Source organism: Myceligenerans indicum, assembly GCF_016742955.1.
GTDB lineage: Bacteria > Actinomycetota > Actinomycetes > Actinomycetales > Cellulomonadaceae > Myceligenerans > Myceligenerans indicum.
This window is the reverse complement of the sequence record NZ_JABBYC010000012.1, coordinates 57,672-100,476: the sequence shown is the minus strand read 5'-3', so window position 1 is coordinate 100,476 and position 42,805 is coordinate 57,672. Positions and strand designations below refer to the sequence as shown.

38 protein-coding genes (1 of these 38 running past the window's edge) are annotated in these 42,805 nt (G+C 71.8%); 14 read left to right on the top strand and 24 right to left on the bottom strand.

Annotation, left to right across the window (positions count from 1 at the left end; genetic code table 11):
• A partial coding sequence (locus tag HGK34_RS09650) for a hypothetical protein (RefSeq protein WP_201846564.1) occupies positions 1-393 on the bottom strand: 393 nt, incomplete at its 3' end.
• Between the two features lie 98 nt (positions 394-491).
• Between HGK34_RS09650 and HGK34_RS09645 the strand changes: the two genes are divergently transcribed.
• A complete protein-coding gene (locus tag HGK34_RS09645; protein WP_201846562.1) occupies positions 492-1,091 on the top strand; it encodes a type III secretion system chaperone family protein in 600 nt (199 codons plus the stop codon).
• Complete coding sequence (locus HGK34_RS09640) at positions 1,088-1,651, top strand: type III secretion system chaperone family protein (RefSeq protein ID WP_244666577.1); 564 nt, start codon at positions 1,088-1,090, stop codon at positions 1,649-1,651. Before HGK34_RS09645 ends, HGK34_RS09640 begins: the two co-directional genes overlap by 4 nt.
• A gap of 111 nt (positions 1,652-1,762) precedes the next feature.
• Here the strand turns inward: HGK34_RS09640 and miaB are convergent, their stop codons facing one another.
• Positions 1,763-3,445, bottom strand: a complete 1,683-nt coding sequence (gene miaB / locus HGK34_RS09635) for a tRNA (N6-isopentenyl adenosine(37)-C2)-methylthiotransferase MiaB (protein WP_201846560.1) — start codon at positions 3,443-3,445, stop codon at positions 1,763-1,765.
• Between the two features lie 173 nt (positions 3,446-3,618).
• Between miaB and HGK34_RS09630 the strand changes: the two genes are divergently transcribed.
• The 4 genes from HGK34_RS09630 to HGK34_RS09615 all read left to right on the top strand — a co-directional run bounded on the left by HGK34_RS09630 (position 3,619) and on the right by HGK34_RS09615 (position 7,092).
• A complete protein-coding gene (locus tag HGK34_RS09630; RefSeq protein WP_201846558.1) occupies positions 3,619-4,404 on the top strand; it encodes an amino acid ABC transporter ATP-binding protein in 786 nt (261 codons plus the stop codon).
• Positions 4,405-4,545: 141 nt separating this feature from the next.
• Positions 4,546-5,388 (top strand): glutamate ABC transporter substrate-binding protein, encoded by an 843-nt coding sequence (locus tag HGK34_RS09625; protein ID WP_201846556.1) that lies wholly within the window; start codon positions 4,546-4,548, stop codon positions 5,386-5,388.
• Positions 5,389-5,488: 100 nt separating this feature from the next.
• Entirely contained in the window at positions 5,489-6,178 is a 690-nt protein-coding gene (locus HGK34_RS09620; protein ID WP_201846554.1) for an amino acid ABC transporter permease, read from the top strand.
• On the top strand, positions 6,175-7,092 hold the full coding sequence (locus HGK34_RS09615) for an amino acid ABC transporter permease (protein WP_201846552.1): 918 nt from the start codon (positions 6,175-6,177) through the stop codon (positions 7,090-7,092). The genes HGK34_RS09620 and HGK34_RS09615 overlap by 4 nt, the downstream gene beginning before the upstream one ends.
• Positions 7,093-7,211: 119 nt before the next feature.
• Here HGK34_RS09615 and HGK34_RS09610 read toward each other — a convergent pair whose 3' ends face one another.
• The 3 genes from HGK34_RS09610 to HGK34_RS09600 form a co-directional block, all read right to left on the bottom strand.
• A complete protein-coding gene (locus HGK34_RS09610; protein ID WP_307815879.1) occupies positions 7,212-7,787 on the bottom strand; it encodes a regulatory protein RecX in 576 nt (191 codons plus the stop codon).
• A gap of 35 nt (positions 7,788-7,822) precedes the next feature.
• Complete coding sequence (gene recA, locus HGK34_RS09605; protein ID WP_201846550.1) at positions 7,823-9,061, bottom strand: recombinase RecA; 1,239 nt, start codon at positions 9,059-9,061, stop codon at positions 7,823-7,825.
• Between the two features lie 230 nt (positions 9,062-9,291).
• Entirely contained in the window at positions 9,292-9,525 is a 234-nt protein-coding gene (locus tag HGK34_RS09600) for a DUF3046 domain-containing protein (RefSeq protein WP_201846548.1), read from the bottom strand.
• An 80-nt stretch (positions 9,526-9,605) separates the two neighbouring features.
• Between HGK34_RS09600 and HGK34_RS09590 the strand changes: the two genes are divergently transcribed.
• Together HGK34_RS09590 and HGK34_RS09585 are read left to right on the top strand one after the other, a co-directional pair.
• Positions 9,606-14,831 carry an Lhr family helicase gene (locus HGK34_RS09590; protein ID WP_244666576.1) on the top strand — a complete coding sequence of 1,742 codons (5,226 nt, stop codon included), beginning with the start codon at positions 9,606-9,608 and terminating at the stop codon, positions 14,829-14,831.
• Positions 14,818-15,624, top strand: a complete 807-nt coding sequence (locus tag HGK34_RS09585) for a DNA-formamidopyrimidine glycosylase family protein (protein ID WP_201846546.1) — start codon at positions 14,818-14,820, stop codon at positions 15,622-15,624. The genes HGK34_RS09590 and HGK34_RS09585 overlap by 14 nt, the downstream gene beginning before the upstream one ends.
• 157 nt (positions 15,625-15,781) lie before the next feature.
• Here HGK34_RS09585 and HGK34_RS09580 read toward each other — a convergent pair whose 3' ends face one another.
• The 4 genes from HGK34_RS09580 to HGK34_RS09565 all read right to left on the bottom strand — a co-directional run bounded on the left by HGK34_RS09580 (position 15,782) and on the right by HGK34_RS09565 (position 20,485).
• Entirely contained in the window at positions 15,782-16,138 is a 357-nt protein-coding gene (locus HGK34_RS09580; protein WP_201846544.1) for a helix-turn-helix domain-containing protein, read from the bottom strand.
• Positions 16,139-16,412: 274 nt separating this feature from the next.
• Complete coding sequence (locus HGK34_RS09575) at positions 16,413-16,889, bottom strand: CinA family protein (RefSeq protein WP_201846586.1); 477 nt, start codon at positions 16,887-16,889, stop codon at positions 16,413-16,415.
• A 38-nt stretch (positions 16,890-16,927) separates the two neighbouring features.
• The gene (pgsA, locus tag HGK34_RS09570) at positions 16,928-17,521 is read right to left on the bottom strand and encodes a CDP-diacylglycerol--glycerol-3-phosphate 3-phosphatidyltransferase (RefSeq protein WP_201846542.1); all 594 of its coding nucleotides are present in this window, start codon (positions 17,519-17,521) and stop codon (positions 16,928-16,930) included.
• A 126-nt stretch (positions 17,522-17,647) separates the two neighbouring features.
• Entirely contained in the window at positions 17,648-20,485 is a 2,838-nt protein-coding gene (locus tag HGK34_RS09565) for an FtsK/SpoIIIE family DNA translocase (RefSeq protein ID WP_372433103.1), read from the bottom strand.
• Positions 20,486-20,641: 156 nt separating this feature from the next.
• Between HGK34_RS09565 and HGK34_RS09560 the strand changes: the two genes are divergently transcribed.
• From HGK34_RS09560 to HGK34_RS09550, 3 genes are all read left to right on the top strand, one after another.
• The gene (locus tag HGK34_RS09560; RefSeq protein WP_201846540.1) at positions 20,642-22,516 is read left to right on the top strand and encodes an HSP90 family protein; all 1,875 of its coding nucleotides are present in this window, start codon (positions 20,642-20,644) and stop codon (positions 22,514-22,516) included.
• The gene (locus HGK34_RS09555; RefSeq protein ID WP_201846537.1) at positions 22,513-24,900 is read left to right on the top strand and encodes an ATP-binding protein; all 2,388 of its coding nucleotides are present in this window, start codon (positions 22,513-22,515) and stop codon (positions 24,898-24,900) included. Before HGK34_RS09560 ends, HGK34_RS09555 begins: the two co-directional genes overlap by 4 nt.
• Before the next feature lie 112 nt (positions 24,901-25,012).
• Entirely contained in the window at positions 25,013-25,645 is a 633-nt protein-coding gene (locus HGK34_RS09550; RefSeq protein WP_201846535.1) for a TetR/AcrR family transcriptional regulator, read from the top strand.
• A gap of 46 nt (positions 25,646-25,691) precedes the next feature.
• Here HGK34_RS09550 and HGK34_RS09545 read toward each other — a convergent pair whose 3' ends face one another.
• The 4 genes from HGK34_RS09545 to rraA all read right to left on the bottom strand — a co-directional run bounded on the left by HGK34_RS09545 (position 25,692) and on the right by rraA (position 30,034).
• Positions 25,692-26,312, bottom strand: a complete 621-nt coding sequence (locus HGK34_RS09545; RefSeq protein WP_201846533.1) for a DUF4328 domain-containing protein — start codon at positions 26,310-26,312, stop codon at positions 25,692-25,694.
• A 482-nt stretch (positions 26,313-26,794) separates the two neighbouring features.
• Positions 26,795-28,480 (bottom strand): ribonuclease J, encoded by a 1,686-nt coding sequence (locus tag HGK34_RS09540; RefSeq protein WP_201846532.1) that lies wholly within the window; start codon positions 28,478-28,480, stop codon positions 26,795-26,797.
• A gap of 38 nt (positions 28,481-28,518) precedes the next feature.
• A complete protein-coding gene (gene dapA / locus HGK34_RS09535; RefSeq protein WP_201846530.1) occupies positions 28,519-29,508 on the bottom strand; it encodes a 4-hydroxy-tetrahydrodipicolinate synthase in 990 nt (329 codons plus the stop codon).
• 61 nt (positions 29,509-29,569) lie between these two features.
• Positions 29,570-30,034, bottom strand: coding sequence for a ribonuclease E activity regulator RraA (rraA, locus tag HGK34_RS09530; RefSeq protein WP_201846528.1), 465 nt, complete (start codon positions 30,032-30,034; stop codon positions 29,570-29,572).
• Between the two features lie 78 nt (positions 30,035-30,112).
• On the opposite strand from rraA, the gene HGK34_RS09525 reads away from it, so the two are divergent.
• Together HGK34_RS09525 and HGK34_RS09520 are read left to right on the top strand one after the other, a co-directional pair.
• Positions 30,113-30,622 carry a GNAT family N-acetyltransferase gene (locus HGK34_RS09525; protein WP_201846526.1) on the top strand — a complete coding sequence of 170 codons (510 nt, stop codon included), beginning with the start codon at positions 30,113-30,115 and terminating at the stop codon, positions 30,620-30,622.
• Positions 30,623-30,701: 79 nt separating this feature from the next.
• Positions 30,702-31,172: a hypothetical protein gene (locus HGK34_RS09520; protein WP_201846523.1), complete on the top strand. Its 471-nt coding sequence runs from the start codon at positions 30,702-30,704 to the stop codon at positions 31,170-31,172.
• On the opposite strand, the gene HGK34_RS09515 is transcribed toward HGK34_RS09520, so the two are convergent.
• The 9 genes from HGK34_RS09515 to HGK34_RS09475 form a co-directional block, all read right to left on the bottom strand.
• A complete protein-coding gene (locus HGK34_RS09515) occupies positions 31,139-31,630 on the bottom strand; it encodes a tetratricopeptide repeat protein (RefSeq protein ID WP_201846521.1) in 492 nt (163 codons plus the stop codon). The genes HGK34_RS09520 and HGK34_RS09515 overlap by 34 nt on opposite strands.
• Entirely contained in the window at positions 31,627-32,394 is a 768-nt protein-coding gene (gene dapB / locus HGK34_RS09510) for a 4-hydroxy-tetrahydrodipicolinate reductase (RefSeq protein WP_201846519.1), read from the bottom strand. The genes HGK34_RS09515 and dapB overlap by 4 nt, the downstream gene beginning before the upstream one ends.
• A gap of 77 nt (positions 32,395-32,471) precedes the next feature.
• On the bottom strand, positions 32,472-33,803 hold the full coding sequence (locus HGK34_RS09505) for a M16 family metallopeptidase (protein WP_201846517.1): 1,332 nt from the start codon (positions 33,801-33,803) through the stop codon (positions 32,472-32,474).
• A 1-nt stretch (position 33,804) separates the two neighbouring features.
• A complete protein-coding gene (locus tag HGK34_RS09500) occupies positions 33,805-36,048 on the bottom strand; it encodes a polyribonucleotide nucleotidyltransferase (protein ID WP_201846516.1) in 2,244 nt (747 codons plus the stop codon).
• 191 nt (positions 36,049-36,239) lie between these two features.
• The gene (gene rpsO, locus HGK34_RS09495; protein WP_201846514.1) at positions 36,240-36,509 is read right to left on the bottom strand and encodes a 30S ribosomal protein S15; all 270 of its coding nucleotides are present in this window, start codon (positions 36,507-36,509) and stop codon (positions 36,240-36,242) included.
• A 138-nt stretch (positions 36,510-36,647) separates the two neighbouring features.
• The gene (locus HGK34_RS09490; RefSeq protein WP_201846507.1) at positions 36,648-38,576 is read right to left on the bottom strand and encodes a bis-aminopropyl spermidine synthase family protein; all 1,929 of its coding nucleotides are present in this window, start codon (positions 38,574-38,576) and stop codon (positions 36,648-36,650) included.
• A 125-nt stretch (positions 38,577-38,701) separates the two neighbouring features.
• Positions 38,702-39,067, bottom strand: coding sequence for a GntR family transcriptional regulator (locus tag HGK34_RS09485; RefSeq protein ID WP_201846505.1), 366 nt, complete (start codon positions 39,065-39,067; stop codon positions 38,702-38,704).
• 145 nt (positions 39,068-39,212) lie between these two features.
• Positions 39,213-40,172, bottom strand: coding sequence for a bifunctional riboflavin kinase/FAD synthetase (locus tag HGK34_RS09480; RefSeq protein ID WP_201846504.1), 960 nt, complete (start codon positions 40,170-40,172; stop codon positions 39,213-39,215).
• A 149-nt stretch (positions 40,173-40,321) separates the two neighbouring features.
• The gene (locus HGK34_RS09475; protein WP_201846502.1) at positions 40,322-40,915 is read right to left on the bottom strand and encodes a TetR/AcrR family transcriptional regulator; all 594 of its coding nucleotides are present in this window, start codon (positions 40,913-40,915) and stop codon (positions 40,322-40,324) included.
• A 134-nt stretch (positions 40,916-41,049) separates the two neighbouring features.
• On the opposite strand from HGK34_RS09475, the gene HGK34_RS09470 reads away from it, so the two are divergent.
• A complete protein-coding gene (locus HGK34_RS09470) occupies positions 41,050-42,267 on the top strand; it encodes an ABC-2 transporter permease (protein ID WP_201846500.1) in 1,218 nt (405 codons plus the stop codon).
• On the opposite strand, the gene HGK34_RS09465 is transcribed toward HGK34_RS09470, so the two are convergent.
• Positions 42,242-42,676, bottom strand: a complete 435-nt coding sequence (locus HGK34_RS09465; protein WP_201846498.1) for a hypothetical protein — start codon at positions 42,674-42,676, stop codon at positions 42,242-42,244. The genes HGK34_RS09470 and HGK34_RS09465 overlap by 26 nt on opposite strands.
• Positions 42,677-42,795: 119 nt before the next feature.
• Positions 42,796-42,805, bottom strand: the final stretch of a protein-coding gene (truB, locus tag HGK34_RS09460; protein WP_201846496.1) for a tRNA pseudouridine(55) synthase TruB. Its footprint extends 947 nt past the window's final position; 10 of the gene's 957 nt are visible here — the last part of the coding sequence; the start codon falls outside the window, past its right edge; the stop codon is at positions 42,796-42,798.

Sequence of the window (42,805 nt, the reverse complement as noted above, 5' to 3'; positions counted from 1 at the left end):
CCTTATCGTCGGCAGCGTCAGATGTGTATAAGAGACAGCCTCGAGGGCGAGGACATCCGCCGCGCGCTCCCCCAGGGCCATACCCAGGCACAGCAGCGCCACCGAGGCCGCTGTCCCGCCCGGCGGCAGCGCGGGACGAGTCGCCCAGGGGGTCCACACGTCGTCGGGCAGCATGTGGTCGGCGATCCCCGCGGCCGCGAGCGAGGGCCGGAACACGTCCGGGCCCCGGACCGGGCCCGAGGCATGGGCGAGCACCAGCGGCGGGCCGTTCTCGGCCAGGTTCGCGAGTGCCGCGCAGACCGCCAGCCGCATCGGGGCCAGGGGGTCCGTGGCGCCGGCGGCACCGGGTACCAGCAGGGCCGTCGCGGGCAATATCACGGCACGGGTGAGCACCTGGTTCACGGTAGCCGAACGGCTGGTGGAGACGGTTCCATGAGAAGACTTTCTCGAATCCATGGGTGTTGCCCGCCCGTCACGGGTACTGTAGTTCGGTGAGGTTCTTCGGACCACGCCGCCGCGAGGCGGCGGATGAAGGTGACCCGACCAGTCGCCCCACGTCCCGCCCCGGGCCTCCGGAGCTCTCCGACGAGGAGCTGCGGTCCCAGGTCGAAGGCGTTCTGCTACGTGAGCTGACCGACGGGCTCGACGATCCGGCACGCATCCCGACCCCGCTGAGCCGGGAACGGGTCACGAGCTGGCTCGCCGAGAGCGACTTCAGCTACTTCGTCGACTCCGAGGGCGACATCGGCGGGATGTGGCACGGCTGGCTGTTCCATTTCCTGGTCGTCGGCGAGGGGTCCGAGGTGCTCCAGGTGCGCGGGCAGTGGCATCGCGACCTGAGCATCGAGCGTCTCGAGGAGGTCCTCGAGGTGTGCAACGACTGGAACGCCGAGTGGATCTGGCCCAAGGCCTACGTCTGCGTGCGTGACAACGGTGCGGTACTGGTCTACGCCGAGATGACGGTCGACCTGGAGCACGGTGTCTCGGACGAGCAGCTCGACCAGCTCCTGCAGTGCGGGCTCACGACGGGATCGATGTTCTTCGAGCACCTCGACGACGTGTACCCGGACCCTCTGAGGTCGGCGCCATGAGGCCCGACAACGACCGGATGAGTTCCCGGCGTGCCGGGCCGAGCTGGCTCACGCGACTGTTCAACCCGCGCACCGACGACACGCCCTCCGAGGGGCAGGACGGCCCCGGGGACAACACGGATGTCGAGCTGCCCAGGCCGTTGACGACGCAGCGGATCGCCGACGACCTCAGCCGGCGTGGCTACAAGTTCCGCATCGACAACGACGGTGACGTCACGGGCACGTGGGACGGCAACCGGTTCTGGTTCCTGCTGCTCGGCGAGCACGACGAGATCCTGCAGATCCGCGGCCGCTGGGCGGGAAACCTCTCGGCGTCCTCACGGCTGGGCGTGCTCCAGGCCACGAACGACTGGAACCGCGAGCGGATCTGGCCCAAGGTGTACGCCCGGTCCGAGGCCTACGGCCTGACCTTGTACTCCGAGGTGTCCGTGGACTTCGAGCACGGCGCCACCGACGACCAGCTGGCGCAGACCGTCTCGTGCGGCCTGGTGACCGCCGCCCAGTTCTTCGCGTCGGTGGCGGCGCTGACACCGCCGGAGATCAGCGACGACGCCAGGTGAGGCTGCCGGGCCGGCACCGCCTGCCTCGACCGGACGGTCGTGGCGGTCCCGGCCCCGGCCGACACGGGCCCCGGCAGAGCTGGCGCACCGAGCGCCGGCGCACCGTTCCGCTCAGCGGGGGCCGATGGTCGGCATGCCGAGGGTGACCGGGCCGTCCGGCGCCGGTGTGCCGTGACCGTGGTCGTCGTCCCCGCCGCCGAGCCGCGCCCTCTCCCGTGCGGCCCACGCGTCACCCGAGCGTGTGCGCCGCACGGAGAAGCCCGTCGGCCCGCCGGTGGCGGAATCCGCGATCAGGTGGTGAGGCGCCGCGTGGGTGACGGTGACCGTCACCATGTCACCCGGGCGCGGGAGCCGGGGGTCGAGGTCCGCGGCGTCGGCCAGGCGCGGGTCGTCGAGACCGGCCGGCTCGGACGGGAGGGCAGCCACGCCGGCAGTGTCCTCCGGACCGGCGTCGGCACCCGGCAGCGCGAAGTGGACGAGCCGGTTGTCCCGCGCGCGGCCGCTCAGACGATGCGTGGCATCGTCCTTCTTGCCCGTACCCTCGGCCACCAGGACCTCGAGCGTGCGCCCGACCTGGGACCGGGACTCCTCGGCCGAGATCCGTTCCTGCAGGGCCAGGAGCCGCTCGAACCGCTCCTGGACCACTTCCTTGGGAAGCTGTCCCTCCATGGTCGCCGCAGGAGTTCCCGGGCGCTGGGAGTACTGGAACATGTATGCGGAGCTGAATCGTGACTCCTCCACGACGCGCAGCGTCTCGGCGAAGTCCTCCTCGGTCTCTCCCGGGAAACCGACGATGATGTCGGTGGTGATGGCCGCCTCCGGCATGGTGGCACGGACCCGGTCGAGGATCCCGAGGAACTTCGCGGACCGGTAGGACCGGCGCATGGCCCGCAGGACCCGGTCCGACCCGGACTGCAGCGGCATGTGCAGCTGCGGCATGACGTTCGGGGTCTCGGCCATGGCCTCGATGACGTCGTCGGTGAAGGCCGCCGGGTGCGGGGAGGTGAACCGCACCCGCTCCAGCCCCTCGATGCGGCCGCAGGCACGCAGCAGCTTCGCGAACGCCCCGCGATCCCCGAACTCCACGCCGTAGGAGTTCACGTTCTGCCCCAGCAGGGTCACCTCGACCGCACCGGCGGCGACCAGTGCCTCGACCTCCGCCAGGACCTCACCGGGCCTGCGGTCGCGCTCCTTGCCGCGCAGGTGGGGCACGATGCAGAAGGTGCACGTGTTGTTGCAGCCCACCGAGATCGACACCCAGCCCGCGTAGACGGACTCCCGGCGCGTGGGCAGGGTCGACGGGAAGACCTGCAGCGACTCCGCGATCTCCACCTCGGCTTCCTCGTTGTGCCGGGCACGGTCCAGCAGCACCGGCAGGGCGTCGAGGTTGTGCGTGCCGAAGACGACGTCGACCCATGGCGCCTTCTCCACGATCGTGCCGCGGTCCTTCTGCGCCAGGCACCCGCCCACGGCGATCTGCATTCCCGGGCGTTGCGCCTTGATGCCCGCGAGCTGGCCCAGGTTCCCGTAGAGGCGGGTCGCGGCGTTCTCGCGGACCGCGCACGTGTTGATCACCACGACGTCGGCCTGGTTGTTCGCCTCGTCCTCGCCGGACGCGCGCGAGTAGCCCGCCTGCTCGAGCATGCCGGCCATGTGCTCGGAATCGTGCACGTTCATCTGGCATCCGAGAGTGCGCACCAGATAGGTGCGCTGCTCGGGGCCGGCGGCCGTGGCGGCGCCGGCGCGCGCGGAGGCCGTGGTGTCGGGTGACGTGGGAAGCATGGGCGTGGACATCGCCGCCAATTCTACGGTTCCTCTCCGACATCCGTGCGGCCGGTACCACCGGGGGCCGAGCGCCACGCACAGGACGACTCCGGACCTGGAATCGGACATCTGTTACCAAACTGTTGTACCGTCGTGACTTCGACGTCCCGGCGAGGAAACACACGATCGATTAGGTTCAGGGAATGGACACCGTGACCACCGACGACGCGCCCACGTCGCCCCGCGATCTCGGCGACGCGCTCGTCGAGCTCAAGGGCGTGAACAAGCATTTCGGTGCGCTGCACGTGCTGCAGAACATCGAGCTCACCGTCCATCAGGGCGAGGTCGTCGTCGTCATCGGCCCCTCCGGATCCGGCAAGTCGACGCTGTGCCGGGCGATCAACCGGCTGGAGACCATCGACGACGGCGAGATCACCGTCGACGGCACGCCGTTGCCCGAGGAGGGCAGGGCCCTGGCACACCTGCGAGCCGACGTCGGCATGGTGTTCCAGTCCTTCAACCTCTTCGCGCACAAGACCGTCCTGGACAACGTCACCCTCGGTCCCCGCAAGGTCCGCAGGGTACCCAAGGCGCAGGCCGAGTCGGAGGCGATGGCGCTGCTGGAACGGGTCGGCGTGGACTCGCAGGCACACAAGATGCCGGCGCAGCTCTCCGGCGGCCAGCAGCAGCGCGTGGCGATCGCCCGCGCGCTCGCCATGCGGCCGAAGGTCATGCTGTTCGACGAGCCGACCTCGGCCCTCGACCCGGAGATGGTCAACGAGGTGCTCGACGTCATGGTCTCCCTCGCCCGCGAGGGCATGACGATGATCGTCGTGACCCACGAGATGGGCTTCGCCCGCAAGGCCGCCGACCGTGTGGTCTTCATGGCGGACGGCCAGATCGTGGAGGAGGCCGAGCCGGACGAGTTCTTCACGAACCCGCAGAGCACCCGCGCACGGGACTTCCTCTCGAAGATCCTGTCGCACTGACCCCAGGCCCTCCACACCGGCAGGGATCCTTCCGCACCGGCCGTCCCGGGAGGCCGGGGAGGTCCTGGCGGTCACGAGCTCCCGAGAGCTTTCCATCCACTCCCGGCGTAGTCGGGAGTCCGCATCATCGAAAGGGAACCCATGCGCAAGCACACGACCGCGGTGGCACTCGCAGCCGCATCCGCCCTCGCCCTGGCCGCCTGCTCCAGCGCGGAGCCCGGTAACACCGGTGACGGCGACGGTGGCGGTGACACGCTCACCGTCGGCATCAAGTTCGACCAGCCTGGCCTCGGGCTGCAGAAGGGAGCCGAGTACGTCGGCTTCGACGTCGACGTCGCGAAGTACGTCGCGGGCAAGCTCGGTTACGACGAGGACCAGATCGAGTTCACCGAGGCCGTCTCGGCGAACCGCGAGACCATGCTCCAGAACGGCGACGTGGACATGATCTTCGCGACCTACTCGATCACCGACACGCGCAAGGAGATCGTCGATTTCGCGGGCCCGTACTTCGTGGCGGGCCAGGACCTCCTCGTTGCCGCCGACGACGACTCGATCACCGGCCCGGAGGACCTCGAGGGCAAGAACCTCTGCTCGGTGACCGGGTCCACCTCGGCCGAGCGGATCAAGGACGACTACGCCGAGGGCGTCGAGCTCGTGGAGCGTCCCGGGTACTCCGAGTGTGTCTCCGCCCTGGCCTCCGGCGCCGTCGACGCGGTGACCACGGATGACATCATCCTTGCCGGCCTTGCCGCCGCGCAGGAGGACCCGACCGTGTTCAAGGTGGTCGGCAACCCGTTCTCCGAGGAGAACTACGGCGTCGGGCTCCCCAAGGGCAGCACCGACCGGTGCGAGGAGATCAACACCGCGATCACCGAGATGATCGACGACGGCACCTGGGACGAGCTCGTGGCCACGCACACCGAGGGCACCGGGTACACGGCGAACGCGGAGCTGAACCCGCCGGAGCCGGCCGCCTGCGCCTGATCGACGGGTAGTTCTCGGCTCGTCCTGCGACGATCCGGGAGGCCTCACGGGGCTCCCGGACCGTCGCAGGACGACGATCATCACGACCGAAAGGCAAGGAGTGGGCGACTATCTGTCCGGCCTCTGGACGGTGTTCGAGACGTACAACGTCCTCGACGCGTTCTGGGTCAACATCCAGCTGACGTTCTGGGCGGGCCTCTTCGCGCTCGCACTGGGAACGGTGCTGGCCATCATGCGGATCTCCCCGATCGCCAGCCTGCGGTTCGTCGGCACGGCCTACGTCAACATCATCCGGAACACGCCGCTGACGATCATCATGACGTTCATGATCCTGGCGCTCGTGTTCCAGCTCGCACTGGAGCTGTCGAGCGATCTGACCACCAGCTTCTTCCGCTTCGCGATCGTCGGGCTGGCGATCTACCACGCCTCGTTCGTGTGCGAGGCGATCCGCTCCGGCGTGAACACGGTGCCGCTCGGTCAGGCCGAGGCCGCCCGGGCCATCGGGCTGCCGTTCCTGGACTCCGCACGACTGGTCATCCTGCCGCAGGCGTTCCGCGGTGCGATCGCGCCCCTGGGCAGCGTACTCATCGCGCTCATGAAGAACTCGACCGTGGCCGCCGCGGCCAGCGTCACCACGGAGACGTCGTCCGTGATGAAGGTCGCGATCGAGTTCAACCCCAACTATCTGCTGGAGATCTTCGGCGTGTTCGCCATCGGATGGCTCATCCTCGTCATCCCTGTCGGGTTGCTGACCACCTGGCTCTCCGAGCGACTGGCGGTGAAGCGATGAGCGCGTCCGTCCTCTTCGACGCCCCCGGGCCGCGCTCCCGGGCGCTGACGAACCTGTTCAACGTCCTGGGCGCGCTCGTCTTCCTCGCTCTGCTGGGCTGGGTCGTCTACATTCTCCAGCTCAAGGGCCAGTGGTCCTGGACGCTCTGGGGCCCGGTGTTCGGATCCGAGTTCTGGCTCTACTACGTCTGGCCGGGCCTGCAGAACACGTTGCGGTCCGCCGCGTTCGCGACCGTGGGGGCGGTCGTGTTCGGCGTGGTCTTCGGCATGGGTCGCCTGGCCCGGAACCGCCTGCTGCGCACGGCCTCCGGTGCCGTCGTGGAGTTCTTCCGCGCCATGCCGGTCCTGCTGTTGATGATCTTCCTCAACCTGGCCTTCGCGCGCCTCATGCCGCAGGTCGAGGACCGACCGTTTCTCGCGGTCGTGGTGGCCCTGATCCTGTACAACGGCTCGGTGATCGCGGAGCTCGTGCGATCGGGTGTGCTCAACCTGCCGCGAGGCCAGGGTGAGGCCGGGCTTTCCGTGGGCCTGACCGAGGGGCAGACACTGCGGTCGATCCAGTTGCCGCAGGCCCTGGTCGCGATGCTGCCCGCACTGCTCTCCCAGCTCGTGGTCGTCCTCAAGGACTCGGCGCTGGGACAGATCATCGCCTACCCCGAGCTGTTGCGATCCGTGCAGAGATTCGCGTCGGGGAACAACAACCCGCTCCAGGCGCTCCTCGTCGCGGCGGCCTTGTTCATCGTCATCAACTGGCTGCTGACGGTGCTGGCGCACCGGCTCGCACGCCGACTGTCGAGCCGGACCGCCGGCGCCACCCGGGTGGTCCAGACCGAGGCCGCCGTTCTCCCCGGGGGCGCCGCCACCGGCGTGGACGGCCCCGACGACGGTGGACCGCGCCCGACGGCGGAGCCGTAACGCATGTCCCACGACGGCCGCACGACAGGGGGCTCCCGATCGCTTCGATCGGGAGCCCCTCTGTTCTCGCCCGTCCCCGGTCCGAGCGCCACACGACGGCGCCGAACGCTACGGGGGATTCACCAGTCGTCCGTGCCCGGAAGGTCGTCCGTCTCCTCGCCGTCCGCCGCGAGGGCATCGCGGACCAGTTCGAACGCGAGCCCTGGGGCGTAGCCCTTTCGGGCGAGCGAACCCACAGCGCGCCGGACGCGCACGTCACGCTCCTTGCCACGGGTCTTGACCACCAGCTTCTCGGCCAGGCGTGCCCCGGCGGCGCGTTCGTCCTCGGGGTCGATCTGGTCGAGGGCCTCGGTGGCGGTTTCCTCGTCGATGCCCCGGCGTCGCAGTTCCTCCGAGATGGCCCGCCGGGCGAGGCCCCGCTCGCCCTGCCGGGTTCGCACGATCGTGCCGGCATACGCGACGTCGTCGACGAGGCCCACGTCGTCGAAGCGGTCCAGGAGCGGGGTCACGACCGATTCGGGGTATCCCTTTCGGGCGAGCGCCTGCTCGAGCTCGTGGCGCGACTTCTGCGTGGCAGTCAGGATCCTCAGCACTGCTTCGCGCGCCGCGTCGAGCGCCTCCTCGTGGCTCATCTCGCCGTCGGCGAGGCGCTCCGCGACCGTCTTCCGTGGTGCCCGGCTCCGACGCTTCCCCACGCCGGAACCGGGCGCTCGACCACGGTACTGCACCGTCAGAACGGGGCCTTGGCAGCGGCGGCCTCGGCCGTGTCGGCGGTCTTGGCCGTGTCCGTCGCCTTGGCCTTGGTGGCGCGGCTCCGGGTGGACTTCGTGGCCGTGGCCGCCTTCGCGCCGGTCTTGGCCGCCGTCTTGGCCGTGGCCGTGGCACGCCCCGAGGCGGACGCCGCGGCGACCGTCCCCGACGCGCTCGCACCGCCCTCCTCGCCCGTGGCACCCCCGGCGGGAGCGTCGACCTTCGGACCGATGCCCAGCTTTTCCTTGATGCGCTTCTCCAGCTCAGCGGCAAGGTCGGGGTTGTCTCGCAGGAACGAGCGAGCGTTCTCCTTGCCCTGGCCCAGCTGGTCGCCGTCGTAGGTGAACCACGAGCCTGACTTGCGCACGAACCCGTGGTCCACGCCCATGTCGATCAGGCCGCCCTCACGCGAGATGCCGACCCCGTAGAGGATGTCGAACTCTGCCTGCTTGAAGGGCGGGGCCATCTTGTTCTTGACGACCTTCACGCGGGTACGGTTACCGACCGGCTCCGTGCCCTCCTTGAGGGTCTCGATCCGGCGGATGTCCAAGCGGACCGAGGCGTAGAACTTCAGCGCCTTACCACCGGTCGTCGTCTCCGGGGAGCCGAAGAAGACGCCGATCTTCTCACGCAGCTGGTTGATGAAGATCGCCGTGGTGCCCGACGCGCTGAGCGCACCCGTGATCTTGCGCAGGGCCTGCGACATGAGGCGAGCCTGGAGGCCGACGTGGCTGTCGCCCATCTCGCCCTCGATCTCCGCCTTCGGGGTCAGCGCCGCCACGGAGTCCACGACGATGATGTCCAGCGCGCCGGAGCGGATCAGCATGTCCGCGATCTCCAGGGCCTGCTCACCCGTGTCCGGCTGCGAGACGAGGAGCGCGTCCGTGTCGACACCGAGCTTCTTGGCGTACTCGGGGTCCAGGGCGTGCTCGGCGTCGACGAAGGCGGCGATGCCGCCCGCCTTCTGCGCGTTCGCGACGGCGTGGAGCGCGATCGTCGTCTTACCCGACGACTCCGGCCCGTACACCTCGACGATGCGGCCGCGGGGCAGGCCACCGATCCCGAGCGCCACGTCCAGCGCGATGGATCCGGTGGGGACGACCTCGACGGGCGCACGGGTCTCCTCCCCGAGGCGCATGACCGAGCCCTTGCCGAAGCTGCGGTCGATCTGGGCGAGAGCTGCCTCCAGGGCCTTCTCGCGGTCTGCCGGTGCTGGCATGTGTCCACCTTCTGATCTCGGGGCGCCTGCGCGCCGATCCGGATGGGTCCTCCGGGCTGCACCCGGGACGTCAGGAGTGACGCTACGCGGACCCACTGACACGGACGCCTTCTCCGGCCCCCGCCTGTCGACAGAGTTCCGGAATCCGTGCCTGTTGTCAGAGTCTAGACGAACATCTGTTCGACGCAACGGCGACGCGCCGGAACGCGCGGAAAGGAGCCGTTCGCGTGCTACCGGGAGGGCGGAGCCTGCCGGTGCTCGTCGGCCCCCCAGCGTTCCGGTTCGGGTACGTCGAGCGCGTCGCACAGCGCGTGCCACACGTCTCGCGGCTCGAACCCGAGCGCCAGCGCGTCCTGGGACGTCCGGTTCCCCAGCCTCGGCAGCACCTGCTCCCGGACCAGGACACGCCCGTACGCCGAGCCGAAGACCTCGTCCACCAACTTCTGGAAATCACTGTGCCGCACCGCCTCAGCCTACGTTCTGCCACCACCTCCGGGAGGCGCCGCGCCTCGTCGATGTCAGAGTCGCGGACCACAATGGCCGCATGACCGATCCACTCCCCGCGTTCGGACCCGCCACCCGGGCGTGGTTCACGGGCGCCTTCGAGCGACCCACCGCCGCGCAGGCCGGGGCCTGGGACGCCGTCGCACGCGGCGAGCACGCGCTCGTGGTCGCACCGACCGGGTCGGGAAAGACTCTCGCGGCGTTTCTCTGGGCGATCGACCGCCTCATGACGTCGGACCCTCCCGAGGATCCGGCCCGCCGCTGCCGCGTCCTGTACGTCTCGCCACTCAAGGCGCTGGCGGCGGACGTGCAGCGCAACCTGCGCTCACCGCTCGCGGGCATCCGGCAGGCGGCCGTCCGCGACCACCGCGAGGTGAACGACGTCGTGGTCGGCGTCCGCACCGGCGACACCCCTCAGGCGGAGCGCCGGGCCTTCGCCACACGGCCTCCGGACGTCCTCATCACCACCCCGGAGTCACTCTTCCTGGTACTCACCTCTCAGGCCCGAGCAGGCCTTGCCGGCGTGGAGACGGTGATCGTCGACGAGATCCACGCGGTGGCGGGGACGAAGCGCGGTGCGCACCTCGCGCTCAGCCTGGAACGCCTCGACGAGCTCCTGGAGCGGCCGGCCCAGCGGATCGGGCTGTCGGCGACGGTCCGCCCGGTCGACGCGGTCGCACGCTTCCTGGCGGGAGGACGGGACGACGGACGGGCCCGGGGGGTGTCCGTGGTCCAGCCGGAGGCGGCCAAGAAGTGGGACATCGACGTCGTGGTCCCGGTTCCGGATCTGGCGGACCTGGACGCCGTCGGCACGCCGGGCCTCGACACGCCGGGCCTCGACGCGACAGGCCCCGACACGACAGGCCTCGACACGGTCGGGACGGACACGGTCCCGGCCGGCACGAACGACGACGACCGGGGAGGTCACGACGGCCGGCCCACCGACACCACCGGACGGACGGACACGCTCCCGCCCGCGGACGGCCCCGATCTCACGGGGGCGGCGACACGGCCGCTGCGGCGTGCCTCGGTGTGGCCGCACGTCGAGGAGCGCGTGGTGGACCTCGTTGCCGACCACACCTCGACGCTGGTGTTCACGAACTCGCGCCGGGGCGCCGAACGCCTGACGGCCCGGATGAACGAGGTATGGGCACAGCGTCAGGGCGCCGGCCTCCCGGACCCGTCGGCGAGCTGGGCCGCCGTCGTGCCGGGCCAGTCCGGCACCGCGACGGGGGTGAGCGGTCCTCCTGCACGCGCCACCCGGACCGGGGCCGCTGCTCAGGAACTCTCCACGGCCCGGGACGGGTCCGCGTCACGGCTCGTCGGGGCCCCGCACGGACCGGCCGAACCCGATGGAACGTCATCCGGGCGAGGGCTGCCCGAGGCCGTGCCGGGCACCTCCGGCGGACTCTCGGTGATCGCGCGCGCTCACCACGGCTCGATGAGCCGGAACGAGCGCACGCAGACGGAGTCGGAGCTGAAGGCCGGACTGCTCCCGGCCGTCGTCGCGACGAGCTCCCTGGAACTCGGCATCGACATGGGCGCGGTCGACCTGGTGGTGCAGGTGGGTTCACCGCCGTCGGTGGCCAGCGGCCTGCAGCGCATCGGCCGCGCCGGGCACCAGGTCGGCGCGGTGTCCAAGGGCGTGATCTTCCCGATGTTCCGGGGTGACCTGGTGCCGTCGACGGTGATCGCGCAGCGCATGCGGGAAGGGGAGATCGAACACCTGCACGTCCCGGCCAACCCGCTCGACGTACTGGCACAGCAGGTGGTGGCCATGCTCGCCGTGGACGACTGGCATGCCGACGAGCTGCTGGCCGTGGTGCGCCGCGCCGCCCCGTACGCCGGGCTGGGCGACGCCACATGGCGCGCCGTGCTCGACATGCTCGCCGGCCGCTATCCGAGCGAGGACTTCGCCGAGCTGCGGGCCCGCATCACCTGGGATCGCACCACCGGCCTCCTGCAGGGCAGGCGCGGGGCGCTGCGCCTCGCCGCGACCAGCGGGGGGACGATCCCGGATCGAGGCCAGTACGGCGTGTTCCTCGCCACCGGCGACGACGGCGGGGCCGAGGGGACGCCGCGCGGCGGCAAGCGCGTGGGTGAGCTGGACGAGGAGATGGTCTACGAGTCGCGGGTGGGTGACACGTTCACGCTCGGGTCGAGCACGTGGCGCATCGAGGACATCACCCCGGACCGCGTGCTGGTCTCCCCCGCCCCGGGCCTCCCCGGCCGCCTGCCGTTCTGGAAGGGCGACTCCCCCGGGCGTCCTGCCGAGCTCGGGCGCGCGGTCGGGGCCTTCATCCGGACCGCGGACGCGGCACTGGCATCCGATCCCGCCGGCGGGCGGGCGCTCCTGCACGACGCGGGCCTCGACCTCTGGGCCGCCGACAACCTGGCCGCCTACCTGATCCAGCAGCGCGAAGCCACCGGACGTGTCCCGAACGACCGGACGATCGTCGTCGAACGGTTCCGCGACGAACTCGGCGACTGGCGGGTCGTCGTCCACTCCCCGTTCGGCGCACGGGTGCATGCCCCGTGGTCGCTGGTGATCGCCGCACGCATGCGCGCCCGGTTCGGGGTCGATGTGGCCGCGATGCACTCGGACGACGGCATCGTGCTGCGCCTGCCCGACAGCGGCAGCTCCTGGGACGGTGGACTCGGGCTGGACGCGCCCGCCGCCGGCGGCCCGCCGCACGGGTCTCCCCCGCCGGACGGCCGGGGCCCTGACGCGGGCCGCGAGGGCATCACCCTGGAGGACCTGCTCATCGACCCCGACGACGTGTTCGGCGCGGTGCGCGACGAGCTCGGCTCCTCGGTGATGTTCGCCGCCCGGTTCCGGGAGGCGGCGGCCCGCGCGCTGCTCCTGCCCCGGCGCCGGCCGGGCAGACGGCAGCCCCTGTGGCAGCAGCGACAGCGATCGGCACAGCTGCTGCAGGTGGCCTCGGAGTTCCCGGAGTTCCCGATCGTCCTGGAAGCGGCACGGGAGTGCCTGCAGGACGACTTCGACGTCGCCGCGCTCACCGACCTGATGCGCGACACCGCGACCGGACGGATCCGGGTGGTGGAGACCACCACCGAGTCGCCGTCGCCGTTCGCGCAGGCGCTCCTGGTCGGCTACACCGCCCAGTTCCTCTACGACGGCGACGCGCCGCTCGCCGAGCGGCGCGCGGCCGCGCTGTCGCTCGACCCCGATCTCCTCGGCGAGCTCCTGGGCGACCGGTCCGCCGACCTCGCCGACCTGCTCGATCCGGAGGCGGTGCGGCGCACCGAGTCCGAGCTGCAGGGCCTCGCGGCGGACCGGCAGGCCCGGGACGCCGAGGACGTGTGGGACCTGTTGCGGCGCACGGGGCCGCATCCCGTCGGCGCGCTGCTGTCACGCACCGCGCAGGAACGTCGCTCCGAGGTGCCCGGATGGCTGGCCGACCTCGAGCGCGCCCGACGCGTCGTGCGCGTGCGCCTCGCGGGCGCCGCCGCCGGCGACGTCGAGCAGTGGGCGGTCGTCGAGGACTGCGGCCGGCTGCGCGATGCGCTCGGTGTCGCCCTGCCCACCGGCGTCCCGGAAACCTTCACCGAGCCCGTTGCCGACCCCCTCGGCGACCTCCTGCGCCGGCATGCCCGCACCCACGGCCCCTTCACCACGCACGACGTCGCCGTCCGGCTCGGTATCGGCCCGGCCGTCGCCGCCGAGGCACTCACCCGCCTCGAGGCGTCCGGACGTCTTGTCCGCGGCCGGCTGCTGCCCGACACGCTCGGCGGCACCGGTGACGAGTGGTGCGACGCGGGTGTCCTGCGAGTGCTGCGCCGACGCTCGCTCGCGGCGCTGCGGGCGGAGGTCGAACCGGTGGAGCAGCCGGCGCTGGCCGTGTTCCTGCCCCGCTGGCAGGGCGTCGGCTCCGGTGACCTGCGGGGTACCGACGGGCTCCTGCAGGTGGTCGAACAGCTCGCGGGTGCCGCGGTCCCGGCCTCGGCGCTCGAGACGCTCGTGCTGCCGGCGCGCGTGCCGGACTACCGGCCCGCGCTGCTCGACGAGCTCACCTCGGCCGGGGAGGTCGTGTGGTGCGGGCACGGCCGGCTGCCCGGATCCGGCGGGGGCGACGGTCTCGTCTCGCTGCACCTGGCGGACGGCGCCCCCCTCACCCTGCCGGAGCCCGCCGCGGTGGAGCCCGACGGGCCTCTCGACACGGGCCTGCACCGGGTCGTGCTCGACCTCCTGACCGGCTCGGGCGGGTACTTCCTCCCTCGGATCGCGGAACTTGCCGACGCCGAACCCGCTGCCGTACTGGACGTCCTCTGGGACCTTGTCTGGGCGGGCCTCGTGACGAACGACGGGCTGGGTGCGCTCCGCGAGCACCTCGGGGGCGCTGGAGGCGCCCATCGTGCGCCCCGTGGCCCGGGCCGCGCGCGTCCGGTCCGCCGCTCGCGTTTCGCGTTGCCCGCCGGCGGGATGTCACCAGGGCGCCCCGCCTCGGCACTCCGGGCGGTCCGGACCCCGCCCGGAGGTGGGGGCCGCTGGGCGGCGCTGGGGTTGCGGGAGAAGGATCCGACGCTGCGCGCTCACGCCATGGCGCAGGTGCTGCTGGACCGCCACGGCGTCCTGACACGGCCGGCGGCGGCCGCGGAGGGGGTCACGAGCGGGTACCGGGACATGTACCGGGTGTTGTCCGAGATGGAGCAGCGGGGCGGTGTGCGCCGAGGGTACTTCGTGGAGCATCTCGGTGGATCGCAGTTCGCGCTTCCCGGTGCGGTGGACGGATTGCGGCAGGAGGCCCAGGATCTCTCACGGCGTACCGAGAGGAGCACGACGCCGGAGGCCTTGGTGCTCGCGGCGACGGATCCGGCGAACCCGTTCGGTGCCGCACTGGCGTGGCCGGCCGCGCCGGACGCGACCGATGGCGCCGTCGCTGCCGGGGACGACCGGGCGGCTCCGGCTCCTGGGACGCGTTCCCGGTCCGGCGGTGCGCACCGGCCGGGCCGGAAGGCGGGTTCGCTGGTGGTGCTGGTCGACGGGAGGCTCGTGCTGTACGTGGAGCGGGGCGGTCGGAGCCTGCTGTCGTTCGACCGGGATCCTGCCCGGCTCGCCGCGGCGGCCGACGGTCTGGCGCGTGCGGCGGGCGCGGGCATGTCGGGCAGGCTCGTGGTGCAGCGACTCGACGGGGCGAGCGCGGTCCGTGCGTCCGCCGCCGGGTCCGGGGTCGCGAAGGCTCTGGTCGCCGCCGGGTTCGTGGTGACGCCGAGCGGATTGCGGGTGTCCCGTGCCCGAGGGTGATGTCCTGCGCCTGACGGCCGAGCGGCTGGACGCCGCTCTGGCCGGCCATGTCCTCACCCGCGCCGAGCTGCGGTGGCCGAGCGCGGCGGCGGCCAACCTGGTGGGCGCCACTGTGCTCGGCACCGCCGCCTACGGCAAACATCTGCTGACGAGGTTCGACGACGGCCGGACGCTGCACACGCATCTGCGCATGGAGGGCTGGTGGCGTGTGGACCGCACGGGCTCCCAGGGGGCGGCGGCTCGCGGAACGACGGTCCGCGCGGTTCTGGCCACGCGGTCCTGGACGTGCACGGGCAGGCGCCTCGGCATGCTCGATCTGCTCGCCACACGCGACGAGCGGCGCGTGCTGGCAGGGCTCGGTCCGGATGTCCTGGCCGACGACTTCGCGCCCCACGCCCCGGCTTCACGCCTGCCCGACGGCGTCGCCCGGCTCCTGCGCGAGCCGGGGCGTCCGCTGTGCGACGCGCTGCTCGACCAGCGTGGTGTCGCCGGGCTCGGCACCATCTGGACGGCGGAATCGCTCTTCGCCTGCCGGCTGTACCCGTGGGACCCGGTGGGTTCGCTCGACGAGGACGAGATCGCGCGCCTGCTCCTGACCGCGCGGAATCTCATGTGGCGCAGCATCCGGGTCGCGCGCAGGGACGGGTTCGGGGCCGTCGGGTCCGCGGTGCACGGTCGCGCGGGGCGGGCATGCCGGCGCTGCGGCACCCCGGTCGCCGTCGGTACGGCCAACGAGCAGCCGTTCGAACGGCCGGTGTTCTGGTGCCCGACGTGCCAGGCGGCGACGGGCTGAATCAGCGGCGGCCGGATCGGGGGCCGACGATGCCGGCCCGTGGCGGCCCGTGCCGGCCCGTGGCGGCCGGGTATCGGGCCTACCGTGCCCGGACACCACGACGGGCGTGCCACCCGTAGGTGGCGCGCCCGTCGGAGACTGCTGACGACCCGTCCGGTCAGCCGACCGGAGCCAGGTCCTCGCGAGCCACGTCCCGCTTCGTCGCGGAACGGTCGCTGCGTGCCAGCATGCCCTGCATGAAGTCCGCAGGGATGGTGTCGGGGATCTGAGGGAGGATTCCTTCCGCGACCGCGACACGGTCACTGACCTCGCGCAGGACGCGCGACAGCGGTACGTCCAGGGCGTCGCAGATCGAGGCGAGAAGCTCCGATGACGCCTCCTTCTGACCGCGTTCGACCTCGCTGAGGTAGCCGAGGGACACTCGTGCCGCAGAGGACACCTCTCGCAGGGTGCGACCCTGAAGCTGACGCACATCTCTCAGCACGTCACCGATCTCTTGCCGCATTACGACCATCTCGCGCCCCCTTCCCGTGCCTGTCTCGTTCCCGGATGCGTCCGCCCCCGTGGCGCGGGAGGCAATCGCACGTGTCTTTCGCATGTGCTCGCCTCCTCCGGGGTTCGTCCTACGGTACCCCGTCGTCGGTGAGCCATGGCGTCGGGTCCGACCCGTCGGCTTGTTCGCGATCACGCCCGATCCAACGCCACTGGTCCGACTCTTGTTCCCGAAGGCCACTCTCGTCAAGTGTTTTGCAAGAATTGACCAAGAACATTCACCCTTGGGCAAGCGGTCACGACAATTCGGAGATGGCCTGGACCGCCAGTTTCAGCACACCTGAGGCCGCTCCGGCGATCACGTCGGGCCGGGGCCCGGGAAGATCGATCCGTCGCACCTGGTCAACACCCGGTGCGCACACCGCGACGAAGACCAGACCGGGAGCGTGTCCGTCCTGCGGGTCCGGGCCCGCCACCCCGGTCGTGGCAAGCCCGACATCCGACCCGGTGACGTCTCGTACTCCCGCCGCCATCTGCGACGCCACGTCCGGGTCAACCGCGCCGCGTGCAGCCAGCAGTCCGTCGTCGACCCCGAGCAGCCGCGCCTTGAGGTCCGTCGCGTAGGCCACGATCCCGGCGCGCAACACGGTGGACGCACCCGGCACCGACACGAGCGCGGCCGTGACTCCACCGCCGGTGAGCGACTCGGCGACCCCGAGGGTCCAGCCGCGCGCGCCGAGGCTCCCGAGCAGGTCGCGCGCCACGTCCGGCAGGTCGCGGTCGCCGACGCCGGCTCCGTCCACCCGGCGGTTCACGACCCGGCCGTGGACGCCGAGCGTGCCGAGCGCCGGATCTTCCACCCCTGGTAGGCGTAGTCGAGCCCGGTCACCACGGTGACCAGCACCGCGGCACCCATGACGATCCAGGCGACCACGGTCAGCCATGGCAGGTCGGCTCGCGGGAGGAGGAATGCGGTGATCGCCACCACCTGGAGCACGGTCTTGAGCTTCCCACCACGGGAGGCGGGCATCACGGCGTACTTCAGGACCGCCATGCGCATCAGCGTGATCCCGAGCTCACGCGCCAGGATCACGACGGGCACCCACCAGGGCAGCTCGCCCAGCGGGATCCACAGCAGCACCAGGGCGGTCCCGACCAGCAGCTTGTCGGCGATCGGGTCGAGGATCTTGCCCAGGTCGGTCACCAGGCCGCGAGACCTGGCCAGATACCCGTCGATCTTGTCCGAGAGCGCGGCGACGACGAAGATGAGCGTGGCCACGAGGCGCCAGGTGGTGGACTCTCCGCCGTCGGCCAGCAGTGCCCACGCGAAGAAGGGGACCATCGCGATGCGGACCATCGTGACGTAGTTCGCCACGTTCCAGGGCGACGGCGCGTCATTGACCATTGCTCCACCCTAACGGTCAGGCACGGCGCGGCCCGAATCGCCACGATCCGGACGCCGCAGGGTGCGACCCGGTCCCGGCGCTGCACGGTCCCGGCGCTGCGGCGCCCGTCACGGCGACCTCGCCGGTCAGCGAGCCTCGCCCTCGACCATCATGGCGCCGGCGACCTGCACCTCTCCGGATGCCGGACCGTCGTCATCGGGGGCCACACCCTCCGAGGCCGCAGAGCCGTCCCCGGCGTCGGCGTCCTGGTCGTAGAGGCCCGTGGACTCACCGCGGATGAGGGCGAGCGCGGCGGGCAGATCGTCCGCCGCGACCAGCACATCACGCGCCTTGGAACCTTCCGACGGGCCGACGATCTCCCGCGACTCCAGGAGGTCCATGAGGCGGCCGGCCTTGGCGAACCCGACGCGCAGCTTGCGCTGCAGCATGGAGGTCGAACCGAACTGGGTGGTCACCACGAGTTCGGCCGCCTGCAACAGCAGGTCCAGGTCGTCGCCGATATCCTCGTCGATCTGCTTCTTCGCGGCGGCCGGGGCCGTCACGTCGGGCCGGTACACCGGCTTGAGCTGCGCCTTGACGTGCTCGGTGACCGCCTCCACCTCGGACTCCGTGACCCAGGCGCCCTGCACGCGCATCGGCTTGGCGGCACCCATCGGCAGGAACAGCGCGTCGCCCTGACCGATGAGCTTCTCGGCACCCGGCTGGTCGAGCACCACCCGGGAGTCCGCGAGGGACGACGTCGCGAAGGCCAGCCGGGAGGGCACGTTCGCCTTGATCAGACCGGTGACGACGTCGACCGAGGGACGCTGGGTGGCGAGCACGAGGTGGATCCCGGCCGCACGGGCGAGCTGCGTGATTCGCTGGATCGACGCCTCCACGTCCCGCGGCGCCACCATCATGAGGTCCGCCAGCTCGTCGACCACCACCAGCAGGTAGGGGTACGGCGCGATCTTGCGCTCCGAGCCGGGCAGCGGCTTGACCTTCCCGGCCCGCACGGCGGCGTTGAAGTCGTCGACGTGCTTGAAGCCGAACTCGGCCAGGTCGTCGTAGCGGGAGTCCATCTCCCGGACCACCCACTCCAGCGCCTCCGCAGCCTTCTTCGGGGAGGTGATGATGGGGGTGATGAGGTGCGGGATGCCCTCGTAGATCGTCAGCTCGACCCGCTTGGGGTCCACGAGGACGAGACGCACCTGCTCCGGCGTGGCACGCATGAGCACGGAGGTGATCATCGAGTTGATGAAGCTCGACTTGCCGGCGCCCGTGGCACCGGCGACGAGGATGTGCGGCATCTTGGCGAGATTCGCCACGACGTAGCCGCCCTCGACGTCCTTGCCGACGCCCATCACCATGGCATGCTCCGTGCGGCGCGCGGCTGAGGACCGCAGCACGTCGCCCAGCACGACCGTCTCACGGTCCGCGTTGGGGATCTCGATCCCGATCGCGGACTTGCCGGGGATCGGGGAAAGAATCCGCACGTCGGCGCTGGCCACCGCGTAGGCGATGTTGTTGGCGAGGGACGTGATCCGCTCGACCTTCGTCTTCGGCCCCACCTCGACCTCGTACCGCGTCACGGTCGGCCCCCGGGTGAAACCGGTGACCTGCGCGTCCACGCCGAACTGCTCGAAGACGCCGGTGAGGGACTCGACCACCCGGTCGTTCGCGGCCGATCTGGTCTTGTGCGGGGGCCCCTCCACGAGCAGGGACTCCTCGGGCAGGAGGTAGACGGTGTCGCCGTCGAACATCGGCTGCTCGCCGCGCGGCATCGGCTCCGGGGCCACCGGGGGTTTCGGCGTGGACTTCTTCCTGCCCGGCGACGGCGAGGCCGCGGCCCCGTTCTCGCCGTCGAGCAGCCCTGGACCGATCGCCGGGGCACCCTTGGCGCCCTTGCTCTCGCTGGTCGGGATCCGCTGCGTGGTGAGCTTGTCGGAACGGGCCGGCCTCCCGTCCGACGCCGCCTTGCCGGCCGACTCGAGGTAGGCCGCCTTCTCGAAGGCCTCGTCGCCCACGTATCCGCCCGCGCCCTTGCGCTTGCGCCGCCTGCCGGGTCGCGATCCGCCGCCCGGCGGCGTGTCGCCGTCCGGGCCGGGGCCGTCCGTGTCCTCGATCCGCTGGTTGCCCGTGAGTCGGTCGTAGACCCCGAGCAGCCGGGCCGGGATGCGGTGCACCGGGGTGGCCGTGACGATCAGCAGGCCGAAGAACGTGGCGAGTACGTACAGCGGCACGGCGAACCACTGGGTCAGGCCCGTCACGACCGGAGCGGCGAAGAGGTAGCCGATCACACCGCCTGCGTCCTGCACGGGACCGAAGCCGTCGATCGGCGACGGGACGCCCTCGCTGATGTGCACGAGGGCGCACACCGACACGACGACGAAACTCAGCCCGATCGTCACCCGGCCGTTCGCCCGGGCGCGCTCGGGATGCCGCATGACCCGCAGCGCGATCCAGAGCAGGAGAACCGGCAGGGCGACGCCTGCGACGCCGAAGGTGCCGGCGACGACCGCATGAACGCCGTCGCCGAACACCCCATCGATTCCCCACCACTCCCGGGCGGCGACCACGACGGCGAGCGCGAGCAGGAAGAAGCCGACGCCGTCGGCCCGGTGATCCGCCTGCGGAGCCGCGTCGCCCTGGGGCACCGTCCCCTTCGCCGTCCTGGTCCCGCTCGCCTTGCCCACGTCTTCCTCCCCGTCACCGTGTTCCGGGTCCTGGTCTCGCGGCCCGACCGCGCGCGCCGCACCACCGACGGCGTGCGCCATGCCCATCCAGGTGCCGCGTGCCGCGCGGACGGGCCAGGACTGCGCGACGCCCGCCCCCGCGGCACCGGCCGGCGCCGCACCCGAGGCCGGCTTGCGCCGCGCCGAACTCGCGCCCTTGCTGTTGCGAGTCCGGTTCGCGTGCTTGCGTGGGGCGGGCTTCCGGGACTTGCCGCCCCGGCCGCCGCCCGCGGTGGTTCGGGTCGCCATGATGCTGCCCACGGTAGCGAGGCCGGCCGACACTCCCGCGGACCCGACCCGGTGTGTCCGGTTCCTGCCGCGCCGGGCCCCACCGCAACGCCGGGCACGGCCGGACCGGCCACGCGGTCCGACCGTGTCGGTACCTCTCGCTACCATCGCGCCACCATGACATCCGAGAAGACCCCCACCACGTCGCATGCTTTCCAGGTCGACCTGCACGGGCTCGTCGACCTGCTGTCCCAGCATCTCTATGCGAGCCCGCGCGTCTATGTCCGCGAACTCCTCCAGAACGCCGTCGACGCGATCACCGCGCGCCGCGCCTCCGACCCCACATGTCCCGGCACGGTGGGCATCACCGCCGACGGCACCTCGATCACCCTGACGGACTCCGGCATCGGTCTGACGGAACCTGAGGTGCACCGCCTGCTCGCAACCATCGGCCGTAGCTCGAAACGGAACGACCTCGAATCTGCGCGCAGGGACTTCCTCGGCCAGTTCGGCATCGGACTGCTCGCATGCTTCGTCGTCGCCGACACCATCCGTGTCGTGAGCCGGTCCGCGTCCGGCGCCGGAGCGGAACCCGTCGAGTGGGTCGCCCGGGCCGACGGCTCCTACACGGTCCGGCAGCTGACGCCCGCCGAGTACGAGTCCGCGACCGGCACCCCGGCGCCCGGGACCACTGTGCGCCTCGATGCCCGTCACGGCTGCGAGCAGTGGTTCGTCCCGGACACCGTGTCGGGCCTCGCCACGGAGTTCGGCGCCCTGCTCCCCTACGCCATCGCGGTCAACGGCGACCCGATCACCGGCCGGCCGGCGCCGTGGGAGGTGGAGCACTCCGGCCCCGTCTCCCGGCGCAGCGCACTGGTCACGGCCGGTCAGGAGGCCCTCGGCTTCACGCCGCTGGACTGCGTCGAGCTCGACCTGCCCCTGGTGGGGATCCGTGGCGTCGCCTATGTCGTGCCCGGGCAGGTGAGCCCGGCCCAGCGTGGCGGGCACAGGGTCTACCTCAAGCGAATGCTCCTCACCGACACCGCGGAGGGGCTGCTTCCGGACTGGGCGTTCTTCGTCCGCTGCGTCCTGGACACGGACAGCCTGCGCCCGACGGCGAGCCGGGAGGCGCTGTACGAGGACGAGACGCTGTCGGCGGTCAGGGAGGCCCTGGGAGAACGGATCCGGCAATGGCTCGCCCAGCTCGCCGTGGACTCGCCCGAACGCCTCCGGCGCCTCATCGGCGTGCACCACCTGGGCGTCAAGGCCCTGGCCCTGCACGACGAGGAGGTGTTGCGGACCATGTTGCCCTGGCTCCCGTTCGAGACGACGGACGGCGAGCTGTCCCTCGACGAGGTGGCCCGGCGCACGTCGACGCTGCACTTCACCAGAACGGTCGACGAGTTCCGACAGGTCTCCGCCGTCGCCACGGCGCAGGGCATGACGGTGGTCAACGGCGGATACACGTACGACGCCGATCTGGTGGCCAGGCTGCCGGAGATCCGGCCCGGCATCACGGTGTCCGAGCTCGACTCGAACGCGGTCGCCGTCCGCCTGGACACGGTGGACCCGGCGCAGGAACTGGCCATGGCCGCGTTCCTCTCGGTCGCGCGCGGGCAGCTCGACCCGCTCGACTGCGACGTCGCCGTCCGGGAGTTTCACCCGTCGTCGATTCCCGCGCTCCATCTCGACGACCGCGCGGCCCGCCACGAGCGCCGGCGCGCCGACGCGGAGGTCCAGGCGGACGAGCTCTGGTCCGGGATCCTGAGTTCCCTGCACGAGACTCGTCCACGCTCGCAACTGGTCCTGAACCACCTCAATCCCCTCGCGCGTCGCGTCATGGAGCTCACCGACCCCGAGCTCGCCGGGGTCGCGACCGAGGCCCTGTACGGTCAGGCGCTGCTCCAGGCACGCCGGCCCCTGCGCCCCGTCGACCAGGCGCTGGTCAATCGTGCCTTCGCGGGGCTGCTCGAACGGGCGGCGCCCGGGTCGCCGCCGAACACGCCGGACTCGACGGGCAAGCCCTCTACCTCCGAGGAGGGAGACCGATGACCAGCATGGACGCCATCGTGGACAACGCTACGCTGCGTGCCGCGATCCACGAGAACCAGGACCGCCCGGGAGGCTCGGCACAGGTGGTGGCCGCCGAGGAGATCGCCGAACGTGCGGCCGCGATCGGTGAGCAGGCGCACGTCGAGGCCCTTGTCCACCTCATCCGGTCGCACTACAACACCGACGAGCCGGAAAGGATGCTCGTCCCGTTCGCCACCCTGGTGCGGCTCTGGGACGAGAACCCGGGCTGGTTCGACGACTGGGACACCCACGCGTTCTTCTGGGCGTTCAAATGGGCCACCAGCGACATGCTCAAGATCCCTGGGGTGCCGCTGCGCGCCATCGAGGACTGGCTGGCCCAGATGGACAGACGCTATCGCGCGGCCGGCCACACCCCACGGGCACCGCTGGCATACGAGTTCGCCGTGGCGTCGCACATCGGCGACAAGGACCGGGCGCAGCGCGTCTTCGACGCGTGGCTCGCGGCCGAGCGCGACCAGATGTCCGACTGTCAGGCCTGCGAGGTCTCCGACGAAGGGGACTGGCGCCTCGACTGCGGGGACGACGCGGCCGCGCTGCGGGCCTGGGCGCCGGTCCTCGCAGGGGACCTGACCTGCGCCGAGGAGCCCCATCGGATTCTCGCCAAGTCGCTGCTGCCCTTGGTCCGCGAGGGCCGGATCGATGAAGCCCGCGCCAACCACCTGCGTGGCTACGGCATGATCCGCGATTCCGAGAAGCTCGTCTCGACGGCGATGCTGCACATCGAGTTCTGCACGCTGACGGGGAACGAGGCGCGCGCCCTCGAGCTCCTCGCGGAGCGGCCCGCACGCTTCGAGGCCGACACGGCCGACACCCGCATGGACGTCTTCACCACCACCGCCGTCCTGATGGAGCGACTGATCGCGCTCGGCCGAGGCGATCTGCTCGTCCCCGGGCCGCGAGGGCGCTCGTGGACCGCGCAGGAACTCTCGGAGCACGCCCGGTCCGAGGCGTCGCGGCTCGCGGCCCTGTTCGACGAGCGGAACGGGACGTCCGCGGTCGGGGACCGGATGCGCGAGAGCCTGGCGAGGCGCCCGCTCGTCGCCCGGCTCCGGCTGGGCCTTCGCTCCGTCCTGCCCGACGAGGTCTCCCCCGAAGGCGCCTCCCCCGGCGGCGTCACGACCGAGGAGGCCGGCGGGCCGCAGCAGCCGGACGTCACCGCAGGCCCACAGGGTGAGACGGAGAAGGGAGACATCCCCGGCGAGGTGTCACAGGCACTGGGACGGCTGGAGAAGGCGGTCGCCGAGGACGACCTGAACGGGATGCGCTCCGCCCTCACGGAGGCTCTCGATCACGCCGGGACCACCGCGTCCGTCGGCTGGCGCGCCGCGATGCACCTGAACCTGAGCACGGTCCTGCACCGGTCCGGTGAACTCGCCCCCGCGACCCATCACGCGTTCGAGAGCGTCGCGCTGGCCGACCTGGACGACACGACCCTCGCTGCCGCGGCGCGGTGCCGCCTCGCGGCCCTGCTGCTGCAACAGCAGCGCTCGTCCGAGGCCGCGCCGGTGCTGGAGCAGGCGATCCCGGATCTCGACGCCGCACGGCACGGTGAGGAGATGGTGGCCTCTGCCCATCAATGGCTCGGCGACTGTCACGCGGAGCGAGGCGCCCACGCCGACGCCGCACGCGAGTACCTCGCCGCCACGCAGCTCACGGAGACCTGGGACGACCAGGAGCGCCACGCCCAGCTCGCGCGCCAGGCCGCCGACGCTCTCGGCAGAGCCGGACGGCTCTCGGAAGCTGCCGCCGCCTACCGGAGGGCCACCACGCTCTGGGAGTCCGTGGGACAGACCGACGAGCACGTCCGGTCGCTGCGCGCCCATGCCTGGCTGATCCGTGCGGACGACATCGAGCAGGCCTCGCACCTGATGCTCGACGCCACGCGCGTCTGCGAGGAGCACACGGCGGACCTCGGCACGGGCGTCCTCGCCGAGACGCTGTTCCAGCACGCGCGTCTCGTGACCCACGACGACACGGCCGACGGCAGAAGCACGGGCCTCTTCCCCGGCGCTCTCGAACTGGCCGTCACACGCGCGGATCGGGCCGAGGTTCTCGCCCGTGCGATGCGGGACGGCGAGGCCGAAGGCCGGCGCAGCGTCGAGCACGGTGGCGAGCACCATGAGGGGGCCGAGCCGTCACCTGCGACGGTGCTCGACCTGTGGGCCCGCACCGCACTGCTGGCCGGAGAACTCGCGCTGGTGACCGGTGGCACGGACCGAGCCGTTTCCCTGGCCCAGGACGTCGAGCGAGCCTATCCGGAAACGCCTGAAGGCGACTGGCCTCGCGGGTACTGCGGGTGGATCCGGTCCGAGGCCGGGCGGGAGGGTCCGGCCCGCCCGTGACCGTTCGACGCGACGGGCGGCGCCCGGATCGCCCGTCGCGTCGACGAGGTCTCCGGAACACCGTTATAAAACGGCGTTCGCAAACTTCGGCCGGGGCTCCTACACTCTGGACATGGCTCGCCCCCGAACTCACGACGACGCTCTCCGCACCCGCCTGCTCGAGGTGGCCTCACGGACCACCTCGGAGCGCGGCGAGGCAGGGGTCACCGTGCGCTCGGTCGCCGCCGAGGCGGGCACGAGCCCGTCCGCCGTCTACGCGCTGTTCGGGTCGCGCGAGAAGCTCCTCACCGCCGTGACCGTCGAGGGCTTCCGGCGGTTCGGGGAGCACCTCGCCGCCGTCGCGCACACCGAGGACCCGCTGGAGGACCTGCGCGCCCTCGGGCGGGCCTACCGCGCCTCGGCACTGGCGGACCCGCACTTCTACCGGGTCATGTTCGACCGCGTCGTCGAGCCGGAGCACGACACGGCCGAAGCTCCTCACCCGTCCGGCCGCACCGGCCCCGAGGAGGGGGGCGGCAGCTCGACGGAGCGCAACACCTTCGACGTCCTGCGGGACGCCGTCGCGCGTGCCTTGCCCGAGGCCGCCTACGAGCGCGTGGAAGCCGTGGCGATCGGCCTGTGGGGGCTGGCGCACGGGCTCGTCTCGCTGGAACTGGCCGGACGGCTCGAGGGAGACCCCGAGACCCGGGCGCGCCGGTACGCCGAGACGATGGGAGTACTGGGCCCGCTGCTGGCCGCGGACTGACCCGCGGAGCAGCGGGCTGCGCCCGACACCCCGTTCCGGCCTTGGCTCACGCGACCGGCGTGATCTCCCATTCCCGCTGAGCCGCGGTGAGTTCGCGGATCATGGCGACCCAGAGCCAGCAGCCGACGCACACGAGAAGCGCGGCGAGCCACTCGAACAGCGGATAGGCCGCGACGGCAGGCGTCAGCGGCAGGGTGCCCAGCCATCCGCCGGTGAGCTGGGTCGTGATCTGGTCGCACACCCCCGGAACCAGCCAGCAGGCCCACCAGAGGCCCATGCCCGCCATGAGGCGGTTGCGAGCCGTCGCCCGGCGGACATCGGCGACCACGAGGTACGGGAACCACAGCGCGACCACGGGAATGAACCACGAGATCCACGCCCAGACCGGCCGGAGGCGGTGGTGGTAGGCCGGGTTGACCGCGTCGGCGAACGTCCGGCTCTGGTACAGCCAAAGACACCCGACGACGTAGGTGGCGAGCGTCAGCGGTACCAGGAGCACGACGACCCAGTCGTAGGCCACGAGCTCGACGTCCTCGTACGCGATCCCCTGCTCGGCCGCATCGCTCCAGACGGAGGCCGCCGGCAACGACAGCAGCGCGAGCACGACGCGCAGGACCGCGTAGGCGATCGCGACGCCGATCGCGCCGGCCGCCACCCCCGAGGGCACCGGGGGACGCCTGACGGGATAGCCACGCGGCGTGGGCGGACGGGGTGACGGCATGTACGGGGAGGGAGCCGCCGCGTAGGGGGCCGAGGGCCCGGGTGCGTACGGAGGCGGGCCTGACTGCGCCGCGGGAGGCGCGAACGGCGCGGCTTCGGCGTCGCGGGCTGCGTGCTCGGGACCCGGGCGAGCGGGATCCGCCGACGGCGGGTGCGGGCGGTGCTGGGACACGTCCTGATCTCCTGACGGGGCGCGAATGAACCCACCGAAGCTAGCGCCCGCACACCACTCAGAACAGGGAAATACCGGCCGAAGGTGGTCACAATCGGGACACAGCCGATTCCCAGACGGCACCGCCCTGACGCGGCGGCATCGGATCCTGACGCCGCCATACGGAAGGCGGCCGGCCGCCCGAGCCGTCCACGGTGCACACCGCGTGATCCGCCCGGGCGGGCCGACCGCCCGCCACGTTCTCCGGAACCGCCCGGTCAGGCCTCCACGACCACCGGGACGATCATCGGCTTGCGCCGAAGCTTCGTCGCCACGAAGCGGCCCACCGTGCGCCGCATGATCTGCTGCAGCTGGTGCGTGTCGGTGGCGCCACCGGCGATCGCCGTCTCCAGTGCGTTGGTGATCTCCGGCAGGACGTTGTCGAAGACCGCGAGGTCCTCGGCCATGCCCCGGGCCAGGATCTGCGGGCCCGCGAGCACCTTGCCGGTCGCCGTGTCCACCGCGGCGTACACGGAGACGAACCCTTCCTCGCTGAGGATCCGGCGGTCCTTGAGCTCGGCGTCGCCGATCTCACCCACCGAGGAGCCGTCGACGAACACGTAGCCGCAGGGAACTGCCCCCACGACCGACGCCCTGCCGTCCACGAGGTCGACGACGACGCCGTCCTCCGCCAGCACGACGCGGTCGGCCGGAACACCGGTCTTGACCGCGATGGAGCCGTTCGCCACGAGGTGGCGCACCTCGCCGTGCACGGGCATGACGTTCCGCGGCTTGAGGATGTTGTAGCAGTACATGAGCTCGCCGGCGCTGGCGTGTCCGGACACGTGGACCTTGGCGTTGGCCGAGTGCACCACGCGGGCACCGAGACGGGTGAGCCCGTTGATGACGCGGAACACCGCGTTCTCGTTGCCCGGGATCAGGGACGAGGCGAGGATGACCGTGTCTCCGTTGGTCACCTGCACCCGGTGGTCACCGTTCGCCATGCGGCTCAGGGCCGCCATCGGCTCACCCTGCGACCCGGTCGACATGTAGACGATCTTGTCGTCGGGCAGGCTGTCCGCCTTCTTCACGTCGATCAGGACGCCCGGCGGCACGTCGAGGTAGCCGAGCTCTGACGCGATGCCCATGTTGCGCACCATCGACCGGCCCACGAACGCGACCCGGCGGCCGTGGGCGTGCGCGGCGTTCAGGACCTGCTGCACACGGTGCACGTGCGACGAGAACGACGCCACGATGATCCGCTTGTCCGCCTGCGCGAACACGCCGTCGAGCACGGGGCCGATCTCGACCTCGGGCGTGACGAAGCCCGGCACCTCGGCGTTCGTGGAGTCGACCATGAAGAGGTCGACGCCCTTCTCCCCCAGCCGGGCGAAGGCACGCAGGTCGGTGACGCGCCCGTCCATCGGGAGCTGGTCCATCTTGAAGTCACCCGTGTGCAGGACGGTTCCCGCCCCGGTGGTGACGGCGACGGCGAGCGCGTCGGGGATGGAGTGGTTCACGGCGACGAACTCGCAGTCGAACACGCCGAGCTGCGCGCGCTGCCCTTCCTTCACCTCACGGGTGACGGGCTTGATGCGGTGCTCCTTGAGCTTCGCCTCGATGAAGCCGAGCGTCAGCTTGGAACCGACGAGTGGGATGTCGCGCCGCAGCCGCAGCAGATACGGCACGGCGCCGATGTGGTCCTCGTGACCGTGGGTCAGCACGATCGCCTCGATGTCGTCGAGGCGGTCGGCGATGTACTCGAAGTCCGGCAGGATCAGGTCCACGCCGGGCTGGTTGTCCTCGGGGAAGAGGACACCGCAGTCGATGACGAGCAGGCGGCCCTCGTACTCGAGGACGGCCATGTTGCGGCCCACCTCGCCGAGCCCGCCGAGGGCGACGACTCGTAGCCCGCCCTTCGGCAGCTCGGGGGGCAGGGGCAACTCAGGATGTGGGTGACTCAATGGGCCTCCAGGCCTCGTTCTGACAAAGTCTCAAGATTTCAGCGGGGCGTGACTATCGCGGGATGCCCGACGATGGCCGTCGCCTCTTCCGGGAGCTCCGGCGGCGACATGGGGGTCGCGCTCTGCGGGAGCAGTCCGGCGGCGGTCAGGACCGCACGCAGCGTGGCGACCTCGTGGTCGCTGGCGGCCACGTTCGGGAGCCGCAGCGTGCGGTGTTCCAGCACACCCTGGGCCTGCAGCGCCGCCTTGGCCATCACGGCCTGCGCGCCCGCCCCGTTGAGCGCGCCGATGACCGGCATCACCTGGCGGAACGTGGCCAGGGCGCCGGCGTGGTCACCGGCATCCCACCTGCGCACGACCTCGGCATACTGCGCGGCCACGACGTGCGCCGACACGGACACGATGCCCGCGCCGCCCACGCTGAGGAACGGCAGGAGCAGGCCGTCGTCGCCCGAGTACCAGGCGAGACCGGTGGCCTCGATCAGCTGTGCGGCGGACCACACGTCGCCGGTGGCGTCCTTGTTCGCGACGATCCGGGGGTGCTCGGAGATCTTCACGAAGGTCTCCGGTGCGATCCGCACCCCCGCGCGCCCGGGGATGTCGTAGAGCATCACCGGCAGGTCCGTGGCGTCGGCGACCGCGACGAAGTGCCGGTACAACCCTTCCTGCGTCGGCCGGGAGTAGTACGGGGATACCACCAGGAGTCCGTCCGCGCCGGCTTCTGCGGCCTGCTCGGCCATCCGGACCGCGTGCGCCGTGTCGTTCGAGCCGGCGCCGGCCAGGACGGCGGCGCGGTCTCCCACGGCATCCGTCACGGCTGCCACGAGCTCAGCCTTCTCGGGCGCGTGCGTCACCGGGGACTCCCCGGTGGTTCCCGACAGGACCAGGCCGTCGTTCCCGTCGTCGACGAGTTTCTTCGCCAGCTTCACCGAGGCCTGCAGATCGATCGCGCCGTCCGGCGTCATCGGGGTGACCATCGCGGTGAGAACGGCGCCGAACGGGCGCGCCGACGTGCTGGGAAGAACCATGAGGATACCGTACCGCCCGAAGGCCCTCGGCTGCGCCCTTCACCGGCGCCCGACCGCCCCGTCAACGCTCCACGAGCACGCCGTCCTCGTCCGCCCACACCATGGCGCCCGGACGGAAGACGACGCCGCCGATCTCCACGGGCTGGTCCGTGACGCCGGCGCCGGCCTTCGCGGACTTGCGCGGGTTGGTGCCCAGCGCCTTCACCCCGAAACCCAGGTTCCCGATGGCGACGGAGTCCCGGATCGCTCCGTGGATGATCGCTCCCGCCCATCCGTGCTCCACCGCCGACGCGGCGATGAGGTCCCCCATCAGTGCCGACCGCAGCGAGCCGCCCCCGTCCACCACCAGCACCGCGCCCTCACCAGGAGTCGCGCACACCGCCTTGACCAGGGCGTTGTCCTCGAAGCACTTGACCGTGCGCACCGGTCCCGAGAACTCGGTGACGCCACCGAGGTCGCGCAGCTGGAGCGGCAGGGAGGCAAGCTCCTCGCCGCGTTCGTCGTACAGATCCGCCGTGGCCACCATCTGATCCTCCGTCTCACATTTCCGACAGCACCAACGATACGCAGACTCGCAAGCGGCGCGTGGCATAGAGTGCCCCGCATGACGCTGTTCCGCGACCTCGCCGACGTCTCCGTCCGGCCCGCCGTGCCGGGCGACGAGGCGGCGGTGACCGCGATCCAGCTCGGGGCGTGGCGTGCGACGCACGACACCGCCCTCGGCGAGGACGTCATGGAACGCCTCGACGCCGAGCTCATGCGGGAGCGCTGGAAGGCCGCGATCGAGACCGCCCCGGGGCCCGGGTTCGCGGTCCTGGTCGCCCTCGACGGCCCGGACCTGGTCGGCTTCGCCGCCGTCGCACCCGGACAGGTGATGTCACTCGAGGTCGCGCCGGCCCACCGGCGCGCCGGGCACGGTTCGCGCCTGCTCGCGGCCGCCGTGGACCGCTTGCGGGCCGACGGGGCGCGGGAGGTGACCACCTGGGTGCTGGACGGGGACACCGCACGCGAGCGGTTCCTGGCCGACTGCGGCCTCGGGGCCGACGGGACCGAGCGAACCCTGGCGACCGGGCCCCGGAACGTCGTCGAGCGCCGGTGGAGCGCCTCGATCTGAGACGGCGGCGCGAACGGTGAACCTCAAGGTTCACCGGCACGTGACACCCCTGTGACATGCGCTTGTCACCATCACCGGCATGGGGATCGTGACGGACTACTTCGCGGCGCCGACCGATGGGGCCGCCATGACGGCCCTGAGGATGCCCGGCGGCCCGTCCGCCTCCGAGGACCCAAGCCTGCCACGCTTCGACTCCGTCGCGCTACCGTCGGTCGACCCGTTCGTCATGCTCGCGGGGCTGGCGCAGGCCCTGTCCGGCAGGCCCTACGGCGAGATCACCGCGAACCCCCGGCACGGCGCACTGGTGGGAAGCACGGGTGACGAGGGCCCCTGGATCGTGACGGTCTCGGACGAGCTCACCAAGGACCTGGCCTCCGTCGCCCCGGCCCGCCTCGCGCGGGTGACCCGGACCTGGGTCCGCGAGACCGAGCCGCCGGCACCCGCGCACCGGATCACACCGGCCGTGCTGCTGCTGGCCGAGCTCGCGACGCGAGTCGTCGCCGACGGCCGCTACCTCTACTGCTGGACGTCCCTGGGCGGCGCGGCGTAGAGGGCCACGGCCTTGCGCAGTGTGGCGCGTGCCCGCCGGCGGTCGCCGGCCGCGTCGTAGGCGAACGCCAGGTGATACCAGACCCGCCAGTTGCCGGGATCCGCCTCGACCGCCGCGCGACGGTCCGCGAAGGCCTCGTCGGCGGCCGCGCGGTCGATCCGGCCGCCCGGCGAGCGCGGCAGGTCGTCGGCAGGCAGGTCGCCGTCGGCGGCAAGCGTGTCGGCCATCGCCTGCACGCGGGCGGCCAGCCAGAATTCCCGTGCGATGAACGCGAGCACCAGCAGGGGCAGCACCAGCACCGCCACACCGATACCGATCAGCACCGGCTCGCCGGTACCGATCATCACGACTCCGCGCCCGGCCACCGCCCAGACGTACAGCGCCAGAAGCGCGGTGACGGCCAGCGCACCCACCAGCCCTCGCGGAAGCCGGCGCCGGGAGTGCGCGGTGTCGCTCACGTCAGGTCCAGCACGTGCTCGAGACCCACGGTCAGGCCCGGACGGCCCACCACGGCTCGCACGGCCACGAGCACTCCGGGCATGAAGGAGGAGCGATCGAAGGAGTCCTGCCGGATGACGAGCTGCTCACCAGGATTGCCCAGCAGCACCTCCTCGTGCGCCACGAGGCCCCGCAGCCGCACCGCGTGCACCCGGACACCGTCGACGTCGGCGCCGCGGGCGTCCCACCCCGTCTCCGTCGCGTCCGGGGACGCGGGCAGGCCGGCCTTGGCACGGGCCGCCGACACGGCGGCGGCCGTGTGCCGGGCGGTGCCCGACGGCGCGTCCACCTTGTCCGGGTGATGCAACTCGATGACCTCGGCCGACTCGAAGAAGCGCGCGGCCTTCGCCGCCAGCGTCATCGCGAGCACCGCGGACAGCCCGAAGTTCGGTGCGATGAGCACGCCGAGGCCTCCGTCGGACCTGCCGGCGTTGATCCGGTCGAGGTGGTCGGCGACGCGCCCCCGCGACGCGTCGTCCCAGCCCGTCGTGCCCACCACGGCGTGCGCGCCGGCGTCGAGCACCGCGTGCACGTTCGCCTCGGCGGCCGAGGGCACCGTGAAGTCCACGACGACCTCGGCACCGGACAGCGACCCGGTGGTGATCGGGTCACCCTTGTCCAGCTTCGCGACGAGCGACAGCCCTTCCGCGGCCTCGACGGCCGCGCAGGTCTGCGTCCCCATCCGCCCGGCCGCACCGAGCACGGCCACCTTGATCTCAGTCACTCGCTTCCCTTCCTCTTCCCTCCGTGAGCGCGGGGCCACCGCCCGACCGGGGCCGGGCCCGTGTCCCGCGCGAGGAGTCACGATGCCGCGAACGGTCCCACACGGACGACCGAGCGCGGGCGGGAGGCCAGATCCTGGGCGAGGCTCTGCACGTCCGCAAGCGTCACCGCCCGGATCCGGTCCAGCGACTCCTCCAGCGAGTAGAGCTCGCCATACACCAGCTCGGCCCGTCCCAGCCGGCTCATCCGGGAGCCGGAGTCCTCCAGTCCCAGCACGAGCGACCCGCGCAGCTGGCCCACCGAACGGATCAGCTCCGCCTCGGTGATGCCGTCGCCGGCCAGCCGCTCCAGCTCGGCCACCAACAGCCGCTCCACCTGCTCGGCCTTCGCCGGGGCGCACCCGGCGTACAGGCCGAAGGTGCCGAGCCCGCCGTGCCCCGCAGCGAAGGAGTAGGTCGTGTACGCCAGCCCCCGCTTCTCCCGGATCTCCTGGAAGAGCCGCGAGGACATGCCCCCGCCCAGCACCGCGTTCATCACCGAGAGCGCGAAGCGCCGGTCGTCGGTCGCCGCGAGTCCCGTACCGCCGACGATGATGTTGGCCTGCTCCACCTTCCGCTCGACCGTGCGGATCGTGCCGCGGGTGGGGATGCCGACGGTCTGCGGGGTCGGGTCCCGCCGGTCGCGAGGCGCGACCGCCTCCTCCAGCGCCCAGCCGCCGGCGGTCAGGGCGTGCACCACCAGGTCGCACAGCTCGTCGTGGTCGACGCCGCCGGCCGCCGCAACGACCAGCGTGCCCGGCTCGTAGTGGGCGCGGTAGTGGCTCCAGACGGCGTCCCGCGGCACCATGCCGATCGTGTCGGCGGTGCCGCCGATGGGCCTGCCCAGCGGATGCGAGCCGAGGACGGCGGCCGAGAACTCCTCGTGCACCACGTCCGCGGGATCGTCGTCGGTCATGGCGAGCTCCTCCAGGATCACGCCACGTTCGGTCTCCAGTTCGGCGGCGTCAAGCCGCGCGCTGGTGACCATGTCGCCGATGACGTCGACCGCCATGGGCAGGTCGGCGTCGAGCACGCGTGCGTAGTAGCAGGTGTGCTCCTTGCCGGTGGCCGCGTTGGCCTCGCCGCCCACGGCGTCGAAGGACTCGGCGATGTCGAGCGCGCTGCGGCGCTGCGTCCCCTTGAACAGCAGATGCTCCAGGAAATGCGTCGAGCCGAAATGGCCGTCCGTCTCGTCGCGGGACCCGACGCCGACCCATGCGCCCACCGTCACCGAACGCAGGCCCGGCATGTGCTCGGTGATCACACGAACGCCGCCGGGCAGGACGGTGCGACGGATCGTCGCACCGTCCTGCCCGGCGGTCAGGTCGGCACCGGGCTCGCCCGCGGCTGCGAGCGGCAGGTGCCAGGGCATCTCAGGCGTCCGCGCCGGCGGGTGCCGCCTCGGGTGCCTCGGAGCCGGACGCCTCGTCCTCCTCCGTCACGGCGACCAGCGAGAGCTTGCCGCGCGGGTCGATCTCACCGATCTCGACCTGGACCTTCTGGCCGATGGAGAGGACGTCGTCGACGTTCTCGATGCGCTTGCCGCCGACGAGCTTGCGGATCTGGCTGATGTGCAGCAGCCCGTCCTTGCCCGGGGACAGCGAGATGAACGCGCCGAACGACGTCGTCTTGACGACGGTCCCGACGAACCGCTCGCCCACCTCGGGGACGTGCGGGTTGGCGATCGCGTTGATCGCCGCACGGGCGGCCTCGGCCGAGGGGCCGTCGACCGCGCCGATGTAGACGGTGCCGTCGTCCTCGATGGAGATGTCGGCGCCCGTCTCCTCCTGGATCTGGTTGATCATCTTGCCCTTGGGCCCGATGACCTCGCCGATCTTGTCGGTCGGCACCGTGATCGCGATGACTCGCGGCGCGTTCGGGGACATCTCGTCCGGCGTGTCGATGGCCTCGGCGATGACGTCCAGGATCGTCAGGCGGGCGTCGCGCGCCTGGCCCAGGGCCGCGGCGAGCACCGAGGCCGGGATGCCGTCCAGCTTGGTGTCGAGCTGGATGGCCGTGACGAACTCGCCGGTGCCGGCGACCTTGAAGTCCATGTCGCCGAAGGCGTCCTCGGCACCGAGGATGTCGGTCATCGCCGCATAGCGGGTCTCACCGTCGACCGTGTCGGAGACGAGGCCCATCGCGATACCCGCGACCGGGGCCTTCAGCGGCACACCGGCGTTCAGCATCGAGAGCGTGCTCGCACACACCGAGCCCATCGACGTCGAGCCGTTGGACCCGAGCGCCTCGGAGACCTGGCGGATCGCGTACGGGAACTCCTCGCGGCTCGGCAGGACCGGCACCAGCGCACGCTCGGCGAGCGCACCGTGACCGATCTCGCGGCGCTTCGGGCTGCCCACGCGGCCCGTCTCACCGGTCGAGTACGGCGGGAAGTTGTAGTTGTGCATGTAGCGCTTGCGCGTGACCGGACCGAGCGAGTCGATCTGCTGCTCCATGCGCAGCATGTTCAGCGTGGTGACACCCAGGATCTGGGTCTCGCCGCGCTCGAACAGGGCAGAGCCGTGCACGCGGGGCAGCACCTCGACCTCGGCCGACAGGGTGCGGATGTCCGCGAGCCCGCGGCCGTCGATCCGGACGCCGTCGGTCAGCACGCGCTGGCGCACGAGGGCCTTCTGCAGCGACCGGTAGGCGGCCGACAGCTCCTTGTCGCGGCCCTCGAAGGCCGCGCCCTCGCCCGCGAGGTCGCCGAGCAGGCCGGCCTTGATCTCGTCGAGGCGGCTCTCGCGGTCCTGCTTGTCCGCGCGTCCCAGCGCCTCACGCAGCGGCTCGGTGACGGCACCCTCGACGGCGGCGTACGCGTCGTCCTGGTAGTCCGGGAAGAGCGGGAACTCCTGCGTCTCCTTGGCGGACTGCGCGGCGAGCGCGGACTGCGCCTCGCACAGCGCCTTGATGAACGGCTTGGCGGCCTCGATGCCCTCGGCCACGACCTCCTCGGTGGGGACCGTGGCGCCCTCGCGCATGAGCTTCATGGCGTCGTCGGTGGCCTCGGCCTCGATCATGGCGATCGCGACGTCGTCACCGACGACACGGCCGGCCACGACCATGTCGAAGACGGCGCGCTCCTTGTCGGAATACTTGGGGAACGCGACCCACTGGCCGTCGATCAGGGAGACGCGCACGGCTCCGGCGGGGCCGGAGAACGGCAGGCCGGACACCTGCGTCGAGGCGGACGCGGCGTTCATGGCGAGCACGTCGTACGCGTCGTCCGGGTGCAGCGCCATGACCGTGATGACGATCTGGACCTCGTTGCGCAGGCCCTTGACGAACAGCGGGCGCAGCGGGCGGTCGGTGAGGCGGCAGGTCAGGATCGCCTCGGTCGACGGACGGCCCTCACGGCGGAAGAACGAGCCGGGGATACGGCCCGCGGCGTACATGCGCTCCTCGACGTCCACCGTGAGCGGGAAGAAGTCGAACTGGTCCTTGGGGTGCTTCCCGACCGCGGTGGTCGACAGCAGCATGGTGTCGCCGTCGAGGTATGCGGCGACGGAGCCGGCGGCCTGCTTGGCCAGGCGGCCCGTCTCGAAGCGGATGGTGCGGGTGCCGAAGCGACCGTTGTCGATCACGGCCTCGGCGAACTGGATCTCGGGACCCTCCACGGGTGCCCTCCTTTTCGGATCGGCGCCGCGCTTCCCGTAGCGGTCATCGATCGAGGCCCACCGAACCGTTGTTCGGGAGGCCACTACCGAGGACCGGACGCGGGCCGCGCCGGCGCGCTGTGTGGTTGTACCTATCTCACCAGACCAGCCCGGCCCCTGCAGGAGGGACCGGGCTGGACTCGGGACTCATCTCAACGGCGCAGGCCGAGGCGCTCGATCAGCGCACGGTAGCGGTTCACGTCGACCCGCTGGAGATAGCCCAGCAGGCGACGACGCTGGCCCACGAGGAGCAGCAGTCCGCGGCGGCTGTGGTGGTCCTGCTTGTGGAACTTGAGGTGCTCGGTGAGGTCCCTGATGCGCTGCGTCAGCAGGGCGACCTGCACCTCCGGGGAGCCGGTGTCCGTCGGCGTCTTCCCGTAGTCGGCGATGATCTGCTGCTTCGTGGCGGTGTCGAGCGGCATGGCTCTCCATTCGTGTCGTTGCGCGGTGCTCCCGGACCGATTCACGGGGCGCTCTGGATCCGCGGCCGTTCTGACGGCTCTCCTACCTTACCTGCTGCGCGGCATCGGTCGTGGTCTCGCGGGCTGTGACGTTGCCCGTCAGGACGTGGACGGATGCCCGGGCGCGTCCGCCTCGCCCCCGGCGACGGGAGCGGCCGGGCCGGGGACGGAGCCCACGACGACGGCCAGCACCTCGCGGACCGTCCGGCGCGGGAGCGACACGAGCGGGCGCGCGAGCGTCGCGGCGCGGATCCCGCCGTCCGCCGCCGCGGTCGCGACCAGCTCCCGTGCCCGCTCCTTGCCCAGGGTCCCGCCCGCCGCACGGGCCGCCTTGACCAGCGCGTCCCGCCAGGCGGTCCCGAGCTTCCGCGAGGATCCGCCGAGCACCTGGCGGCGTGCCACGACCACCGGGTCCTGCGCGGCCGTGACCCCGTGCCCCTGTCCGCGGGGTGCCTCGTCCTGGCCCGTCGGGCCGCGCCCGTCGTCCGGACGTCGCCCGCCGGACGCGCGCCCCGGTGCCGCGGCCCCGGCGTCGTCCGCGACCAGGATCGCGTGCCCCGGATCGGGGGTGCTGCGCCGGAACGTCAGCCGCCACTTCCCCGCCAGGTCGTCGCGGAGGGCGGTCTGGGCGGCCTGGCTGACGACGTCCGGGTGGTTGTTCGGGATCGCGACCGCGACGCGCCGCGCGGTGACACCGAGCAGCACGCGGTAGAGCCAGGTGCCCGGGTCGTCCGACAGGTCGGCCGCGAGCGCCGACGTCCTCGCGCCCTTGATCGATGCCTGCGCCGAACCGTCGAACAGTGCCTCCAGCGCGAGTTCGGTGATACCCGCGGTGCCGGGTCCTGCCAGGGGCTCGCCGTCGCGGTGGCGGGTGATGAGGGCCGTGGCGGCGACGGGGATCCCGTCCGGTCCGCGCCCGGCGGCCAGGACGGCGTCCTGCACCGGCCCGCTGCCGGTGGCGGCCTCGGCCGGCGGCGTGCCGGTGCCGGCCTCGAGCGACTGCGTGCCGTGGGTGTAGATGTTCACGGCGTTCGTCGTGACCCGGGCGAGCGACCTCCAGGTGCGGGCCGTGGGCCGGCACACGTACAGGTCGCTCGCGCTTCCCACGGCCTGGGCGCCGTCGTAGCGGTTGAAGTGCGGCAGGATCGCCTCGTAGACGAGTGACAGGTCGCCGATCGCCTGCTGCACGGCGAACCCGAGCCCGGGATGGTGGGTGCCGTACCCGTAGGCGAGCAGCAGGCGTCCGTGCTCGCGGTCACGGAGGCCCTGCAGGCCGCGGGTGAGGAACAGCCGGACGCCGTCGGGCGTGTAGGGCGGGTCGGTGAAGACGAGATCGGCGGTGCCCCGTGCGATCGCGGGCAGACCGACCCGGAAGTCCGCGTAGGCGGTCTCGATGCGCAGCCCGTGTTCGGTGGCGACGCGGTCGATGTAGGCGAGGAGGTCCTCGTCGACGTCGACGACGACGGCGCGTGCGGCGGGGTTGGCCAGGCAGGTGACGATCGAGGTGAGGTCGTGGTCGCCGACGCACAGCAGCGTGGCTCCGGCGAGGTCGTAGGTGCCGTCCATCCAGAGCGCGCGGCGGACGGTCGTCTCCGGGGTCGCGGGCACGTGGTCGAGGGACTTCTTGGGGCGGGGCGCGCCGGCGACGATCTGCTCCATGTCACGCAGCAGCCCGGGAACGTCCCGGAGCCGGCCGCCGGCGGGCAGGTCGAGGGTGGTGGCCGCGAGCTGCACGGTGTCGGCCAGGCTGCGGTAGTCCTGCGCCCGCTCCGGGCGGATCCGCAGGGTGTCGCCCTCTGCGAGAACGTCTGCGTCGAGGGCGGCGACGACCTGCTCCACGAGCCGCCGCGGCACGGCGGTGGCCCGCACGACGTCGGCCAGCGTGGTGCCGTCCGCCAGCATCGCGAGCGCCTCCCGGTGTCCGCGTCCGTACGCCCCGAAGGACCCGACCAGTTCCCGGACCCTGTCGATCGGGGGCAGGTCCTGGACGAGGCCTGCGGCGTCACCGGCAGGAGAGTGCGATGCCATACGGGAAACCTACGTCACGCGCGCCGTCGCCCGGACCACCGGCTGCCGGGGTCACGCGATCCGGGCCTGCTCGCGGGTGATGACGGCCGGGGCCGGGCCCGCGAGGGCACGAGGGGCGTCCGGCGTCATCCCCCCGGCCTGCGGTCGAGTGCCGCGCTCACGATCCTCAGGGCCTCGCCGGGGTCCAGGCCCAGCCCGTGGACCGTCTCGGCGTAGCTCTCCGCGGCCGCCCGGGCCGCCTCCAGGGTCCGGCTGCCGCCGGGGCTGACGAACGTCCCCGCACGGCCTCGTGTCTCGACGAGCCGCGCGGCCTCCAGCTCGCGGTAGGCGCGGGCGACGGTGTTCACGGCGATCCCGAGCTCGCCGGCCAGGGCACGCACGGTGGGCAGGCGTGCGCCCACCGGCAGGGTCCCGTCGGCCATCCGGCGGGCGAGTCCGGTACGCACCTGCTCGAACGGCGGAACGGAGGATTCGGCGTCGATGGTGATCACGACGACCACAATGCCAGGCGCTCCGGGGTTCTTCGCCCCGGCGGCGCCGGAGCGGGCGGCGCCTCGGGTGCGGAACGCGCCCGGCGCCGTCGTCCGGCAGCGCCTGGGGCGCCGGGCCGCATGGGCGTCCGGGCGCCCGCGCCTGTCAGGGGCTGAGGATCTTGCGCGCCCGGGCCACGTCGTCGTGCATCTGGGCGATGAGCGGTTCCATCCCCTCGAAGCGGACCGTGGGCCGCAGGTGCTCCGTGAACTCCAGGACGACGTGCTCGTCGTACAGGTCGAGGTCGTCCCGGTCGAGCACGTACGCCTCGACACGGCGCTCCACGCCGTCGAACGTCGGGTTGGTGCCGACCGAGATGGCGGCGGGCAGCACGCAGTCCGGGTCCGACGGCGACCGTCCGGCCAGCTCCGGACGGTGCAGCCATCCGGCGTAGACGCCGTCTGCGGGCACCATGCCGGCGATGCCGCCGAGGTTCGCCGTCGGGAAGCCGAGCTCGCGTCCGCGCGCATCGCCGTGCACGACGGTCCCCCGCACTCTGTGGGCACGCCCGAGCACCTGTGCGGCGGCGGCCACGTCGCCCTCGCTGAGGTCGGCCCGCACGGCCGTCGACGACCACCGGTGGTGGTCCTCGCCACCGACGTCCTCGATGGCCACGACCTCGAACCCGTGCTCACCCCCGAGCTCGACCATCGTCGAGAGCGTGCCGGCGTTCTGCTTGCCGAACCTCACGTCGTGTCCGACGACGACGGTCTGTGCCCCCAGCCCGTCCACGAGATACCTGCCGACGAACTCCTGTGGTGTCTGCGCCGCGAAGTCCAGCGTGTAGGTGACCACGAGCACTCCGTCCAGGCCGGTCCGTGCCATCAGGTCGAGCCTGTCCGGCAGGCTCGTGAGGAGTTCGGGCGCCGTCTCCGGGCGATGCACGGCCGCGGGATGCGGGTCGAACGTGACGGCCACCGCATGCGCCCCGTCAGCTCTGGCCAGCGAGACGATACGGGTGAGCACGGCCTGATGGCCGCGGTGCACACCGTCGAAGTTGCCGATCGTCACCACGGACGGCCCGAAACCAGCGGGAACCTGCTCCAGGTCGGTCCACACCTGCACGCGGATTTCTCCTTCAGCGACGGAAGGGTCGCGCGGCCGCTGCGGCCGCGACGTTCGCGGCGGAGATGCCGCGCTGGTCCAGCGTGCCACGCCGCACCCGGGAACGCGCAATCGCCCCTGTATGCCCCGAGCGGGCGGCCACGGGGCCTTCAGGCCGGAAGGACGGAGGTGGCCGCGTCGAGGTAGGCCTCGGGATCGAAGTCGTCCAGCACGGAGTACTGGACCATGAAGCCCTGTCCGAGCGCGAGCAGGACGGGCAGGAGCCGCCGTGCCGCCGCACGCGCCCCCTCCGGGGCGTGGCCGGGATGCCGGGCGAACCACCGTTCCAGCGCGTCCTCGAACGCGCCGGTGACGAACGCCATCGCCTCGCGCACCATGTCGCGGATCTCGGGCTCGGTCGTCGCCTCGGCCCAGAACTGCAGGAGCACTCGCGGGTCGAGCCCGTCCCGCAGGCCGCCGTGCACCACGACGCGCAGGATCTGCGCGGGAGCCGGCGGCTCCCCCCGCACGCCGGCGGCGACGAGCTCGTCGTTCCGCCGCAGCAGCGTGCTGCGCGCCACGGCGACGAACAGCTCCCGCTTGCCGCCGAAGTGCGCGTAGACCGCTCCGGTGGACAGACCGGACTCGGCGAGGATGTCCGCCATCGAGGTGCGCTGATATCCCTTGGCGCTGAACGCGCGCAGGGCCGCGGCGAGGATCTCCTCCTTGCGCGCCTGCCGGTACGCGTCGCTGACCTTGGGCACGGTGATCTCCTTCACGGGTAGGTGTGTTGACAAGGGTACGAACACGAGAGCATCGTTGCCATAGAAAAACGAACGTTCGTTTTTTCTGGCCGACAACGACGCTCCGGCGTCGCACAGTGATGGAGAACCTTGCCATGTCCCACGACTCCCCCGACGGCGCCTCGGCGCCGCACACCCCCGCCGGCAGGATCGTCGGCGCGGCGCTGGCGCTCAGCCTCGTGCTGACGCTCGTCGTGCTGGCCTTCACCTGGCCCGCGATGACGTCCGACGCGAAGGATCTCCCGGTCGCGATCACCGGCCCGGCCGATGGTGTGGCCGCCGTGGCCGCCCAGCTCGACACGGCCCGGCCGGGCGCCGTCGACCTGGTCGAGGTCACCGACCGTGCCGAGGCCGTCGACGCCATCGAGACCCGCGAGACCTACGGCGCCGTCGTCCTCGGCGATCCGGCCTCCGGCAGGCCGCCCGAGGTCCTCACCTCGTCCGCCGCGAGCGGCGTGACCAACCAGCTCATGAGGCAGATCGCCCAGCAGCTGCAGGCCGCCGTCACCGAGCAGGCCACCGCCGCGACGAGCGCACGGATCACCGCCGCGCAGTCCGAGGCCGCCGAGGCCACGCAGCGCGCCATGCAGGACGCGGTCGCCGCCGCGCTCGCCGCCGCGGCCCAGGGAGAGCAGCCCCCGGCCCCGGAGGGCCCCGCTGCCGCCCCGGAGCCCGTGACGATCGAGATCCCGCAGGTCACCGTGACCGACGTCGTCCCGCTGTCGGACGACGACCCGAACGGCAGCGGATTCACCGCCTCCCTGTTCCCGATCCTGCTGGGCGGGATGATCGGCGGGATCGGTATCTCGGTCGCCGTGCGAGGTGCCATGCGCCGGGTGACCGCGGCCCTTCTCTACGCGACGCTGGGTGGCGCCGTCCTCACGGCCGTCCTGCAGGGCTGGTTCGGCTCGCTGCAGGGCGACTGGTGGTGGACCTGGGCGGCGATGTCCCTGGCGATCGGGGCGATCGCGGCCCCGATCACCGGCATCGTCGCTCTCGTCGGGCGCGCGGGAACGGCCGCCGGGCCGGTGCTGATGATGCTGGTCGGGAACCCGATCTCCGGCGTCACCATGCCCCAGGAGTTCCTGCCCTGGTCCTGGGGCACGATCGGCCAGTGGTTCCCGCCCGGGGCGAGCGGGACGCTGCTGCGCGACCTGTCGTACTTCCCCCAGGCCGATCCGTCCGCGGCCTGGACGGCACTCGCCGCCTGGACCGCGGCCGGAATCCTGCTCTCCCTGGTGGGCCACGCGAGGGCGCCGCGCCCGGCGGTGGCCCCCGCCCCTCCCGTCAGGGTCGCAGAGCCGGTTTCTTGACCGTGTAGATGAAGCCCGTGAGGCGGTGCTCCCCGAGGGACTGGCGGACCGTGAGATCGAGGATCTTCAGGAAGTTCCCGAACTCGGTCTCCGTCATCGTCGATCCGATGAGCTGGATGTTGCGGTCGCCCACCGTCCGCCAGCCCATCTGGCCGGGGTCGATGGGCTCGGCGATGTTCTCGGTGAGCACCGCCGGATACCGCGTTCGCACGATGACACGCCCCTGGAGCGCCACGACCGTCAGGTAGGTCTCCTGGAACGCGATCCCGAGCTCCGTGTTCTCCGGCCACCAGGGCAGCGCGGACACCAGGGCCTGCAGCAGCTCAAGACTGCTGTCGGTGCCCTCGCTGTCCTCGTCCACGATGTCGACACTCGCCTCACGCCCCACGAGGGCGGGGAGCGCCGCCACCACCGCCCCGACGTCTGCAAGACCCGCTGTTATCCGTACCCCCACAAGGCACAAAGGTATCAATCCGACATGCCACCAGGAAGCCTGGAAGTAATTGGCAATTTCAGCCCAGGTGCCGATCAGCGGGTA

Bases quoted from the DNA above. Each gene is read 5' to 3' on its own strand.
- HGK34_RS09640 (WP_244666577.1), top strand. From the start codon at position 1,088: ATGAGGCCCGACAACGACCGGATGAGTTCCCGGCGTGCCGGGCCGAGC.
- miaB (WP_201846560.1), bottom strand. From the start codon at position 3,445: ATGTCCACGCCCATGCTTCCCACGTCACCCGACACCACGGCCTCCGCG.
- HGK34_RS09630 (WP_201846558.1), top strand. From the start codon at position 3,619: ATGGACACCGTGACCACCGACGACGCGCCCACGTCGCCCCGCGATCTC.
- HGK34_RS09625 (WP_201846556.1), top strand. From the start codon at position 4,546: ATGCGCAAGCACACGACCGCGGTGGCACTCGCAGCCGCATCCGCCCTC.
- HGK34_RS09615 (WP_201846552.1), top strand. From the start codon at position 6,175: ATGAGCGCGTCCGTCCTCTTCGACGCCCCCGGGCCGCGCTCCCGGGCG.
- recA (WP_201846550.1), bottom strand. From the start codon at position 9,061: ATGCCAGCACCGGCAGACCGCGAGAAGGCCCTGGAGGCAGCTCTCGCC.
- HGK34_RS09590 (WP_244666576.1), top strand. From the start codon at position 9,606: ATGACCGATCCACTCCCCGCGTTCGGACCCGCCACCCGGGCGTGGTTC.
- HGK34_RS09580 (WP_201846544.1), bottom strand. From the start codon at position 16,138: ATGGTCGTAATGCGGCAAGAGATCGGTGACGTGCTGAGAGATGTGCGT.
- pgsA (WP_201846542.1), bottom strand. From the start codon at position 17,521: ATGGTCAATGACGCGCCGTCGCCCTGGAACGTGGCGAACTACGTCACG.
- HGK34_RS09565 (WP_372433103.1), bottom strand. From the start codon at position 20,485: ATGGCGACCCGAACCACCGCGGGCGGCGGCCGGGGCGGCAAGTCCCGG.
- HGK34_RS09560 (WP_201846540.1), top strand. From the start codon at position 20,642: ATGACATCCGAGAAGACCCCCACCACGTCGCATGCTTTCCAGGTCGAC.
- HGK34_RS09555 (WP_201846537.1), top strand. From the start codon at position 22,513: ATGACCAGCATGGACGCCATCGTGGACAACGCTACGCTGCGTGCCGCG.
- HGK34_RS09550 (WP_201846535.1), top strand. From the start codon at position 25,013: ATGGCTCGCCCCCGAACTCACGACGACGCTCTCCGCACCCGCCTGCTC.
- dapA (WP_201846530.1), bottom strand. From the start codon at position 29,508: ATGGTTCTTCCCAGCACGTCGGCGCGCCCGTTCGGCGCCGTTCTCACC.
- rraA (WP_201846528.1), bottom strand. From the start codon at position 30,034: ATGGTGGCCACGGCGGATCTGTACGACGAACGCGGCGAGGAGCTTGCC.
- HGK34_RS09525 (WP_201846526.1), top strand. From the start codon at position 30,113: ATGACGCTGTTCCGCGACCTCGCCGACGTCTCCGTCCGGCCCGCCGTG.
- HGK34_RS09520 (WP_201846523.1), top strand. From the start codon at position 30,702: ATGGGGATCGTGACGGACTACTTCGCGGCGCCGACCGATGGGGCCGCC.
- HGK34_RS09505 (WP_201846517.1), bottom strand. From the start codon at position 33,803: ATGCCCTGGCACCTGCCGCTCGCAGCCGCGGGCGAGCCCGGTGCCGAC.
- rpsO (WP_201846514.1), bottom strand. From the start codon at position 36,509: ATGCCGCTCGACACCGCCACGAAGCAGCAGATCATCGCCGACTACGGG.
- HGK34_RS09490 (WP_201846507.1), bottom strand. From the start codon at position 38,576: ATGGCATCGCACTCTCCTGCCGGTGACGCCGCAGGCCTCGTCCAGGAC.
- HGK34_RS09470 (WP_201846500.1), top strand. From the start codon at position 41,050: ATGTCCCACGACTCCCCCGACGGCGCCTCGGCGCCGCACACCCCCGCC.